This window comes from Psychrobacter sp. PP-21, assembly GCF_033790785.1.
Lineage (GTDB): Bacteria > Pseudomonadota > Gammaproteobacteria > Pseudomonadales > Moraxellaceae > Psychrobacter.
Genome location: NZ_JAMYEB010000011.1, coordinates 1 through 57,671, shown reverse-complemented (window position 1 = coordinate 57,671; position 57,671 = coordinate 1). Strand labels below are relative to the sequence as shown.

The following is a 57,671-nucleotide window of genomic DNA, read 5'->3' as shown; positions in this document are numbered from 1 at the left end:
CGGCAAATATCGGTATCAGTGAGAATGCCTAGCACGAGCGGCATTTCGTCTTCTGTTCCTGATATATTTTCTATATGTTCAAGCGGTCGTACCAGCACGTGCTTTAGCCCAGCTTGGGTCATGATACGCGCAGCGTCATATAAGCTGCTATTGGCATCGACGATATGTACGGGTAATAGATGAACCTCTCTCACCGGTTGTAGCATAATTTGCTGTACTTCTTGTTGATTGGTATAGCTGGCAGGATCTTGTGCTTTATGGTTGCTACGGCGCTGCTGCAAGGCTTTTAGTCGTTCTGGTAATTTGTCTGATAGCATTTGTCGTACCAGATGATTTTGTGCGCTGATCTTATCGACGGTGGTGCCATTAACTTGTAGCAGTAAGGTCTCTTCGTTGGCTCGAAATTGATACAATTGTATAGGCGTGTCTGTAGTTTTTTGTAGGCTACTTTCGATGAGCGACTCGGGCAAACGCCGGCTATCAAACCAATCGTTGTTGTTCGGATCATCAGAATGATTACTCCCTAGATAGGAGGCAACAAACTCACCACCCAGTGATTGCTCAATCTGCCCTTTAATGACCACATACAGATATTGCATCTCTTCTACCAACAAGGCTTCATTTTTGGTAAGGTAGCGGATTTGGGTATTTTTTCTGATACTTTGACGCTCAGCTAGGCTCAGTACATCAAAGGGTGGCTGGGTAAAATCAAGATGGGGCATGGCATCATCCTTGATGGCATATTCTGCAATAGAGCTTTTACTATAGCACTATTACTGCAAAACCCTTAATGCAAAAAGCCTCTAACAACCCTATTCATATTAAGGTTGTTAGAGACTGTTGTACTATCTAAAAGTCCAGCTTTCTAAGTAGCTGTCTATGCTCCTAGTAATTTGCGAATACGGTGTATCGCTTCGCGGCTCTCCTCGACACTAGCAACGAGCGCAACACGCACAAACCCTTGTCCAGGATTGTTACCATCGACCTCGCGCGATAGATAGCGTCCTGCCAACGCATGAATATTAGCCTGTTCATATAGGGCTTTGACAAACACTTCATCGTCACCACCGAACTGCTCAGGTACTTTTATCCAAAAATAAAAGCCAGCATCTGGCATCCGTAGCTCTAGTAGCTGACCCAGCTCAGACATCCATAGCGCAAACTTTTCTTGATACAGGGCGCGGTTGTGTGCCACATGCTTCTCGTCTTGCCATGCTGCAATAGAGGCGAGCTGATGCGGTATCGGCATTGCACAGCCTTGATAGGTACGATACTGCAAATACGCCTGCAAGATCTTGGCATCACCTGCCACGAAGCCAGAGCGTAGACCAGGTAAATTTGAGCGCTTAGATAAAGAATGAAAGACAACGCAGTTTTTGAAGTCACGTCGACCGAGCGCTGCGCAAGCCTGCAATAGTCCGATAGGAGCGGTGTCAAAATACAGCTCGCTATAGCATTCATCACTAGCAATGATAAAACCGTATTGATCCGATAGGCGAATAAGGTACTCCCAATCCTCCATAGTCATAACCGAGCCGGTTGGGTTATTCGGACTACAAACAAATAGAAGCTGCGTATGTGCCCATACCTCTTGTGGTACAGCGCGATAGTCACCTTTAAAATCATTGTCCAATGTACAGGGGACAAAGTAAGGTGTCGCTTGTGCCAGTATGGCTGCGCCCTCGTATATTTGATAGAACGGGTTGGGCATGACAACGGTCGGTGACATTGCAGGTTCACCTGTATCTTGATCGACAACGGCCTGTACAAAGCTAAATATCGCTTCACGAGTCCCCATTACAGGCAGTACTTGAGTATTGGCATCGACATGATTAAGAAAAAACCGCTTCTCTAACCAATGTGCAATCGTCTGACGCAACTCAAACATACCGTTCGTGGTCGGATAACGACTTATTTTGTCCAGGTTTTCTCTTAGTACGTCCAGCACAAACGCAGGCGGCTTATGTTTTGGCTCGCCAATACCCAGTTTGATTTCACTGTAACCGTTAGCGGGCTTGCTATCAGCCAACAACGTTGCCATCTTTGCAAATGGATAAGGGTGCAGATTCTCTAAGTTGTGATTCATATGTTTGGTAACTATAATAGACAATTAATAATAAAGTTATAAAGAAAGTTTACATAAGAGCAGTGTAGCACTTCTCTTATTTTTTGTCTTTTTTGTTCTTATACCGCGCGTGCGAATTCATGATGTCTGATGCTTAGGGCTGCTTCTATGACAGCCTATATTACAATACCCAATCCATCAAATCGCTTTACGGTTAATATCTTATAACAATATAGAAGATGGCTACCAGCATAAGAGGTAGATCATTTTGAGGATGATTTGATATGTCTAGTGTGCTAAATAACGATGATCTCATCGCTAAAGATATCAAGAATAAAAATCTTAATACCGACTTAAAGTCTGCCGATTTATACCAGTTACTAAAAGAGCGTGAACAGTGCTGGTGGCAAGTCAAAGAACAACTGATTGAACGTCAAGAAAAAAAAGTGTTTTGGTTTGGCGAAAACAGCCTGATCATGTGGCTAGTGTGGCAACTGGTCGGTTATGTGGTCGTAGCCATGGCACTGATGCTGCTCAATAATATGCTAAATATATCGCTAACCTCATGGCAATATATTTCGTTGTTTGTACTACAGAGCATACTCTATATCAGTGCTTTTGCTGCCAAAGGTCGCTTAGAAAATAAACTACAACGCAAAATAGATAAAGATGAGCTCATGAGCGAAGAGATGCTCAACGAGATGGTTATTTTGGCAGAAGACAGCCTTTATCCTGACGTGCATGCCAAAGCACCTATCTCTTTAGCGCAGTTAGATGACTACCTCAAAGGACAGTTTCATTTAGCAAGTTTGCAGTGTTTGCTACAAAAAGAAATCAGCGCAGGACGTCTAATAATGACTCAAACAGCGCTTGAATTAGGCGTACTGCCACCTGATCTTGCTGACGCTGAACTGCATGAACATGCAGATAATATAATATATAAGAGCACGCTATAAAGCGTGCCCTTAATTTTATCTGCTATGACGTCAGCCATATCAGTCATGCCAGTTAGTGGTTGACCGACTAATAGCCATTATCCATGGTAGTTATATGTCCAGTAGCGGTAACGCTAGTAGCTATAGACCACGTTATCTTCTCTTTTGGTTGTTAGACTGGCTAATAATGCTGACTTTAACGCTTCAAGCCTATCGGCAGATAGTGGTTTATCGTTTTGGTCACTGATATAAAACATATCTTCTGCACGCTCACCTAGGGTAGTAATACGCGCCGCATGAACTTCGATTTGCTCCTGCAAAAACATCTGTCCAACTCGAGTCAATAGTCCTGGCTGGTCTAGTGTCTCAAGACTCATGATGTGTTGGTTCGATGCTTCGTTGAATTCAAAGCTAATAACTGTCTCAACCTCAAAATGTCGCAGCTGACGCGGCATACGTTTGTTTGCCAGCTTCAGAACGGTAGGATCTTTAAATGCATCAATCAAGCGCTGTTTGAGCTCCTGCTGACTGTCTTGGTCTACCAACAGTGTGCCACTAGGATCTAGTAATACATAAGAGTCCAATGCAAAATCGCGGGTTGCGGTGATAATACGGGCATCTAATACATCGAGATTCATCTGATCAAAAACAGCCATGGTAACGGCAAACAGATTAATCTGATCTTGGGTATAGACGAAGACCTGTACGGCGTCAAGCGCCAGCTCACGATGCTCACGCAACACCACCAATGGCGGACTATCCGCATTAGAAGCAAGACCAATCGGTGGATGGTTCAAGATAGCTTCAGTGTGCCACAAAATATCCTCTGCAATCTCTCGCAAGAAGTACTCATCGCCCAGATCATCCCATAAACGCAACACTTCATCGCGGTTCATATGCTGATTGTTGACGTTGTCTAGCATCGTTAGCGCTTGTGTGCGTGTGGCGCTAATCATGTCTTGGCGGTTGGTCGGCGCATCGATATCAGCGCGCAAAATGCGCCGAGTCTGTGAGTACAGTTGTTTCATGAGTGTCGCCCGCCAGCTGTTCCACAGCTGTGGATTGGTCGCGTTCATATCTGCCACTGTCAGTACATACAGATGGTTTAGGTGAGTGACGTTGCCAATAAGATCTGAAAAGATGGTCACAACTTCAGGGTCTGAGATGTCTTTTTTCTGGGCGGTGATCGACATTAACAAATGATAGCGAGTCAGCCAACCCACCAAGTTAGCATCTGCCAGACTCATCCCATGCGACAAACAAAACTCAATCGATTCAGTTTGACCAAGCTCACTATGATCGCCGCCGCGACCTTTGGCAATATCATGGAACATCGCCGCGAGTACCAATATCTCTTTGCGTTCGATACGCTGAAAGATCGCACTGACCAGCGGAAAATCCTCAGAGAACATTGGATCGGTAAAGCGATGCAAAATTCGAATCAAAAATAAAGTATGTGCATCTACCGTATAACGATGGAACAAGTCATATTGCATGAGACCTGTGACTTGAGCAAAAGCAGGAATATAGTTGCCTAATACCCCATAACGATTCATGGTACGCAGACGATGGAACAGATAGTTTTGTTCTTTTAAGTTAGATAAGAACAGCGCCTTATGAGCGGGGTTGTCTCGATAAACTTGATCAATACCTCGGGCGGCAATTTTTAGAGCACGTAACGTATGGGTGCGAACCTTGTCGATACCATGCTGACCCATCAATAAAAACATCTCTAGAATAGACTCAGGATGCTGGGCGAAAACGCGATGATGCGCTATAGCGATTTGATTACCAATACGGTTAAATCTAGCATTGATTGGCTGCTTTTTTGGACGTTCATCATCAGGCAGCTGAGGTTCTATGATGGTCTCATAATAATGACTGGTGAGCATCTCAGACAGCGTGGATATCTGCATAGCACAGCGATAATAGTCGCGCATAAAGCGTTCGACGGCAGCATTGGGTTGATCGTCTGGTTGGGTCTCGTAACCCATCAGCTGCGCAATCTCACGCTGATAATCAAACAACAACTTATTTTCGTTGCGACCTGTCAATACATGTAAGTAGTGACGTATCTGCCATAAATAGCCTTCTGCAAAATTAAGCTCATCAAACTCTTTTTCAGTCAAAAAGTTCTGCTGTACCAAATCATAGAGCTTACTTACTCGAAAGTAGCGCTTGGTGACCCAGCCAATAATATGAATATCACGTAGACCGCCGGGCGCTGTTTTGATATTTGGCTCAAGGTTATACTCGGTAGAGTTGTGCTGTAGATAGCGCGCTTTAGTTTCTTCCATTTTTGCGTCAAAAAAAGCGCGAGGAGACCATTGTTTATTCACAATTTGGATCGGCATATCTTGCAACGATTCGTTGCCGATAAGCAGTCGGGCTTCTAGCTGGGCACTAGCGATAGTATGATCAAGCGCGGCTTCTAGAGCATCACTGACACTACGTACAGAAAGCGCAGGCTCTAACCTAATATCCCACAGCAACGCAACTAGCTTATCGATCTTGCTACTGGCATCAGCGTCTATTTCGTCAGGAGATAGTAGCAAAATATCAATATCTGAATATAGAGATAACTCACCGCGTCCATAGCCACCAGTCGCAAAAAACGCCAAATCAGTTTTGTCTAGCTCAAACCACTTGAACAAAGCGACGAGTAAACTATCGATAGCGCAAGCACGTGCACCAACCAACTGACGGATATTGGTGCCACGTTCGAGTTCGCGACTGATATCCTCGTTGACTTGTGCTAACCATTCAGGAATCCCAAGCAGTGGTTTGTCGGTAGCGTTAGCTAGTAGTGGGAGAGGCGTGAGATCAATAGAAGCGCCATCGCAATTAAACATGAGCGTTATCCAATTAAGAGTTTATAAGTCAATCTATCAAGCTAATCTATGAAGTTGGCATGTCTGGTCAATCAACACACTGCTTGCTGGCAAAAGCCATCAATAAAAAGGGTTAGGTCATTAGAGTATAAAGATAAAAACCCTGTCAGCACAATACTCAATATCGCTTAGCTAAAGATGTCCTAACTATAGACCAAAAAATGAGCCAAAAAAAAGACCGCCTAGGCGATCTTTTATTGTCTTACTGTGTCAAAAAGCTTAAATCTTCTTCAGGGCGAGTCGTAAAGACTTCACAGCCATTGTCTGTCACGACCATAGTGTGCTCCCACTGAGCAGATAGCTTACGATCTTTGGTAATGGCGGTCCATTCATCTGGCAAGATTTTAGTCTGCCATGTCCCTTGATTGATCATAGGCTCAATGGTAAAGGTCATACCGGTTTTTAGCTCAAAACCAGTGCCTTTTTTGCCATAATGCATGACCTGCGGCTCATGATGGAACTCATTACTGATACCGTGACCACAGAACTCACGCACGATACTAAAGCGCTCAGGTTCTACCACTGCTTGAATTGCAGCGCCAACATCGCCTAAACGCGCGCCATTTTTGACCACACTCATACCAGCATATAGGGCGTCTTGTGCCACTTTGCAAATACGCTGCGCCATGATAGAGCCGTTACCAACGATCCACATTTTTGAAGTGTCGCCATAATAGCCATCTTTAATAACAGTCACATCAATGTTAATGATGTCACCGTCTTTTAGTAACTTGCTTTCAGTTGGAATACCGTGGCAGACCACGTGATTGACTGAAGTACAAATGGATTTTGGAAATCCATTATAGTTAAGCGGTGCAGGGATAGCCTGCTGTACATTAACAATATAGTCATGAGCGATTTGGTTCAATGCCTCGGTACTGACGCCAACTTTGACGTGCTCATCAAGCATCACCAGAACATCACTAGCGAGTTTGCCAGCCACGCGCATTTTTTCTATGGCATCAGCCGACTGGATAAGGTTTTTTTTAGTCATCATCATCTATCTTATAATTATGGGTTTCATGTGAACTAATTATACCATAAATGGAAGAACGTCAGTTCTAGGTTAAATGATAGTCAACCTATCATTATGATTGATAATAATTGCTTTACAGCCTATAAAAACTGAACATGACCCCGTAGTCACATTAATATATTCATATTCTGATAATTTAGTTGAATCTTACAGAAGATATCAGTAATGTAACTTTGCCTGCTAAAGGGATTAGCAGCAATCTTTATCGCTTTTGTGCGGTACAGATAACTAAAATCAACGATAACAAGGATGTTGTTATGACACTCTCTTCATACGTTCGTGCCGCCATCACACCAAAAGCTTTTTTGCCAATACTGGGTTCAATCGGTACTGGTGTCTTATTAATGACACTACAAACCACATCAGCCCAAGCAGCAGGTCAGTACTATAATTGTGCCAATGCCAATGGTTGTAAGCTGGTTGACAGTAGGTACTTCACATCTAGCTATACCAAAACCAAATACCCAGTCGTTATGGCTCATGGACTTGGCGGGTTCACCCAGTTATTTGGGGTTATCGATTACTTCAACGGCATCCCTACAGAGTTGATGAAGGGTGGCTCAGAGGTATATACCACCAAGACGTCAGCCGTCAATAACAGTGAGATTCGCGGAGAGCAGCTGCTACAACAAGTCAAAACTATCGCCGCTATTTCAGGCGATCCTAAAGTCAATTTGTTTGGGCATAGTCAAGGCGGTATAGATATTCGTTATGTCGCTGGCGTCGCACCAAAGTACGTCGCATCAGTTACAGCAGTGTCGAGCCCAGAGCAAGGATCAAAAACAGCCGATTTTGTCAAAAACGTCCTCGAACCAAATAACAATACTGGTACGCCATCGAACATCACCACAGAGTTAGTATCAGGCGTCTTTAATTTGATTGGTGGTTTTGCAGATGTTGGTTCAGGTATCAGTTTTAAAGAGATACAAGAGCAAGATGGCTGGCAAGCACTCATGGCGTTATCAACTGACGGTGCTGCACGCTTTAATGCCAAATTCCCTGCAGCCATGCCAAGAAACTATTGTGGTCAGCCTACCAGTACTGCGGTCAATGGGATCAAATACTACTCATTTAGCGGTGTTGGACAAATCACAAGCGTACTTGATCCTAGCGATTATCTATTGGCCGCGACAGGTGTACCGTTTGCAGGTGAGTCTAATGATGGGTTGGTATCTGCCTGTTCGAGTCGTCTTGGTTATGTGATTCGTGATAATTATAGAATGAACCATTTGGATTCAGCTGATCAGGTGCTAGGTCTGACAGCATGGGGTGATTCTGAACCAAAATCTATCTACCGTACTCAGGTCAATCGTCTCAAAAACGCTAACCTTTAAGAGCGTAAGGTTTTAAAACGCAGGATTTTAAAAACGCAAGATTTTAAAAACATAAGCCCTAAAGCTGACTAGTAAAAAGAACCCTCATTTATGTCGAATAATCGCCGCCCAGCCTATTTACCCATCGCTATAATCGCCGCGGTCATCATAGCGCTAACTGCGGTGGTGATTATGTGGTTCAAGCCTGATAATAACCAGACAAGCTCAGCTCAAACGATGGCATCTGTTGATGATAGTGAATATAACGAGTCAATCTCAACTGAGTTGGCTACTGGACAAGTTATGGAAGCAACACTCCCCCAAAACCAGTCTGCATTTGTCACTGGATTAGAGCGTCTGCCACGATCACTAAAGGGCACACAAATCGATGGCGAAATCATCATTGATGAAAACAAGAAATTGGTCGTTACAGAAGGGCTGCGGCGTTTATTCGATTATTTTTTATCCGCACTTGGTGAGGAGGACGAAACAGTTATCATCGCACGTGTTGAGAGTTATATCCGTCACCACACGCCAGAACCTGCTGCCAGCCAAGCAGTTGCTATATTTAACAAGTATGTCGCGTATCTAAAGGCACTGCCAGAGATAGAAAAGCGTTACGGTAATCTACAGCTACAAGCGACCAAAAGTGGCGAGCTGGACTTGAATGCAGTCGCTCAACAACAGCAAGACGTGGCCAGCTTACGTCAGCAATATTTTGACAAAGCGACCATTACGGCGTTCTTCGGTGCTGCAGATGATTATGATGACTATAGTGTAGAAATGGTCAGAATCAATCAAAACCAGCAAATGAGCGACGCTCAAAAGCAAGCCGCTAGGCAAGACTATGTCAGTCGCTTGCCCGATAATGCCACCAAAACCAATATCCAGCAGCAAGCCAATCTTGGTGAGCTGATGGCTCGTACCGAACAAATGAAAGCGCGCGGTGCAACACCCGAAGCCTTATACGATATGCGTCGAGAGCTCGTCGGCGCACCAGCGGCAGAGAGACTGGCACAAGTTGATCTAGAAGACGCCAACTTTGACCAGCGTTTCAACCAGTATGAGACGCAAAAACAGCGCTTATTAAGTCAAAGTGCAGATCAAAGCCAAGCAAAAATTCAGATAGAACAACTTGAGCAGCAGTTGTTTGACGATGCTGAACGCAAGCGTTTATCAGGGTATGCTGCCTTGCAAGAAATGAAGGCGCAGTAAGCTTATTTCATTAACATTAATTAACTTACAGCAATGTAAGAGATGGGTATGCTAAAAGTGTGAATAAGCTACGGTCTCTGGGAGAAGTACGGCCCAATATCTGTAGTTTAATACAATGATAGTTATACTTCACTTGAACCAACCATAACGGTATATTAAAACTATTTAGGAGCTCATATGAAAAACATGACCAAAGCATTGATGACAGGTATTGTAATGGTAACGGTACTCGTCGGTTGCCAATCTATGTCGAGCATGACAGCACCTGCTACTGACCAGCCAGAGATTACCGGTACAGATGTGATCTAAAATGATAACTGATATGCTGACTAAACCCTCTTTAGATGTTTCATTTGAGGCAGTAGGGAATGACAGCAATCACTAGTATCTAACAACAATATATGAAACACCTCACTATATAGTGGGGTGTTTTTGTATAAACACTCATCGAGCAAATCTGCTTTATCACTTGTTAGAATAGCATCCAGACGACTATAGGATTTAATCCATGAGTTTTAAATATAACACCCAGTTTATAATGACAGCCGATAATGAGTCAGGATAAACGTAGTTATTCTTTAATACAGGAAATAACACAATCAATCATAATAAAACTAAAATTTTGGCTAAGCTTATTGGGGCTTATAACAAGAGTTTTCGGTTCAATATGTAAGGAGAAGAAATGAATAACCTGATGAAAGTAATGATAGTCGCTACTTTTGCCACTGGGGCGCTTGCTGCTGGTTGCCAGACAACTGCTAATCTGCCTGCGCCAAGCAGTCAGGCAGTTACCAACGATGCCTTACAAGCTTACGCTTGGCAGCTGGTTGACGCCAAAGAGAGCAATGGTGAGCAAGTATCGCAACTGTTCTTTGATCCAGCAAAACCTCTGACCTTAAGTTTTATGAACGATGAGGGCAGAGACTACGTAGCATTCATGAATACCTGCAACAATATGAGTGCAGGCTATAGCGTTATAAACGGTGATGTGCAGCTCAAAAACGGTATCAGCACTTTGATGGCGTGTCCTGAGCCGCAAGCCAGCTTTGATACCGCGGCATTAGCCACAGTACAAGGTAAGTATAGCCTCAGTAAAAATGCCAACAATGTGCCTATTTTGACTATTAAAAATGATGATCAAGTAGCTCACTTCAAAGCGGTCTCAAAATAGGCCTGCCATTTGTTGAGATGAGCACGTATTAAGCGTAAACAGACCAATAGACAAACAGACGAGTTAAACTTCGTAGAGCCCCACTAACTAGTGGGGCTTTTTTTATCCAAAGTTTGAGCCAGTTTAGGCTACACTAGAGTAATGCTCCTGCAATAAACTTAATTTTTAAAAAAGCAGCTACGGATTTAAATATCAGAGCAGTGATGCTTAATTTTAGCTATTTACCGTGCTTTTTCCCTCAGACGTTATTGGATACTACATTATGCTCAAAATCCACATGTCAGAACTCAAGTTGCCAAAAGTGACAGTGAGAGGTGTCACTACGCTCGCTATCGTTGCGGCGCTGACAGGCTGTCAGACATTGCCTGATATTCAAACCAAAAAACCGATCAGTACCGTCGACAGCAATCCGCTGACTGCGCGTATGCCTACCATTGATCGTCAAGGGTATATTGCTTACGTAGAGGAGCAAGGGCTTGGAGCGGCTAAAGTATCGACACTCTATAGTATCCGTCCTGATGGTAGTGATCGTCAGCTCATTGATCAGTTGCGCGGCTATATCTATGCACCAGCATGGTCAGCCGATGGGCAATTACTTGCTTATAGCAAACAAGCTGCACGTGAACATCCCAAGATCTATATATATGATCGTCGTAGCAAGACGCGCAATCTAGTCGTCAATGCTGAAGGCAGTAACATGTCAGCGTCATTCTCACCGGATGGTCAGCATTTACTCTACAGCTCGACCGTCGGCGGCAATGCTGATATCTATGAGATGCAACTGAGCGATGGCAAGACGCGTCAGCTAACAACCTTGCCGAGTACTGAGGTTCAGCCAAGTTATGCAGCAGATGGCAAGAGCTTTGTATATACCAGTGATAAAGTCCGGGCTGGACGCCCACGTATCTATCGCTACAACTTTGCAACCAGTAGTGCCACGCCTGTACCGACCAGCGGTTATGTCGCCAGTCCACAGCTCAGCTCAGACGGTCAACGGATGGCTTACCTTAATGGCCGTAAAGCCGCTGTTATGACGCTGACAACTGGACAAGTATCCAATCTGGCAGAAACTGGACTTGATGAACCTGCTCGTCTGTCTCCTTCTGGAAACTATGCGGTTTATCCTACACGCTACTCAAAAATCAGTGGGCAAATCGGCGGTAAGAATGGGGGAGATCTGGTGATTCATTCGCTCTCAGGGAATACAAGCTACGCCATTAATAGTCAAGATGGTGGCGTCGTGCGCTCACCGATATGGGGACGTTAGTAACAATTCCTATATATTATGTAATGAAATGTATATATAATTATGAATAAGAAAATATAAGTTGATTCTGAAGGGTTTAAACAAATAGCGTCAGGTCGGTTAAGCGTTATCCGCATCGTACTAAGCGCTGCACTGAACGATTAGCGTATCAGACTAGGTGGGTAAAGGGAGAGCAGGTGTCATGCAAGAAGCGTTTTTAGTATTTGTTACTAAGATCAGTTTGTATCCCACGATTATTTTTACTGGGCTTGTGATGTTTGTCACCTTGTATTGGGTTGTGTCTTTGCTTGGCATGGCAGATATGGACACTGTCGATCTGGTTGATGTAAGTGGTGAGTCAGGCAGCGATACTGATATCGCCAACTTGTCATCGACTGGTTTTTTCACAGGTCTCATGCTCAAATTTGGTCTTTATGGTGTTCCGTTGATCATCATACTCAGTCTCGTTAGCTTGATAGGGTGGCTACTCAGCTACTTATATACCAGCTTTTTACATCAGTATCTTGATTCGGGTGCGCTGTATTATTTATTCGGTACAGGGGCACTTGTCTTTGTCTTGGTTGTATCGATGTGGTTGACAGGCATTATTATTTCCCCTATCCGCAAAAATATAGCCAAAATTCCCAAACGTAATTCGTCTAGTAACGTGGGTAGAGTCGCTGTAGTGCGTACGCTCAGTGTGACGGACAAACATGGCGAGGCGACACTCAATGATGGCGGTGCTGGACTGATACTCAAGATTCGATCAGACATGAACGACCATCAACTAAAACAAGGCGATAAAGTCGTGCTGGTAGAGTATTTAGATAGCACCAACACCTACCGAGTGACTCCTGTTGAAGACAAATAAAGCTCATCAATGATATTGCTCAGTGGATGATGGCTCAATAACATAAAAAATAAGTATTTAGTAAATATAGCAAGAGTTTTAAATTCGCTTGGAATGTTTTAATTAAAGGAATGAATATGGACATACTCATTATCGTCGGCGTGGTTGTGGTGCTGGCGTTTGTTTTTATGATGGTCGCACTTTTGATGCTCAAAGCCTTTTACTTCAAGGTTGAGCAGGGCAAAGCACTCATTATCAACGGTGTGAGTAAAATAGCCGTACGCTTTGATGGCGGCTTTGTGTGGCCAGTAATCAACAAAAAAGAGCTGATGAGAATCTCGCTCATCACGCTAGAGGTTGATAGACGTGGTAAAGAAGGTTTGATTTGTGCGGATAATATGCGTGCTGATATCACAGTCGCATTCTATCTACGTGTCAATGAAACCGAAGAGGATGTACTCAAAGTCGCCAAGTCCGTCGGTGTTGAGAGAGCCTCCGATAAAGTCGCGGTCAATGAGCTGTTTAACGCTAAGTTTTCAGAAGCACTAAAAACCGTCGGTAAGCAGATTGATTTTGTCAAACTGTTCGAAAACCGCAGCGAGTTCCGCGACAGTATTGTCCAAGAAATCGGTAACGATCTCAATGGTTATGTCCTAGAGGATGTGGCGATTGATTATCTGGAACAAACACCAAAAGTATCACTAGACTCAAGCAACATCCTAGATGCTGAAGGTATCAAGAAGATCACTCAGCTAACAGCGTTCCAAAACGTCATTACCAATGAGCTTGAGCGTGACGAAGAGCTGGCCGTTAAGAAAAAGAATGTCGAAACCCGAGAAGCGATGCTAGAGTTGGAGCGTCAACAAGCCGATGCCGAAGCCAAGCAAAAGCGTGAAATCTCATCAGTGATTGCCCGTGAAACGGCCGAAACTCGCAAGATTGAAGAAGAAGAGCGCAAAAAATCAGAAACTGCCATCATTATGGTGGAGCAAGATTTGGCGATTCAGCGTGAAAATCAGCAACGTGAAATCGAAGTGGCGGGTCAAAATCGCCTGCGTGCCGTAGTCATTGAAGAAGAAAAAGTCACGCGTGCTCGCGATTTAGAAATTGTCTCGCGTGAGCGCGAAGTAGACTTGCAGCGTATCGAAGCCGAGCGCGCGATTGAGCTTGAGAAAAAAGAAATCGCCAACGTCATTCGTGAGCGCATCGCGGTGGACAAAACTGTGGCGCAAGAAGAAGAGCGTATCAAAGAAGTTCGCGAAGTCAGCGAAGCGGATCGCTCTAAGCAAACGCGCGTACTGGCTGCCGAAGCAGATGCTGAAGAGCTCAAAGTGCGTCAGGTGAAAAAAGCCGAAGCAGAAGAGCTGTCTGCCAAGCATAAAGCTGTCGAAATTACCACGCTTGCCAATGCAAATCTGGAAGCCTCTGCAAAAGATGCGGACGCCAAAATCAAGATGGCAGAAGGTATCAAAGCAGAAGAGTCAGCGCATGGCTTTGCTGAAGCGGCGATTCAAGAAGCCAAATCAGTGTCGCTTGAAAAAGAAGGCATTGCAAGAGCCAATGTTATCAAAGCGACGGGACAGGCTCAGGCTCAAACAGACCGCGAAAAAGGCATGGCTGAAGCCGAAGTTATCGCGGCTCGCGGTGCCTCTAAAGCAAAAGCGGAGCGTGACATCGGTATGGTCGATGCAGAGATTGTTGCTGCTCGCGGTGAATCTAATGCTAAAGCCGAGCGTGATGTCGGCATGGCCAATGCTGAGGTTATCGCTGCTCGCGGCGAGTCAAATGCCAAGGCAGAACGTGACGTTGGACTGGCAAAAGCCGAAGTCACTCGCGCGCACTTCCAAGCCGAAGCAGATGGTCTGGTAGAGAAATTCAATGCCATGGGTAGCATGAGTAAGGAAGCGCGTGAGCACGAAGAGTTCCGCATGGGTCTTGAGACCGCGCTACAAGAAGCGATGGCATCAATTGATGCAGGTAAAGAGATTGCCAAAGAAAACGCCGAAGTATTGGCAGTGGCGCTCCAAAAAGCCAAAATCGATATCGTTGGCGGTGAAGCGCACTTCTTTGACAACTTTGCCAAATCATTGTCGATCGGTAAAGCCATTGATGGTTTAGCGGGTAAGTCAGACACGTTAAGCGGTATTATCAATGGGGTCATGGCCAACCAAGCGATGAAAGCCAATCAGTCAAATGATGACAAAACTGCTTAAACGATGTGCGATTGGTATGAATATTAGTCGTTATAAACGCTCTGTTATCTAGATAGCAGAGCGCTTTAACCAACTCATTTTCAACGCTTACGCTGAAAATGAGTTGGCTAATCTAAACAAACCCATATTGACCGTTCTTTTAGATTAGCCACGTGCTTCTTTACTTTTAATACTGTTTTATCTCAAATAGCTTCTTATTTCCTGATTGCCAGACAATTCTCTTATTATGTAAAAACAGAAACGGACGAGCAACGATGGCGGACACGCAATACCCAACCAATTCAGATAGTAAAAGCGATCCTAATGCGAATCAAGCAACCCAAACCGATCAGGCAGTAGCCTCTGGTAATGCGTATGAGCTCATCAAAAAACGCTTAACAGAGCAGGGCAGTCGTCTAGAGCAACAAACCGCCAAATTAAATGCTGCGCGTCTGACAGAGTTCGGCAGCACCCAAATGCAGGTCATTGCCCGCACGCGTATCCGTACCGAACACAACTGTGTAGCGCAGGATATGGTGCAAGTCGGCGATTATTTGCTATTTGGCTATAACGTGTTTATGGGGCTAAAGCGCGCCAGTAATATTAAAGATGTGCTGTCGCTATATCGCTTGATAGATCCTGCCAACAAAGGCAATAGCGATGAGAGTCCGCAGAGCCGTAGTGGTGATAGTGCGGAGCAGGAGTATCAGCTCGAAGAGGTCGATTTAACAGGGACGTTTTTAGATCAAGATGCCTTTGTCCAAGACTTCAATGAACTCTATCGTTATTACAAGCAAACACGCCTGATTCAACTGACTGTTAAAGACAGCAAGTTGCTATTGGCGTTTCAGATCGGTGAGCGTATCACCGATATTCGAGTGTTTCGTTTTGCGTTAGACTTTAGCCAAGGCACACCAGAGGCTGCCCAAGTCGCCTACGTGGACAATCGCGGCGAGCGTGATATTGAGTTGCCGCCTGCCTATGACTTTGATTGGATCGAGACCACGCGCGATCAGATGGTCAATGGTAAGTATCCACACATGAATATCTTGGACACGATATTTGTGGAAACGGTCGGCGGTGATTTGACCATCAAGATTGAAGACAATACGCAGTCAGGGCAGGGCATCTATAGCGAGCCCGTCAATGATCGCACCCAGTCGCTGACCGATGCTGAGATTGCCTATGCCAAAGTCGGTAGCTTAATTCTCCTCAAAATATTGCCTTATCGTGAGGACAGTTATCGTTATTTTGTTTATAACACCTTAACCGAAGCGGTGCTGCGTTTGGATGCGATTGGTCAGTCCTGCGTACAGTTGCCCGAAGATCACGGCATTATATTTCCGGGTGGCTATTATCTACAGACGGGCGAGTATAAGCTGTTCGATGCCAACAGTGTCGGTGCCAAAAATTTAAAGTTTAAGCGCAAAATTATCTCGACGAATGGCGAAGATGTTCTATTCTTATTTTACGATAGAGAGCTGGGTATCACGGGGCTGTTTCCTTATAACCTGATCAAAAAACAACTGGCGAATCCGATCTATTGCAATGGTATGGCGTTGGCAGACAATGGCCGTTTGGTGCTGTTTAGTGACCAAAGTGAGCCGTCGCGCATTCATCCGATGCAGATATGGCACACCCCTTATGCCTCGCCTGAATATGTGAGCGAGTTGCCTGAAAGCACCAGCTTCTACGGTAAAATCGGTAACAAAGAGCTGGTGCGCGGCATCTCTGACCTTTATAGCATTACGCGTCTTATTGACAATCAAAGCGTGTCACAAAAGCTCTATGAAGAGTTGTCGGACAATACCAGTCGGCTCTTTGATAGCTACTACTGGCTGTCTGAGCCTGAGCTGAGCGACGTCGCTAGTAGTATTAAAGAAGTAACAGCGACCGCTGAGCTGGTCATTGATGAGTTTGCCAAAGTCCAAAGTATCCAAAAACAAACTCAAACCGCGCTTGCCGATGCCGAATCTCAGCAAAATGAGATTTTGCGGCAGATACGGGTCACGACGTTTGAGTCTGCAAGCGACTATGTCGATCAGCTATCGGCATTAAGACGACAAAAGGGTCGCTTGGTTAGCCTAGAGGATTTGCGTTATTTAGACAGCGATAAATTAGAAGCACTGCAAGCGCAGCTAGAAGAAGCGGAAAGCAATCTTGCCGAAAAAACCGTACTGTTTTTAAGCGGTGACAAAGCGCTATCAAGCTACGAAGGGATATTGGTCGATGTCAGTGAGCGCTTAAACACGGCGGAGACCAATGCCGAGCTAAAGCCAGTTCTCGATAAAATTGACGAGACCGCGCAAGGGTTAGACTTGTTGACCGAGCTGCTCGGCACGTTGGATGTTGCCGACGCCACGGTACGCACGCAAATCATCGATGACATCTCGACCATTTATGCCAGTCTGAATCAAAGTAAAGCCAAGCTCAATCATAAACGTAAAAACTTAGGATCGGCTGAAGCGGTCGCGCAATTTGGCGCGCAGTTTAAGCTGTTCGGTCAATCGATTGCCAATGCTTTATCGATTGCTAATACCCCTGAGAAATCAGATGAGCAAATGGCAAAGCTGCTCGTGCAGTTAGAGGAATTAGAAAGCCAGTTCGCCGATCCAGAGACCAATAGCGGCGATCAGTTTTTAGCCGATATCATCAGTAAACGTGAAGAGATTTACGAGACCTTTGAAAACCATAAGCAGCAACTGCTCGATGCCCGCAATCGCAAAGCACAAAACCTAGGCGATGGGGCGCTGCGGATGCTTGAGAGTATCAAAAAACGTACGCAAAGCACAGGCGTCACGGGCTTTACCGAAGAAGAAGCGCTCAATACGTACTTTGCCTCCGATGGTCTGGTACAAAAAGTCCGTAACATCGCAAAAGAGCTACAAGCGATGGGCTTTAGCGTCAAAGCCGATGACATTGATGCGCGCCTAAAAGCCATTCAAATCGAAAGCTATAAGAGTCTAAAAGACAAATCGGACTTGTTTGAAGATGGCGGTCAAATCATTAAGCTGGGTAAGCATCGCTTTTCGGTTAACACCCAACCATTGGATTTAACCTTACTCAGTCGTCAGCAGTCAGATGGCACGCGTGTGCTTAATTTGCATCTGACGGGGACCGACTATTACGAAGCGCTTAATAACACTGAGCTGAATGCCTTGCGTCCGTATTGGGAGATGAATATTGCCTCCGAGTCCGACAAGGTATACCGCGCCGAGTACTTGGCGTATAGCATCATCGAGAGCGCTAAAAATAGCCAAGACGGCCTAACCGAGACCTGTCTCTACCAAGCATATGACGAAACCGTCATTACTTTGGACGTCAACGGTGATATCGATAATGACAGTCCGCTGGCAAAGCTGGTCAAAGCCTACGCGACTCCGCGTTATCAGCTCGGTTATGACAAGGGCATTCATGACCATGATGCCACGCTGCTGTTGATGCAAATACTGCCGACGTTACGTGAGGCCGGGCTACTTATTTATACCCCACAAGTCCGCGCACTGGCGCAATTATTTTATTGGCAATTAAGTATCGTACAAGCGCTGGGTTTAGATAGCCTACGTCAATTTGGATATGACGATTGGCTGAACGAGTCAGTACTGACACGCGCAAATAACTGGACGGATAGAGCGGCTACCGCTGAGCAGTTGCGCCGTGCACTCGGTAGTGATACTGCCAAATCCTTACTGGTCGAGGATATGAGTCAAGTGATGCACCGTTTTGTCGCGGCCTATCGTGACGAACGTATTGGCAATAGTAATAGTGCTAAGCAGCCGTCAGATGCCGCATTGGAGTCAGAGTCATATTCAACTATCAGCGACATTCATAACACTAATGTTTTTAAGCCAAGCTATGTGCAGCTGGCGAGTGAGTATTTGGTCAGCGTCATGGGGCAGTCAGCGGAGCCAAATGCCGCCGCATATAACACAATGAACTGGCAGACCAGTAGGCAGGCCGAGCAGTTGTGCGAGCAGCTTAGCCAAACGCTGAGTAGCTCACCCGTCAGCCCGCAAAATAATGCCAGTTTTGCGCAGTTACAGTCCTCAATCGGTAAGCTCGGCTTCCAACCTAAGTCAGCCTATGAGCTATTAGCCACATGGTTTCATGCCTTACTTGATAAAACCTATGGTGGTACTGAGTCGGCTAACGCAACAGCTGATGGCACGGATGAGGCAGGCGAGACACTCAGTGAAGTGCAGCTTGCTGAACATCAAGAAAAAGAGGCACTACGCAAACAGCAACTAGAGAGTGGTCGTCATTATGTGCCAGAAGCCATTGCTGTACTACTCACTCAACTAAATGATGCGCAGCGTGAAGCCTTGGTGCAACGATTGATTGATTCAGGCGCGAGTTTTGATAAAGGCGGCGCAAATAAAGGCACAGCTAATGCCGCTTCCACCTTATCGTTCTCCTTACCTTCAACGTCATCATCAACGTCGCTGACCAGTATCAATAATCCGCTCAATCAAGTGCAAAGCTTTGCGCGTCACACGGGTAAGGTGTCACTTGAAATACAAGTGAATAATCTACTGGGTGAGCATACACGTATTCATCAGCAAACCCTAACCTTTGCCGTTGATGACTTTTTAAACCGTTTGCATCACCATGATACCCAAGTGATTCCTGACTATCGACGCTATCTGGCGATGCGCTCAGAGATATTGCACACGTCAAAAGAAACCTTGCGACTGGACGAGTTTATGCCGCGTCCCTTGTCCTCATTCGTGCGTAACCGTCTGATTAACGAGAGCTACCTGCCACTCATCGGCGATAACCTTGCCAAGCAGATGGGCACGGTGGGCGAGGATAAGCGGACTGACTTGATGGGTATACTCATGATGATATCGCCACCAGGGTATGGTAAGACGACCTTGATGGAGTATGTGGCCAATCGTCTCGGCCTTATTTTTATGAAGATTAACTGTCCGTCACTCGGCCATGATGTGACCTCATTAGACCCCGAAAAAGCCCCCAATGCCACGGCAAGAGAAGAGCTGAATAAAATCAACTTAGCCTTTGAGATGGGCAATAATGTCATGCTGTATCTCGATGATATTCAGCATACGCACGCGGAGTTTTTGCAAAAGTTTATCTCACTCGGCGATGGCACGCGCCGTATCGATGGCGTCTGGCAAGGCAAGACCAAAACTTATGACATGCGCGGCAAAAAGTTCTGTGTGGTCATGGCGGGTAACCCGTATACCGAAAGTGGCGAGGCCTTTAAAGTACCTGATATGCTTGCCAACCGTGCCGATATCTACAATTTAGGCGACATCATGAGCGGCATGGAAGACATCTTTGCCCTCAGTTATATCGAAAACTCCCTGACCTCTAATAGTGTCCTCGCACCACTAGCAAACCGCGATTTAAGCGATGTGCATCGCCTGATTAAAATGGCTAAAACGGACAATGCCAACCTTGCCCAAGCGCAAAGTAGCGATCTAACTTATCCGTATAGCACCTCAGAGATCAACGAGATCATTGCGATCTTGCGTCATATGTTTCGAGTGCAAGCAGTCATTCTGGACGTCAATCAAGCCTACATTGCCTCCGCTTCGCAAGATGATAAATATCGCGTTGAGCCGATATTTAAGCTGCAAGGCAGCTATCGTAATATGAATAAGATGACCGAAAAGCTGTCGGCGGTCATGAATGAAAATGAGCTAAACCAGCTAATCGATGATCACTATTTGGGCGAGTCGCAGCTACTCACCCAAGGCGCAGAGAGCAATCTACTGAAGCTTGGTGAGATGCGCGGCGTGCTGACAGAGGATGAAAAGGCACGCTGGGCGCAAATCAAAGCCGACTTTTTGCGCAACAAAGCCATGGGCGGCGAGGATGGCGATATCGGCGCACGTATCGTCGCGCAGCTTGTCGATCTTGCTAGCGGCTTTAACGCTATCAGTAGCCAGTTCGATACTTACCTCAGTCAAAACGACCCTGAGCAACTGGCGCGTTTAAACGAGTCAGCAGAGCAAGCCAAACGAGACGCGCAGCTTGAATCACAAAAACGGCTCGCCGATAGCGTTATCACAGGTTTTGTAGATAACGCCAAAGTCGTCAGCGAGAGCATCGATAGTGGCTTTGAGAAGAGCATCAATCAGCTCACGCAAATCTATAAGCACGACCACAATGCTGAAAAGACAGAAAGCGAGTACCTCAAGCAAAATCACGACATGCAAAAAGCGCTAATGGCGCAACTGGTCAGCGCGGTTGAACAGCTGGCGCAGCAAATGGCTCAAAGTCTATCGACTAGTACTGACGATCAAGCTTTGAGCAGTGATCTCACTAAGCAAACTGCGCTGATGGCCAATGCGCTCAAGCAAGCATTAGAGCCATTGACCACGCGCATGGACGAGAAAATCGCTCTCGATACCAGCACGGATCAAACGGGCAAACTTATCGTCAATAGCCTAAACCGTCTTAATAAAATCTTTGATAATTATGAGTAGTTAACTCATTAAAAAAGTGAGGTAGGGTGGTGTTAGGCTTGTCGAATTCTCGTAGAGAATGCAGACAAGACGTAACCCACCGTTTTTATATATTCTGCAACGAAAAATTCTATTTAAAAGTTTGTGGCGCGTAGGGTGCGCCCCGCGCACCATGAACAAAAACTAGCTTATAAATTTATTCATAATTATCGTTAAAACTAAATAAGATTACGGGAAAATTATGGCGCATAAAAAGAAGAACGTCCGCAAAAAAGAATGTCCGGTCTGCGAGCGCGAATTTAGCTGGACTAAAAAGCTAGATAAAAACTGGGAGAGTATGGTGTACTGCTCAGATCAATGTCGAAGAGTGAAGACGTATGAAAATGTCAGTCATCAGAAGTAAGAGAGCTGTAATGACGGTAATTTAGAATATACGGTCGTAGTAGGCTGGCGCTTTTAGCCCGGCTTTATACGAGATAAGGATAACCATGGCACATAAAAAACAAAACCTACCGCAAAAAATATGCCCCGTCTGCCAGCGACCTTTCACATGGCGTAAGAAATGGGAGAAGGATTGGGACAGTGTAATTTATTGTTCTGAGCGCTGTCGGCGGGGGAAGAGTAAAGCGGATTGAGTTACTACAAAGTATTAAGGTAAATTATGAGCAAGCATTATGAACATTCAAGCTTCCGAGAAAAGCTTATTGAACATTTATTTGTTGGTGAAATGCTTAAACTTTCGTGGCAAAAAGATGACTGTCAATTGGAGGTCATGAAACCTGAAGTCGATAACGCAGGTTGCGATGTTGTCCTTGAAGACAATAATATTATTCGACATATTCAATTAAAGGCTTCAAAATTTGGTGCTAAGACACCAAGTCAAAAAGTAAATGTTCGCTTAGCTAATAAACCCTCGGGATGTATTGTTTGGATAGAATTCGATGAACATACTTTAGAATTGTGTTCGTTTTATTTTTTTGGGTCTGAAGCTGGAAAGCCATTAACTGGATTAGAAAACGCTAGAGTCGCAAAGCATACTAAAGGTAATGCGGAGGGAGTGAAGGCTGAGCGACCTAACATACGGAAAATCAATAAAGGACAATTTACTAAATACGATAGTATAGAAGCTTTGTATGATATTTTGTTTGTTCCAGAAACTTTTAATTGAATAGCTTATTTCTTTTCATGATACTCAAAAAGAGAAAATTCATTGCTTTGAATAATGTCATCTAATGAGTAATATTTTTCTATATTAACTATAGGAGTATTTTCCAAAACCTCTTTCAGAGGCTTTGGGTTTATCCAACTGTTATCCCATAAACTTTTTTGAGAATTGAGGATTGTACATAATTCTTCATCAAGCTTAATATCATTTCTTGAGTCTCTAATCATTCTTTTAAACCATATTTGCATGAAGCCAGTATTAGGCAATTGTTCAAACTTTTTGAAAATAGCGTCAACAATATAGTTTTTTCTATCCTTATCTGAGACTAAATTCAATAGTTTGCTAATTATTGCAAAACTTATAGGATAAGTATTAGGGTTTTTATAACAGATATCCGTAACTATACTTACTAGTGATAGTATAGAGTTCGGGTGAACATATTTTTTATTTATTTTATAGTAATATTTTCTTAATTCTTTTTTTAATGACCCAGAATCAGGATATTTTTTTGAATGCTCTCTTATCGCTAATATCAATTGTTGTGCGTTTTTATTTAAAATAGTAGTATTTAGCCAATCGATCTTGTCAGCCTTTATAGCTGTTGTGATAACGTCGTTTGACTCTTTAGTCTTTGCGCTATTAAGCCTCATACCGACTTCAAGTAATTCCTTTGAAAGAATTTTCAATAAAGTTGAACCTTCGTCTGGATTATTTACGAATATACGATAGTCATCTCTGTACCTAATAATTCTATAGTCAGAAATACCTTCTATTTCTATCTTTTTCGAAAGCTGTTCATCTATATAGCCTAATAGTATTTCTGCAATAAAATCCATCAAGGTTGAGCCTTGAGGAATACCATTAGTTTGACCTTGTTGCATCATTTGTATAATTGTATCAACCTGATTCCCTAATAGTTCTTTATCGTGCATATTTTTTTTTGCTACATTTTTACCTTCCACAGCCCAGGCTAATGAGTGTGTGTAAATTGAACTATAACAATCAGCAATATCAGTATCATATAAATAGTCATACTCTAAGGCTAGCTCAATTGAACGTTGCTCAACGTTCTGCCACCAGTTACTAACCTGTTCAGCTTTATCCGATTCTTCTGTTAAGGACAAAACTGGAATACTTAGGCATTGTATTTGCCTATTCTTTTTAAAAGTACTGAATCTATTTACGATATTACTCCAATTATCTCTTTGGGTTAGAGTATAAACTAGATGAATATATAATAAGGGATGAATTACTTGAAATTCTCTCCAAGATAAATTCCCATCTTTGTTAGCGTATATATGATAGTTAACGTCACTTAGTTCTTTGACTTTTTTAGTATTTGTATAAGATTTAAGAGGCTTTTCTTGCAAATAATAGTCATAATAAATCTTGCTTGTCTCATCCAAAATATTTTGAAAGGTATAGTAGGGAGGTAAATCAATATTGCAATAAGATTCACTTTTAAGAAAAAATTGCCGAGCATCATAACCATTGAGAATGAGTACAGATTGGTGTTTAGACTTATCCTTCACAAGTTGGAGCTCCTAAAATTTAACCACTTCAAACTCATAGCCAGCCTCAAAAAACTCAACCATAGATATAAATTGGCTTTACATAATTTTTATATCATACTTTACTTCAAGCTATTGCCATATTTAAGAAGTTAACTCTTAATGACGATAGTTGATTTAAATACTTGAAAATACAGTAATGTTTATTTTATATCAATGAGAGCGTGATTGGCTACCTAAGCAACCAATCCCGCAGCAAATATTCATTTAAAAAGTTCTAGCTAAAACCATCCCTACAAATTCGGATTTAACCACTTCTCAGCAGTCTTCATATCCCAGTCTTTACGCTCGGCATAGCTCTCTAACTGGTCACGACTGATCTTACCGACGTTGAAGTACTCACTATCAGGATGCGAGTAATAGAATCCGCTGACAGATGACGCAGGCCACATCGCATAGCTTTCGGTCAAGGTCGTACCGATTGCCTCGACCGTACCGAGCCAATCAAACAATTTGCCTTTTTCGGTATGTTCAGGGCAAGCAGGGTAGCCAGGGGCAGGGCGTATACCGACGTATTTTTCTTTAATCATTTCCTCATTGGTGAGTGACTCAGTCGGCTGATAGCCCCAATATTCTTTACGGATTAGCTCATGCAGATGCTCGGCAAAGGCTTCTGCTAGGCGGTCAGACAGCGCTTGTACCATAATGGCGTTATAGTCGTCGCCTGCTGCTTTGTACTTTTCAGCCAATGCTTCTGTACCCACGATAGAGACGGTAAAGCCGCCCAAGTGATCGGTATGCGTCTCTGATGGCGAGATAAAGTCCGCCAAGCTTAGGTTTGGCTTACCGCTTGCTTTGTCGCTTTGCTGACGTAAGTGCTCGAACTGATACGTTGGTTTGCCGCCATCAGCAGGCGCATCGTCATAGACGGTGACGGTGTCGGCCCCAGTACGGCGAGCGGGCATGAGTTTGAACACGCCTTTAGCGACGATGGATTTTTCCTCAATCATTTTTTGTAGCAGCTCTTCAGCGTTTTCAAACAGATCATGAGCCGCTTCGCCTACTACATCATCTTGTAGGATTTTCGGGTATTTACCCGTCAGGCCCCAAGAGATAAAGAATGGTGTCCAGTCGATATAGGGCAATAGGTTAGTGATTGGATAGTCATCCAATATCACTTGTCCTAACGTATTTGGCACCGGTGGCACGTAGTTTTCCCAATCATATTGAAAGCCAATCTTGACCGATTCGGCATAGGTGACTTTGGCGGCTTTGGGTTGACGCTTGGCAAGGCGTTCACGTACTTTGATATATTCTGCGCGGGTTTCATCGATGAGAGCAGTACGGTGCTCTTTTGATAGCAGTTTGGTCACCACGCCGACTGAGCGCGAGGCGTCCGAGACATAGATGACCGCATCGTTTTGATACTGCGGTTCGACCTTGACGGCCGTATGCGCTTTCGATGTTGTTGCGCCGCCGATCATCAATGGTAGGGTCATGCCGCGCTCTTGCATTTGCTTGGCAACATAGACCATCTCATCGAGACTTGGGGTAATCAGCCCTGACAGACCGATGATATCGACTTTTTCTCTGATAGCGGTATCGAGGATGGTTTCGCACGGTACCATCACGCCCAGATCGACGATATCATAGCCGTTACAGCCAAGTACCACGCCGACGATGTTTTTGCCGATATCATGCACATCGCCTTTGACGGTTGCCATCAGGATTTTACCTTTGACTTCGCCTTCGACTTTTTCCGCTTCGATGTACGGGTTTAGCCATGCGACGGATTGCTTCATCACGCGAGCAGATTTCACGACTTGCGGCAGGAACATTTTGCCCGCACCGAATAGGTCACCGACGATATTCATACCGTCCATCAGTGGCCCTTCGATAACTTCGAGCGGTTTGGGATATTTCTCCCATGCTTCTTTGGTGTCTTCTTCGATAAAGGTGGTCACCCCTTTGACGAGGGCATATGCGATACGCTCTTCTACCGTACCCTCACGCCAGCTCATATCGACGGTGCTGTCTTTTTTCTTGCCGCCATCTTGGTAATTTTCAGCGACAGTCATTAGGCGCTCGGTCGCATCTTGCCCCGTTTCACCTTGATTGCGGTTGAGCATGACGTCTTCGATCGCATCACGCGCCTCAATCGGAATATCATCATACAGCTCAAGCATGGCTGGATTAACGATACCCATGGTCAGGCCATTTTTGATCGCGTGAAATAGGAACACAGAGTTAATCGCTTCACGGATGGGGTTACCACGGAAACTAAACGACACGTTGGACACCCCGCCCGAAACCATCGCATTTGGTAGGTTTTCTGTAATCCAACGTGTGGCATTGATAAAGTCAGCGCCATAGTTATTATGCTCAGTGATACCCGTTGCAACGGCAAAGATATTCGGGTCAAAGATGATGTCCTCAGAAGGGAAACCCACCTCGTTGACCAGTACATCATAGCTGCGTTTAGATATTTCAATCTTACGCTCGTAGGTGTCAGCTTGTCCGTCTTCATCGAACGCCATGACGATAACAGCGGCACCATAACGCATACACAATTTGGCGCGCTCAACGAACTCAGCATGACCTTCTTTTAGCGAGATGGAGTTGACGACAGATTTGCCTTGCGTACGTTTGAGGCCTTCTTCGATGATGTCCCATTTGGATGAGTCAATCATTAGCGGTACACGGCTGATATCTGGTTCGCCTGAGACGAGGTTGACGAAGTGAATCATTGCCTGCTTGGAGTCGAGCATGCCTTCGTCCATATTGATATCGACGATTTGCGCGCCGCCCTCAACCTGATCACGCGCGACATCGAGCGCCTCAAGATAGGCCTCGGTTTTAATCAAACGTAGGAATTTTTTGGAGCCTGTGACGTTGGTACGCTCACCGACATTGACGAATAAGCTATCAGCATTGATGGTAAAAGGCTCTAGCCCCGATAAGCGGCAGGCAGGCGCAATCTCTGGAATGACACGCGGCGCATAGTTTGCCACGACTTTAGCGATTTGACGGATATGCTCAGGCGTCGTACCACAGCAGCCACCCACGATGTTTAAGATACCCGCTTTAGCAAACCCTTCGAGTAGGGCAGCCGTTTCTTCAGCGGTTTCGTCATACTCACCAAACTCATTGGGCAGACCAGCGTTTGGATGCGCAGAGACAAAGGTATCAGCGATGTTTGACAATGTCTGAATATGTGGGCGCAGCGCATCAGCACCAAGCGCACAGTTAAAGCCAACGGATAGTGGCTTGGCATGGCGAATCGAGTTGTAGAATGCTTCCGCCGTTTGACCAGATAGCGTACGACCTGAGGCATCGGTGATCGTACCTGAGATCATGATTGGTAGCTCAAAGCCAATATCTTCAAACACACCTGTGATCGCAAATATCGCCGCTTTGGCATTTAGCGTATCAAAGATTGTCTCAATCAAAATAAGATCGACGCCACCTTCTATCAGGCATAAAGTTGCTTCACGGTAATTAAGCACCAATTCATCAAAAGTAATATTACGAAACGCAGGGTCGTTGACATCAGGCGATAGCGAGCACGTACGTGAGGTCGGACCGACCACACCAGCGACAAAACGCGGTTTCTCAGGCGTCTTGGCGGTAAACTCATCAGCCGCTGCGCGCGCAATCTTGGCTGCTGTTTTGTTCAGCTCAGGCACCAAGTACTGCATGTCATAGTCAGCCATCGACAGGCGCGTACCGTTAAAGGTATTGGTCTCGATGATATCCGCACCAGCCAACAAATGATCATGGTGAATGTCTTTAATCATGTGCGGCTGAGTCAACACCAGCAGATCATTATTGCCGCGTACGTCTTGGTTGATATCAGCGAAGCGCTCACCACGATAGTCAGACTCTTCTAGCTTGTAGGTCTGAATCTGCGTACCCATCGCGCCATCTAGCAGCAGAATTCGTGACGTCATTTGCTCGATAATACGGGCGCGTGCCGTCAGCTGCTGCTCTTTATAAGGAAAAACAGCAGGCGGTGTCAGAATAAAGTCATCAACAGATGACGAGCTAGAAGTAATGTCAGAGTGAGAAGAAGTCTGTGAGGTCATCGTTTGAGTCATAGTAGCGCTGCTTATATCGTCAATATTATAAAAGGAAGGAATAACAAATAAATATAGTAAAAAATCTAATAAAGAGGGGTAGGCAAATTCGCATTATTCTAGCATGAAACATATCCCCCACGTGGATACTGCCTATTCTACTTTTGCCATAGACAAGCAGTTTGGCTGCGACACTGCTTACAGCATGATATCGATTCTATGTCGTATAGAAAATAAGAACAAATGAATATCATTTCGCTTAGAGATTACATAAAGCTTTGGTTTTACAAATGAAAGTCAACGGTTGTTCTTACAAGTGCGACAGAGTTTACACCTGTACTACAAAAAGTTGCGTAAAGCCAGGTTGATAGGCGTCTTATAAATGTTAATTTGATTTCAGAAAGATAAGGCCTTCGTAAGTTTTGCTTATAAGTAAAAATCACTGCTTAAGTAGCTCAGACAGATATTCTCGTATCAATATGAGGTAGTAGTTCAAGTTACTATATAAAACAAGCAGCTTGTATAAGAAGCGAATGTGACCTGTAAAACTATAGCTAATAAATACTCAATCATTAAGGATAATGTTATGAAATTAACCAAACTTGCTACTATCGGTACGCTAGCCATTTCTGTTGCTGGCCTAAGTGCCTGTAACAACATGATGCCAGCGCAAAGCGCAGACATGAAAGCACCAATGCACAGCCAAAATATGGCAAAAATGAACGTCGTACAGGTTGCTCAGGGTAACTCTGATTTTTCAGTATTGGTAGAAGCGGTACAAGCAGCAGGTCTAACAGGCATGCTATCTGATCCTAACGCACACTATACTGTATTTGCACCAACTAACGCTGCATTCATGCAAGCATTGCAAGAAACAGGCATGACCAAAGCGCAGTTGTTTGCCAATAAGCCATTGTTAACTAAAGTTTTGGGCTACCACGTAGTCAGCAGCGACATGGCGATGTATGCCAAAGACGTCAAGCCAGGTAATGTCATGACTGCAAGCAAAGATACATTGATGGTTACCAACCAAGGTAAACTGATGGATGAAAACGGTCGTACTGCCAATATCGTAAAAACAGACATCGCAGCCACTAATGGTGTTGTACATGTTATCGATAGAGTACTACTACCTAAATAAGACCAGTAAAAACACTCAAATTTTATAGTAAGGCTTGAGTAGTAGACAGCTATTATTTGATGAATTTATCATCGAATAATAGCTGTTTTAAGATTTAGGAAAGAACTGACAACGATTATTTAACCAGTATGACATATGTATCTTGTAAGTATTGATGTTCAAAAACGTGTTCGTATTTCAAATATCACAATAACCAATATACAAGTTGATAATGCTGTATACGTGATTGATACAGTGCCACTACTTAAGTAAGTATCAATTAAAAATTAAACCGTTAGAATTGTAGTTATTGATATAGCGGACATAACATTATGACTGATTGGTTGGTCATATTTACAATATATCAGTCACTGTTATATTTATTGAAAACAATCCATTGTTAAATAAATGACGCACCCAATTATATAAAAGGAAATACCCATGTTAAAGAAGAACCTATTATCTATCGCAGTCGTAACAGCAGCCATGTCACTAGCAGCCTGTAACGATACTGAAACCGTTGCTGAGCCAGTTGAGCCTGAAGTTACCACTGAAGAGGTGGCTATGGAGCCTGTTGTAGAGACTGATCCGATGGTTGAAGCAGAGCCAATGGCAGACGATATGGATATGGAAGCGACGCAAACCATCGCAGAGCTAGCAGCAGGTAACGAAAACCTAACTATCCTAACAGCCGCGCTACAAGCAGCTGGTCTTGACAGCATGCTAATGGAAGACACTAAGTACACTGTATTTGCACCAACTGATGATGCGTTTGCTCCTGTACTAGAAAAACTAGGTGTGACCAAAGAAGAGTTGTTGGCCAATACAGACCTATTAAAAACAGTACTTCCTTACCATGTCGTAGCAATGGAAGTTCAAGCTGCTGATATCCCTTATGGTACTGATATTGAAACCGCGAATGGCAACACAATCTCTATCAGCGAAGATAACGTGATTACCGATGCTACTGGTGGTACAGCTAACATCACTGGTACAGACATCATGGCGACAAACGGCGTAGTACATACTATCGATGCAGTGTTGATGCCTGAGTAAACTATTCTATAACGTAGGTTAGTCTTATGATTCACATTTGATAACGTTGAACCATAGAACTGATTTTACAGAGAAAGCCTAGCCATAGTGCTAGGCTTTTTTGTACTTATAAGATAAGGAACCTGTAGGATAAGGAAATAGTCGTCACGTCTCAAACAACTAAAGCGCAATCTGATAATAAACAAGCTACGAAAGTGCTTTGAGTGTTCAGATAATAAGAGCATATATCAGAAAAATACTTGGCGTTGCAGTTATCTTGGAAAAGATAAGCAATTTTGCTGATATAAATACAGAAGAGTAGGCTACTCGTTGGGCTACTGCAAGCAATTACTGTTAAGAAGCATTTTTACAGACAAGGCTACTATCAGAGTAAAGTTTGCATACGGTTAAGGTTTAAACTTATCTAAACCTACTGCAATAGTCGTCACAACGGTATGTACGAAAATAAGACAACAAAAAAGCCCGAGACCATTGCCTCGGGCTTTTTATTAGAGTGAGCAGTACCTACTCTAAAACATACTATGCGTATTATCTACGTATATGTTATTTGCGTAGTGGATCTGCATTCATTCTTTTTTGCTCTTCTAGATGACGCTCTTCCCAATAAGGTGCGTTTTTGATACCGAATTTAGCAGGATCAAAACTATAGCGTTTTACGCCAGCTTTACGCTGTGCTTCGTAGTCTTTAAGCATGGTAAGGGTTGGACGTGCCACAATGAAGATAACCAAAATACCAACAATGTTGAGCCAAGCCATAAGACCAACACCGATATCACCAATTGCCCAGATGTAACCAGCTGAGTTTAGACCACCATAAGCAACCATCGCCATGATCAAGATCTTAACCAAGAATAGACCCGTTTTGTGCGCACCGCGACCGATGAAGCGAGTCAAGTAAGTGACGTTTACTTCAGCGATGTAGTAATAAGCTAGGATAGTTGTAAAGGCAAAGAAGAATACAGCGACAGCGATAAAGGTATCACCGAATGAGCCGTATACTGATTCCATTGCCATCTGCGTAAAGGCAGGCGCGTTGATTTCAGTAGTCGCTGCAACGTTTTGAACGATGAACTGACCATCAGGTAGCGTACCTTGGATGTTGTATGTACCCATCGTTAGGATCATAAAGGCAGTAGCAGAACATACTAACAATGTATCAACATATACTGAGAATGCCTGAACCAGACCCTGCTGTGATGGATGCTCAACTTCAGCAGCAGCAGCAGCGTGAGGACCTGTACCTTGACCCGCTTCGTTAGAGTAGATACCACGTTTTACGCCCCAACCAATCGCTGCACCAAAGCCTGCTTGTGCAGTGAACGCATCACCAACAATCATACCAAATACTTGTGGGATCATGCTGAAGTTAGCGAACATGATGATCAACGCTAGAACGATATAGCCAAGTGCCATGAAAGGTACGGCGTACTCGGTAAAGGTTGCAATACGCTTAATACCACCAAAGATGATGATACCTAGTACGACTAAGATAATAGCTAGTGCCACTAGACGCATAGAGCCGACTTCTAGGCCACCAACGTTCATGATCGTACCTTCGCCCATTACCTGTGCAAACGCACTGATAACACCGTTCGCCTGTACACCAGGTAGGAACATACCACAAGCTAAGATAGAAGAGATTGCGAAGAGGATGCCGTACCACTTTTGACCAAGGGCACGCTCAAAGTAATAAGCAGGGCCACCGCGATATTCGCCAGTTACCACATCTTTTTCTTTATAAATCTGTGCAAGGGTAGACTCGACGTAGGCAGTAGATGCGCCTAAGAAGGCCACAACCCACATCCAGAATACAGCACCTGGGCCACCGAAGCCGATAGCAGCAGCTACCCCAGCGATGTTACCCATACCCACACGTCCTGCGAGGGAAACGGCTAGTGCCTGAAATGATGAAATACCTTGTGCACTAGATTTACCAGTGAATAGGAGTTTGATCATTTCACCGAATAGACGCACCTGAACGAAGCGCGTCATGATGGAATAGAATAGACCAGCACCCAAACACAGATAGATCAGTGCTGGGCTCCAGATAATTCCATTTACTAAGTTAACTAAACCTTCCATATATATATTCCTAGTACTGTCTTGAGGTGGCTCTGTATGCTAGGAGTAAATTAACTGGTTAACTTACTTATCTAAGTTAAGCAGTTAAATTATCTGCATTGACTCATATCTTTATTAGTTAAGTCTCATACGTGCTTAGCCACCAAAAATGGACTGTAGTTGTCTGTATTTATCCGCTTGGCTTATCGACAATAAAACCATGTGCAGAGTACTTATCGTCGATAGCATTAATATCAGCTGCGTTTGTAAATGTTATACAGCATCAATTCGTGCGGTGTCCTATCATCACGCTATGAATGAGATGAGTCATCAGTTAACCCGCGGATAAAACAGGCGGTTATATAATTAAATACTCGTCATGATGATGGTATTCAATTTGCTATGAGCCATTACGATTGACTACACTGCTGATATGGCGAATTGATAGCATTAGAAGAGGTTTGGTGGCTGGTTGACGTTTTTATGTCTCAGCTACCTACTCGCTAATACGTATCAAACTATAAGTCCACTACCAAATGTATTCAAACCGTACGGCTACGTAACTGCAATTTGCCATATTTTTATGCTAATTACTAGAAATTTCTTTGTAGAGAGCAGATATATTCAAATTTTATTTGACAGATACATTAGCAAGTTTTGGCTTAGATATAAATAATTGTTTGTATATATACAACTTTTTGTCTATTTGAACCAGTTCACTAACCTATCAATCTACGTACAGTCGCAAAATCAGATAACTGGTGACGTACGTGGTTGTGTTTTGGTAACGGTCAATTGTAAAAGCTTTGCGATAGCGCCATTATTATCATGACATCCTGTAAGCTATCGACATTGTTAGCGGATTACCAATATATAGAAGCTATCGATATATGGAAGTTATCGATGTGGCTGCCAATAAGATCGTCGATAAGAATAACGAGTTTTGCTCATATCGTACTTTGACTGTTTATAAGCAATCGCCTTATACAAAATACAAAACATATATGACTACTCGATGATTATTAGGATATATACGCAAAAATTATTAAAAATGGGTTATTAGATATTTGTTATTTATCATTATTAGGAGAATCAACAATGACGCGCAAATCAATTATGAAGCCGATGTTGCTAGCAGCACTATTGACAACCTCTACGGTCGGTCTAAGCGGTTGTGGTTATAACAACTTACAGGCGCAAGATGAACAAGTAACAGCGTCGTGGTCAGAAGTGGTCAACCAATATCAGCGTCGCAGTGATTTGGTGCCAAACTTAGTCAAGGTTGTACAGCAGTATGCTGAGCAAGAGCAAGAGGTCTTCACCCAAGTAGCTGAAGCTCGCTCACGTGCTGGCGGTATTACTGTGACACCTGAAGTACTGAACGATCCAGAAGCAATGGAGCGTTACGCTGCGGCGCAAGAGCAAATGACTGGGGCGCTGTCACGTTTAATGGCAGTATCTGAGCGATATCCTGAACTAAAATCAGATGCGTTGTTCCAAGATCTGCAGGCGCAGTTAGAGGGTACAGAAAACCGCATTGCTGTATCTCGTAATCGCTACATCCAAGAAGTGCAAGGTTACAATACAACGGTGCGCCAGTTCCCAACCAATATCACGGCAAAAGTATTTGGCATGGATACCAAGCCAAACTTTAGTGTTGCTAATGAGGAAGCTATCTCGACTGCACCCAGTGTCGATTTTGGAGATTCTGCAGCAGAGTAGTACTGGTCAAAAATATACAAAATAGAGCGGTGTATGCCGCTCTATTTATTTAGCTGATGACGTAATGACGCCTAGCTAATGTCTATCAATCTGTAAAAATGTCATTTGAGGTGGTATAGATTAGATGAATAATTCAAAAGCAATCTTATCAGCGCTATTGTTCACACTGAGCATCGGTGGAACATCGGTGTTACATGCTGCGCCAGGTGATGATGTTGGCAGTGCTGCTGCGACAGATAATAGCTCAAATCTACAAAACCGTAGTGTCGAAGAGTTGGTGGCCGTTGCTAAAGCAGGCGAGTCTAACGAAGCAATCAATGATGCTGTATTAAATAATGATGCCATTAACGGTGCGGTCTTAGGTAATGATGCGATCAATTCAAGCGCGGCGAATGATGAGGCAACAGCTGAGGCACAAGCTCAACCACCAGTAACTTCAAGCGCCCAGAGCGTCGATGCCGATAAACTCATACTCAATGAGCCAGTTGTCGATCAGGCCAATATCCTAAACCCACAAGAAAAACAGCGCTTAGAGGCGCAGCTGAGAAATATCTATCAGCAAGGGCTGGCTCAAGCAGCAGTTGTTATCGTACCGACAACCAATGGCTTACCTATATTTGATTATGCTTTGCAGATTGCAGAGAAATGGGAGCTGGGTGATGACGCTATCGATGATGGCTTGCTCATCGTCGTCGCAGTCAACGATCGTGATATGTATATCCTAACTGGTTATGGACTGGAGGGTGTGCTCCCAGACGCGGCAGTCAACCGTATTATTAGAGAAGATATCACACCACTATTTAAACAGAACAACTATGGTGGTGGGATACTGGCAGGTGTGGATGCGCTCAAAACACGTCTGAGCGCTGATCCTGAAGTGCTGGCACGTGCTGATGCACAAGCTGCAGAGCGTAGCGCTCAGCAAAGTTCAGAGGAGATGCCATCTCCTATTTTCTTATTTATCATGGCGATGATATTTGGTAGCTTTATCACCAATATCCTGGGCCGAGTATTTGGCTCGATTGTCACGGCAGGTGGATTTTTTGCTGGTTCGTTGGCATTAGGCGGCGGCTTTTTTATGACGCTGATCATGGCGATATTTATATGGATGTTCTTGATTTCGCGTGGCGGCGGTGGTGGTAAAGGCGGCGGCGGTAAAGGTGGACGCAGAGGTGGTATGATTTTCTTGCCTGGTATGGGCGGTGGAAGTGGCGGTGGTTTTGGTGGCGGCGGCTTCGGCGGTGGCGGCGGTGGTTTCGGCGGCGGCGGTGCAGGTGGATCGTGGTAAGTATTCCACACACTCAAACAAAATAAACTCTACATAACCATCGAAAATGACGTACTTGAGGAAATAATATAATGGTAGAAGACAACGCTTCAAACCCCAGTTTTGCCCGCTGGTGGCGTCAAGTTTTGTTCGTCCCTTTATTACATAGTAAGTGGCTGACAACAGAATCCAAGGCACGCCTAACAGATGCTGTGACACGAGCCGAGCGTGGGCATCGTGGTGAGGTGTTCTTAATCGTAGAAAACCATCTGCCTATCCAAGAGGCCTATCGCATGAACTGCCGTGAGCGTGCGATTGATTTGTTTAGCGAATATCGCGTCTGGGATACCGAAGAAAACACAGGTGTCTTGATCTATGTCAATATATGCGAGCGTAAACTAGAGATTGTTGCAGACCGAGGTATCAGCGCCCATGTGAGTCCAACGGTATGGAATGCAATGTGTGAAAAGGCGGTATCTGGTATTGCTACCCAAAAGGCAGAAGAGAGCTTAGCTGAGTTGCTAGATGAAGTGGGGCAGGTGCTACGTCAATATTATCATTTAGAGCATGATCCAGAGGGTAATGAGCTGTCTGATACAGTAGTATTTTTAAAGTAGTTTGCGCCTTGGACGGTTTTACTAAGAGGGCTACTTTTATAAGTAGCTTATCTATACGATCAAAGGGTTTTGTTTTAGGCGATATGATTTTAGTGTTAAAACAACTCTTCTGGGACAGATGACGCCTTATATATACAGTTTGATTATCCTACTGTGCAATCATTCACTAGGGCTCGTCTTGATAAAACCATTATTGGAATACTATGATTGAATTAATAAAGAAACTACCAAAAGCTGAGCTACACCTACATATTGAAGGGTCATTGGAGCCTGAGCTAATGTTCAGACTGGCCAAAAAGAACAATGTAGAGATACCTTATAAAGATATCGAAGATGTACGCAGCGCTTATAATTTCACCAATTTGCAAACCTTTTTGGATATCTACTATGCGGGTGCAAACGTCCTGCTCACCAAAGATGATTTCTATGATTTGACGTGGGAATATATTCTTAGATGTGTCGAAGACAATGTCATCCACACAGAGATATTCTTTGATCCGCAGACGCATACTGAACGCGGCGTACCTTTTGAAGCGGTCATTACAGGTATCAAAGACGCATTGGCAGACGCTAAAGAAAAGTATGGCATCACTTCTTGCATCATCATGTGTTTCTTGCGTCATTTATCGCAAGAAGAAGCGTTTGAAACATTAGAGCAAGCACTGAATTATAAAGACGACATCATCGGTGTTGGCCTGGATTCATCAGAATTGGGTAACCCGCCATCGAAATTCAAAGAAGTCTTCCAAAAAGCCAAAGAAGAAGGCTTCAAGTTGGTCGCTCATGCAGGCGAAGAAGCAGATTTTTCATATATCTACGAAGCACTTGATCTGCTAAATATCAACAGAATCGATCATGGTGTACAGTCTATAAAGAGCCCAGAGTTGATGCAAAGGCTCAAAGATGAGCAAATGCCATTGACCGTTTGCCCGAATTCAAATATCGAGCTAAAAGTCTTTGAGACTTATAAAGAGCACAATATCAAAGAGCTTTTAGATTACGGTCTAAATATCAGCGTTAACTCAGATGATCCAGCGTATTTCAAAGGCTACGTGAATCAAAACTTTATCAATCTATATGAAAATCTACCGATTACGGAAGACGATGTTATTACTTTGGTAAAAAACTCGTTTAAATCGGCATTTATCAGTGACGAGTTAAAAGAAGCTTACTTGGCGAGAGTTGATCTTGCATTGAAATAAGCTACAACGAGCTTGTTTTTAACAGTGAAGGCTTAACGGTTTCTATAAATCGTTAAGCCTTTTTTATTGTCTATCATTTAGTAACACCTATAAATAGTAGTGTTTATAAAGTCGTAATCTCTTCTATAAGCAGCGGGAGTATTACTCCAGCCTTTTCTGATAGAGTGATATCGACGATAGTATTTGGTGTTGGGTCAGGGTTTATCTCGATAACTTGCGCGCCATTCTGTTTGGCTAATTGTGCCAATCCAGCAGCAGGATAAACCAAGCTTGAGGTACCGATACTGATAAATACTTCGCAATTAGCCGCAGCTTCTTCGGCAGTCTGCCATGCCTGTACAGGTAGAGCTTCGCCAAACCAAACAATATCTGGTCTGATGTAACCGTCGCAATGCGGACAGCTAAGCAGTGATTCATCAAAGCTCATGGTACCTTGATTGTCGTATGCCGCTCTCGATTGATCTTGATAGGGTATCTCACACTGACCACAGCGGTTGCGCCACAGATGACCATGCAGATGAGTCACTGCGCTACCAGCTTGCTCGTGCAAATCATCGACATTTTGGGTGATGAGTGTCACCTGCTGATCGGAGGTTTGCGCATGATACTGCCACTGAGCCAACGCATGATGGGCTGGATTTGGCGCTTTGTCTGCGACCATTTGCCGACGCCACTGATACCATGACCACACCAACTTTGGATCACGAGTAAACGCTTCAGGGGTTGCTAAGTCTTCGACACCATAGTTTTCCCACAGTCCTGTTTGCTTATCTCGAAACGTTGGGATACCGCTTTCTGCTGAGATGCCAGCCCCAGTCAAGATACAGATACGTGATTGTGCTGCCAACAGTTTTGCTGCACGTTTTACTTCTGCTATTAACGCTGGTGATAATTCTGCTAACATGAGCCAACCCTTGCTAATAATGGATATTTTTTCTTATGATAGACGGAATTTGGTGGCTTGTCATACTGTTTGCGGTCATTGCAATCTTATGGTTTATTGCAAAGTCCCGCGGAGTAAAGACAAGCAAAAAGAGTGGTAACCAGTCAAAAACAACAACATCTAATGATGCCTTGCACAAGACATCCGCATTATTAAAGCAGTATTTCCCTGATTACAACGTTGCCCGCAAGGTGAATCATTTGCTGATTAGCAAACAAGGCAGAAAAGTCGCAATGATTACGATCGATAAGAAGATAGCCGCAAGTCAGCGCCGTCTAGGAGATGTGCCAGTGATCAATTATCACCGTGTACCCAGCCGTGCTCAACTGACTGCCAGTTTGCAAGAGACAGAGTAGGCTTGCATAAGGTATATGGACACAGAAACGCCAGCACTTAGAAGTATTACCTTGCTAGGTACTTATCTGTAGCGGATAGTGGATGTCATGCTAAGGAAAGGTGAAATATAATGATTGGTGCGCTCGGCGGGAATCGAACCCACGACCCTCGGCTTCGGAGACCGATACTCTATCCAACTGAGCTACGAGCGCATATGATAACGGTATGCCAGAGTGTCACGCTTAGATCAGCATGATAACCAGCATAAAGTGCCTGTAAATAAAGACCGCTTAGTCTAACAAATAAAATGCATAAAGCCAATGAATGACAGCTGTGATTGAGGTTTTTTGAGAAAAAACAGTCAAGTCATTAAACAAGCATGGCAATTTACCTGCCTTTTCCCTTATAATGTTGGGGAGAATTCATATTTATAATCACCGATTACAAGTGCGCTGGCACGCGGGATGGCTGTCTGCTATTGAGGACTTAGAGGTCATCAAAGGAGGACAGACAGAATGTCCGAGCCGTCTCAGCCCTTGTATACGTAATAAGAGAACGTGACGAATGAGAAAAGTAGTTATGTTATCGGCAGCTGCCATTCTAGGAATCGCTAGTATCGCGGTGAGCCAAGCTGAAGATATTGTAGACACCCCTGTATCTGTGTCTGATGTAGCAGAAGGACAAGATGCTGTAGAAGAGGCGCCGCAAACGTTAGGTGGTGAGCCTATAGCTGCTGCAGATACCACAGATGGCGCTGCGACTACGGACGAAGCTGCACTAGCAGACGGCGCAGAGACGGCAGCAGCAGATGGCGAAGAAACCGCCGCTGTAGCACCTGCCGCTGACGAAGAGCCGATCCCGCAAGATACGCCACAAGTCCAAAAACTGATCGCGCTGTACCCGAATCTAATTGCTCGTATTCAGCCTGTTGCCAATGTCTGTTTTGAAGATGATGAAGTTTGTGATGTAACAGCACGTGCTGCTGGTCCATCAGCGGGTGATGGTCCTCGTGATGGTAAAGCTGTCTATAACGCGGTATGTCAGACTTGTCACACAGCAGGTTTGCTGGGTTCACCTATCTTTGGTGATGCTGGTGCGTGGGGACCACGTATAGCAAAGGGTAAAGAAACCTTATACACTCATGCTATCAACGGTTTTAATGCGATGCCTGCCAAAGGTGGCGCGGACATTCCTGACGAAGAAGTCCAAAACGCTGTAGATTATATGGTTGCAGAAGCCAGCTAATTCTTATTAACTATCTCTCAAAGCTTTTAGGATGGTTATCTATAAAGCGCCTATTTCAGCAATGAGGTAGGCGCTTTTTCATGATGAGTATTATTAATACGGTACTTCGAATATAAAGCAGTTGAAATTCATCATTGGTAGCCTCATTTTATGAGATTGTACCGTCTCTTCTAGGTAGTAGAGTGTGTTGAACATTCTCATACTCTTGCGTTTCTATATGGCTTTTGCCTATATGACAGTCGAATGTTCAACACAGCCTATTATTCTAAAATGGCACTTTATATACACCGATAACAAATAAAGAGGTCTTCATGTCTGATGTACCAGCACTTTCTATCCAAGGCTTATCCAAGACCTACGATAACGGCTTTTCGGCTCTAAAAGGAGTCGATCTAATGGTACCACAAGGTGGGTTTTTTGCGCTGCTCGGCCCAAATGGCGCAGGTAAATCTACGATGATTGGTATTATTAGCTCACTGTTCAAGCCAACCACAGGCAGCGTGCATATCTTTGGGACCGATCTCCTAGAAAACCCTTCGATTGCTAAGCAATACCTTGGCGTAGTACCGCAAGAGTTCAACTTTAACATGTTCGAAAAAGTCGAAGATATCTTGATTACTCAAGCGGGTTACTTCGGTATCCCTGCCAAAGAAGCCAAACCACGGGCGAAAAGGCTACTTACCGCACTTGGGCTGTGGGATAAGCGCGACAGTAAATCACGTGAGCTGTCCGGCGGTATGAAGCGCCGTCTGATGATTGCACGAGCATTGATTCATAAACCAAAGCTATTGATTCTTGATGAACCAACGGCGGGTGTTGATATCGAGCTGCGCCGTTCCATGTGGGAGTTTATGCAGCAGATTAACATCGAAGAAAACACCACGATTATTTTGACGACTCATTATTTAGAGGAAGCGGAGCAGCTATGTAAACGCATTGCTATCTTGGATCATGGTGAGATTCGTATTAATACGGAAATGAAAGACTTGTTGGCACAGCTGTCAGTAGAGACGTTTGTTTTTGATTTGGACACGCCGCTTACTGAGCAATTGGCTTTGACTGGGGTGACGGACATATTACAACCGGACGAGCAAACACTAGAAGTCACATTGACAGAAGGCGAGTCATTGAATGGTGTCTTTGATCAGTTGTCTGATAAAGGCATTAAGGTAGGAAGTATGCGTAATAAAGCCAACCGATTAGAAGAGTTATTTATGCGCTTGGTAGACAAAAATATTGAAAGTGCAGACAGTATGAAGGAGGCGGGATTATGAGTCAGGAATTAACCGATCATAATAAAACCATGTCATTGAGCAAAAAGTGGATTGCGTTTCGTACGATATGGTTCAAAGAAGTACGCCGCATTTTGCGTATTTGGCCACAAACGTTACTACCGCCAGTGATCACGATGAGTCTGTACTTTGTCATCTTTGGTAAGATGATTGGCTCGCGTGTGGGTGAGATGGGTGGCGTACCATACATGCAGTTTATCGTACCTGGTTTGATCATGATGTCGATCATTACCAACAGTTACTCGAACGTGGTGTCGAGCTTTTTTAGTGCCAAGTTCACATCTAGTATTGAAGAGTTATTGGTATCGCCTGTATCCAAACATGCCATTTTGATGGGTTATATCAGCGGTGGTATCTTTCGCGGACTGGCTATTGGGGTCATTGTTTCGATAGTGGCGTTATTCTTTACCGATCTTGGTATCGAGCACTTATTTGTAACGGTGTTTACGGTGCTTGGCACGTCGATTTTGTTCTCACTAGGCGGTTTTATTAATGCAGTATTTGCGCGCTCATTTGACGATATCTCTATCATACCGAGTTTTGTATTGACCCCATTGACCTATCTTGGTGGTGTATTTTATTCGATGGAGAATCTATCACCTTTTTGGCAAAATGTCTCGCTACTGAATCCTATCGTGTACATGGTCAACTCATTCCGCTACGGGATTCTTGGCTATTCTGATGTCAATGTCTGGTATTCGATGGCAGCGATTTTTGTATTCTGTGCGATATTCTATACGATTGCTTATCGCTTACTAAGCAACGGTTCGCGCGTGCGCTTGTAGTATGTATGATGCAAAAGGGTAGTACAGATACTATCCACTGAATGTATTAGTTATAGCAAGTTTTTAACAGTTCAATATTAGGAAGACAGATGAGTATCCACGGTATCTTGGGTGAGCAAACCACAGACTATCCTACTGAGTATAGTCCAGAGACGCTATATCCTATTGCACGTAGTATGGGACGTGATGCGATTGGCTGGCAGGATGATAAATTAACGGTTGGTGTGGATTGGTGGCAGGCGTTTGAGATGTCTTGGTTAAATACACAAGGAATTTCACAAGTGGCGATTGCACGCTTTGGTATCCCTGCCAGCTCGCCCTTTATCGTAGAGTCAAAGTCGCTTAAGTTGTATTTGAATAGTATTAACTTTACTGAGTTTACCAGTTGGCATGATGTACAGACGTTGATTGCCAAAGATTTGTCAGCCTGTCTGCAAGCTGACGTACAGGTAGAGCTATTTGGCTTGAATGACGACTTAAATGACAAAGCCACAGGATTGCTGATTGCTCAGCCTGAAGGGATTTGTATTGATGATGCTCTCGCGAATAGTAGTGAAAAAGTAACGTTAACTGAGCATCCTGATGCGTCATTACTGAGTACTAACGAAGTAGAGGCGAGCGGTGAAAGCATGGCAAGTGATGGTACGCAGCCGTATACTTTTTATTCCAATCTACTGCGTAGTAATTGTCCAGTGACCAATCAGCCAGACTGGGGCACTTTGGCGGTGTCCATAACGACTGACAAGACTTTTAATAATGCTAATATGCTGCGTTATATATTGAGCTTTCGTCAACACAATGGTTTTCATGAGCAGTGTGTTGAGCAGATATTTGCTGACCTGAGTCAGCACTATCAGCCAAGCGAGTTGATGGTTCGCGCATGGTATACGCGCCGCGGCGGTATCGATATCAATCCTTGCCGTGTAAGCGATATTGATCTATTACCTAAGCCTAGTCGTTTGATTCGTCAGTAGCGCTGGCATTACTAGTGCTAGAGTACGAACCACGCTAAGCCAACAAAAAAGCGCCTATCTCATAAGATAGGCGCTTTTTTTATCGTTCTTATTGATACTGCTATTTGCCGGTTACTTTTGCCATGACTTCTTCGCGACTTAGCATCTGTTTTTCAGCTTCGCGGCGGTTGACGTACTCGTACTTGTCTTCAGCAAGGTTACGATCTGAGACGACAATACGGTGCGGAATACCAATCAACTCAAGATCAGCAAACTTGACGCCTGGACGCTCGTTACGATCGTCGAGCAGCACATTGATACCTTGAGATTTCAGCTCTTCGTACAATGCCGTTGCCGTTTGCATAACGGTTTCTTCTTTTGACTTCATCGGTATGATAGCAACTTCGAAAGGTGCGATTGAGTCATCAACCGTTGGCGTTTTTGGCCACATAATGCCATTGTCATCGTTGTTCTGCTCGATTGCAGCAGCAATGATACGGCTGACACCAATACCGTAGCAACCCATCATAAGAGTTACAGGTTTGCCATCTTCACCAGAAACCGTACAATTCATCGCTTGTGAGTACTTATCACCCAATTGGAAGATATGACCCACTTCGATACCGCGTTTGATTTTTAGGCTACCTTTACCATCAGGAGAAGGGTCACCTTCTTGCACATTGCGTACATCAACGACACGCGTGATGCTGGCGTCACGTTCCCAGTTCATGCCGATAGTGTGCTTATTGATTTCATTGGCACCGCAAACAAAATCTGACAATGCTGCTGCTGAGCGATCAACGAATACTGGCATATCTAAATTGACGCCGATATAGCCTTTATGCAGACCCGCTGCCTTTAGTTCTTCATCAGAAGCGAGCGTTAGTGGAACGTTGGCTTCTTCGATCTTTTCAGCTTTGATCGTATTGAGCTGATGATCGCCGCGCAATACGACAGCGATTAGCTGTGGCTCATCGTTTTCGGTATGACCGTGTACGATTAATGTTTTGACTGTGCTTTCTAATGGGATGTCTAAGTGTTCAGCGACCATCTTACAAGTGGTCATCTTTTCTGTTAGTACGTCTTCGCGCTCCATGCTAGGTGTCTGACGCTCAGCGGTGCTGACAGATTCAGCCAGCTCAACGTTGGCTGCATAATCAGAAGAGTCTGAGAAAGCAATATCATCTTCGCCGCTGTCTGCCAATACGTGAAACTCATGGGAAGCAAACCCGCCAATAGAGCCTGTATCTGCTTGTACCGCACGGAAATCTAAACCCAGACGGGTGAAGATACGGGTATAAGCGTCATACATGTCATCATAAGTTTTCGCCAATGAGGTTTGATCCACATGAAATGAATAAGCATCTTTCATGGTGAACTCGCGTGCACGCATCACACCGAAGCGCGGACGAATCTCATCACGGAATTTGTTTTGAATCTGAAAGAAACTTATAGGCAGTTGCTTGTAGCTACGCAGCTCACCTTGTGCGAGGTTGGTGATGACTTCTTCATGCGTTGGACCCAGCACAAAGTCGCGATCATGACGGTCTTTGAAACGCAGTAGCTCAGGACCATAATCATCAAAACGTCCAGTCGTCTGCCAAAGCTCAGCTGGCTGAGTCATTGGCATCAGTACTTCTTGCGCCCCAATATTTTGCATCTCTTCACGAACAATACGTTCGACCTTTTGCAAGATGCGCAAACCCATAGGCAACCAAATATATAACCCAGAAGCGATCTTACGGATAAGACCAGCACGCACCATCAATTGGCTTGAGGCGATGTCAGCATCACTTGGGGTTTCTTTTAGTGTAGCAAATAAAAATTGACTGGCTTTCATAAATAAAGCGTAACCTTATCAACGATAAAAAAATAAGAAATAGTAGGATGTTGAGCGTATGGCTAATCGTTTCGTTGCCGCCGCAAGCTTACCTTTATTACTTAGCAATAATCTAGGGTATTTCCTAGTTACTGATATGCTCATGTAAAAGCACATTAGTAAAAACCACTCTTGTAATAGAGCGGCAAATTTAGACTGATATATCACGATGTCGAAATGCAAAGTAGTCATGATAAATACTCAGGTCAAAACCCGAGAAGCACACTTATGCTGACATTTTATACATACAGTCTGACTATGTTAGGTAAAGTTAGCCTAAGACGCAATGACTTTTTGTCTTTTCAGACCGAACGCTACGCAAAGGCTCTGATAACAGCCAAATAATTAAGTTATCCCTATGATTTTATGGCAAACCGTAAGACACTTTGTAGACAGCTCCGCCAGATATTATGTAGAGGATTGGTAGTCGTTACTTGAATTTACTGCACAATAGTCGCATTTATACCGTGAGCACTTGCTTTGGCTCTACAGCACCATTGGTCTTATAAGAACGATGCAATACTATAAAGGGAACCTCTATGAACAGTCCTGATACCAATCATACCAATGGCACCGATCAATCAGTCAAGAAACCTATTGCTACGATGTCTTGGGTGATACTACTCATTGGCTTGGCTGCAATCGTTTTCGCTATTTATAGTGCACAAAACGTGACAGAAGAAGAGCCAATAGAGACCATCACACGAGAGGGCGTGGTGACACAAATTCAGCAGCTCAACCGCTTACATACCGTTGCGTTTAGTGTGGATACCGTGATTACCAGTGAGCGACCAGGCAGCTGGATGAAGCTGTGGCAAGATGAACAAAAAGCATTGTTTATCGCTCATGGGCGCGTAGAGGCAGGGGTTGATCTGAGCGCGCTAACACCTGAGATGGTACAAGTGGTACAGCCTGCTCCAGCTGATACGAATGAAGAGCAAGCCGCTGATCCTAACTCATCAGCTGCCACTATGCCACAAATCAATATCACTTTACCGCCTACAGAGATATTTTCGGTATATTTGGATGATATAGAGATTTATGACTGGCAGACCGGTGCTTTTGGCATGATGCAAGTCGATCCTAAGATATTAGATGAAGCGCAGCGTATGGCAAAAGCAGAGGTGCTAGAGCGTGCTTGTAGAGGCGACGTGATGAATATGGCGCTGCAAAATGCCCAAACGCAATTGCAGCAACTATTTACATTGACAGGTGCTATTGTGACGGTGACCACGCAGGGTGCAGTCGCCTGTCAGTTGCCCGCAACTACGAATGGCTAGTCTGTTGGTTGTTTTCTTAAACTTAAGCTTCTTTCTTGAATTCAGCGATGGCCAGTTTTCGGACTGATTTGTGTTCGACCATTGGCGCAGGGTAATCAACATCGGCAAACTCCCCATTTTTTGACAGTGCTTTACGCATCTTGTCTTCACTATGCAAGGTGCTCGCGGGGATATTTTTTAGTTCCGGTAGCCATGTTTTGATGAACAATGCTTTTTTGTCATGCGTACTGCCTTGGCTAAAAGGATTCATAATACGGAAGTAGGGCGCTGAGTCGGTACCTGTTGACGCGCTCCACTGCCAGCCGCCATTATTGGACGCAAAGTCACCATCGATGAGCTGCTGCATAAAGTAGCGCTCACCTAAGCGCCAATCAATCAATAAGTCCTTGGTCAAAAACATCGCTGTGACCATACGCAATCGGTTGTGCATAAATCCAGTCGCATTTAAGCAGCGCATTGCCGCATCAACAAGTGGCACACCGGTCATGCCGGTATACCATGATTTAAAATCATCTTCATCGTATGACCAACTGACTTTGGTATCGGTGTCTTCTTTGTACGCTTTATGATGAATCAGGTTTGGCTTGGCGACCAGCACATGACGATAAAAGTCGCGCCACGCAAGCTCACTTATCCAGCGGTTGATGTCTTCATTGTCGCCATCATTGCCGTGTAGTTTTTCTTGGGCTTTGCTTGCTTGTAGATAGCAGAATCTAGGACTGACGGTGCCTATAGTGAGGTAAGCCGATAGCTGACTGGTAGCATGCAGGTGTGGCACATCACGGCTGACATCATAGTCATTGATATCATCAGCGACAAATGCCTCTACACGCTGGCAAGCAGCAGATTCGCTTGCAGGATAGGCGTCTCTGGTGGCTGCTAACTGGGCTTCCATATCGATATGGTCTAATGAAACTTCTTTCTCTAGCGTCTTTTGATAATCACTGAGCATTTTTTCACTGAGTGTTTCGATATCATCGATTGTGGTCGCTATATGTTTCGACAATTTTAGATTGAGCTTATTATCACAGTCGACCGCGGATGCGTCATGCATTTGGATGGTGCTCACGTCCAAGGTATATCGCCATTTCTTATAAAACGGCGTAAAGACTTTATACATACTGTCACCGTCATTGGTCGTAATGCTCAGCGGTGGCAAAATACATTGATCATGCCAGCGGACGAACTCGATATCGTCTTTTGCAAGCTGGTCGCTTATTTGCTCATCACGATTGATCTCATTACCCTCATACTCATGATTGGCCATAACGCAGCTGATATCGTTGTCATTGCATAAGCTTGTTAGAGCCTCTATACAGTCAGAGAAACTAGGACAGAGCTGTACGATCAAGGTAATATTGAGTTTTGATTGCAAGTCCTTTGCTAGATTAGGCAAGGTGCGGATAATATGATCGACTTGGACAAGAGAAGTGTCATGCTCTTGCCACTGCTCAGGTGTCAAAAAAAACACAGCAGATACTGATGCATTGTCCTCATTAGCGCGTTCGCACAGCGCTGCCAATGCGGTATTATCATGAAGGCGTAGGTCCCGACGAAACCACATTAAGTAATGCAACGGACTATCGCTACTGCTACTGTCGCTATTCTTATTATTGCTACCACTGTTGTTAGTAGTCTTAGACATCAAAGTATCCCTATATTAATCAATCGCAATCATAAACAAAACTGGTGATAAAAGTATGCTAGGATAAGTTTTTGGATGCAATGGCTTTGCCGTTTGAGTAACAAATCATCATCATATCTAACGATTTACCTTTAGCTCAAACCTATCTGACACCGTTATAATCAGTGTCATGCTTAGGAACATAAAGTCTCAAAAGATAAGCAGTTCTAAAGAAATCATCAGTCTTAAGAAAGAAAAAGTACCAAAAATCAAAGGTCACGACATGCACGTTAAGTTTTGCGGGTTTACTCAGCTTAGTGATATACAGACCGCGGCACAGTTAGGTGCTGATGCGGTCGGTTTGGTGTTTTATCCACCAAGTCCGCGCGCAGTCACACTGACGCAAGCGCAGACACTCGCTGCTGCCGTGCCTGCTTTTGTGAGCGTTGTGGCGTTAGTGGTCAACATGCCTACAGATGAGTTGATCGAACTGGCAAATACTGTACCTTTTGATATTATTCAGTTCCATGGTGATGAGACGCCTGAACAATGCGCGCAGCTGGCAAGTGTGGTCAATAAGCGCTGGATCAAGGCACTGCGTATCAATGCAGAACAAGACACGCCCGATAGCGTTCGTGCGCAGATCGCCCAATTTGCAACCGCAGGTGCCAGTAGTATTTTGTTGGATGCTTATCATCAAGCGGCATACGGCGGTACAGGGCAGCGCTTTGACTGGAGTCTTATTCCACAAGACAGCACGCTGCCAGTTGTATTGGCTGGTGGTCTCGATGCGCAGAACGTGGCAGAAACCTCTAATCTACCTATCTATGGCGTCGATGTCAGTGGCGGTATCGAGAGTGACAAGGGCAAAAAAGACGCTGCCAAAATGCGTGCCTTTATGAAAGCAGTCAAGCGTGACCGATGGCAAAACGAAACGGTCACTGACGTCGCTTAAGTTTTTTATGATAGGTGATTTTCTATATATAATAGGCTTATCTGATCGTTATTCCGATCTTTCTGTTTGAATCTTATTTTTCCCTTTATATTTATTCTAAAAAATACCACTTATTACAGTAGGAATTATCATGAGTCATGTCGCTAATAAAGATTTATCTGATACAGCACAGTCTGTAAACACCTTTACCAATCCTGAAAATGTACAGGACTTTAACCAGTATCCAGACGTACGTGGACACTTTGGCGTACATGGTGGCCGTTTTGTCTCTGAGACGCTAATGGCTGCCTTAGAGGAGCTAGAGACCCTCTATACCAAAGTAAAAGCAGATCCAGCGTTTTGGGAAGAGTATCACAATGATTTGGTCAATTATGTCGGCCGTCCAACACCGCTATATCATGCCAAGCGTTTGAGCGATGAGATTGGCGGTGCGCAAATTTACTTTAAGCGTGAGGATCTCAACCATACAGGTGCGCATAAAGTAAACAACACGATCGGTCAGGCATTGCTTGCCAAAATGTGCGGCAAAAAACGTATCATCGCCGAAACTGGTGCAGGACAGCATGGTGTCGCAACGGCAACGATTGCAGCACGCTTAGGACTAGAATGTATCGTCTATATGGGTGCTGACGATGTTGAGCGTCAAAAGATGAACGTCTATCGTATGCGTTTGCTTGGTGCGACAGTTGTGCCTGTGACATCTGGCTCACGTACGCTCAAAGATGCAATGAACGAAGCCATGCGTGACTGGGTAACCAACGTCGATAGCACCTACTATATTATCGGTACGGTGGCAGGGCCGCATCCTTATCCGCTATTGGTTCGTGATTTCCAAGCGATTATTGGTAAAGAAGCCCGTATCCAGCATTTAGAAAAAACCGGCAAGCTTCCTGATGCATTGGTCGCTTGTGTCGGTGGTGGCTCAAACGCTATTGGTCTGTTCTTTGATTTCCTAAACGACACCGATGTCAAAATGTATGGCGTCGAAGCCACGGGCGATGGTATCGAATCAGGTCGCCATTCTGCGCCATTGGCGGCAGGTCGTATCGGTGTACTGCATGGCAACCGTACCTACCTTATGGCAGACGATGATGGTCAGATTCAAGAGACACATTCTATCTCAGCGGGTCTTGACTATCCTGGTGTTGGCCCAGAGCATAGCTTCTTGAAAGACATGAAACGCGTTGAGTATGTCGGCTGTACTGATAAAGAAGCGCTAGAAGGTTTCCATGAAGCCACGCGCAAAGAAGGCATCATTCCTGCGCTTGAGACTGCTCATGCCGTCGCTTATGCATTAAAACTGGCTAAAACCATGACACCTGATCAGACGATCGTCGTTAATATGTCAGGTCGCGGTGACAAAGATTTGCATTCAGTAATGAAGGCAGAAGGGATTGAGATGTAGTAGCGACTAATGGTATTAGTTACTAGCCGCTCCCTCATAAGAAAAATAGCTTAGCATCCTTTGTCTGATAGATACTGTTAGATAAAGGGTCAAATAAGCCAGTTGATAATAATTAAGAGATCACTATGACCCGAATTGAAAGTACCTTTGAAACCTTAAAATCACAAAATAAAAAAGCCCTGATTCCTTATGTGATGGCAGGCGATCCTAATCCTGCAATTACTGTCGGTCTACTGCATGACTTGGTCAAGCACGGTGCAGACATGATCGAAGTTGGCTTACCGTTCTCTGACCCAATGGCAGATGGTCCAACCGTTGCGCTGGCTGGCGAGCGTGCATTAGCTGCCGGTACCAGTACCCGTGATGCGCTCAAGATGGTAGCAGAGTTCCGTCAAACCGATACGCAAACGCCGATTATCCTAATGGGTTATCTCAACCCTGTGGAGATCATCGGCTATGACAACTTTGTGGCGCTATGCGAGCAGTCAGGCGTTGATGGTTTATTAATGGTAGATTTGCCACCAGCCGAGGCGGGCAGCTTCACTCAGCATCTAACTGACCATGCGATGAATGAGATTTTCTTACTATCGCCAACGACATTACCTGAGCGTCGTGAGCAAGTATTGACCCATTGCGGCGGTTATATCTATTATGTGTCGCTAAAAGGCGTGACGGGTTCAGCTACCCTAGATACAGATGACGTTGCCACGCAAGTTCAAGCGATCAAAGCAGAGACAGACCTACCAGTATGCGTCGGTTTCGGTATCCGTGATGGTGCCTCTGCAAAAGCAATCGGTACTCATGCCGATGGTGTCATCGTGGGTAGTGCGCTGGTACAGAACTTTGCAGATATTGATGCCAATGATACTGCGGCAGTTGCCAATGCCCAGCAGAAAATCATGGAAAAAATGGATGAGCTACGTAGTGCGCTGGACAGTTTAAGTGCTTAGTAGCTATTGCTTTAGTATTACTGTTATTTAAAGAGATAGTTATTTGAAACGGCAAAGTCAAATCGCAGCTATTGTCTTTATAAAGACTTTACTCAAATGCTCTACGTAAAGGCAATACTAAATGACTTTACTAAATAATGACTTTGCTAAATTTAGTTTACGAGTGTAAACTAACATGATTATTATATGGCGTCTGATAGCAGTGTATTGTGAGTGATTATCCTCATAATTGCATCGTCTATCAACAAGCATACCGCCAGAGTACCGACATATTAGCTTAACATCTGATATGTCGCATAACTGCTCATGTTATGACTGGGTTTGACGCTTTGTTTAGACGACCATTACACTCTCAATGACAAGCCAATGAGCAAACTTGTCAACAAGCCTTTTATGATGGCAAATAATATGACTGATACAATAACAAAATCTGAAAACAATACTGCTAACGCTGAGCCAAATAACACAGGCAAGCAGTCATGGTTCAACCGTCCTATCCCAGGTATTAAGCAGCAACTGACTGCACCACTGACGGCGGTAGAGACTGAGCCATCAACTAAGTGCAGTAACTGTCACTCGATGATTACTAATACAGCGCTAATTTTTAATTGCTATGTGTGCCCGCATTGTGATCATCATCTACCAATGAGCGCTCGTGAGCGCTTGAATTGGTTACTTGACCAAGTAGATGGCGAGACTGGCCAAGAGTTCACGGCAAAAGACCCGTTGAGCTTTGTGGACAGTAAGCCGTATCCTGCACGTATGAGTGAAGCACAAGAAAAGACGGGTGAGTCTGAAGCGCTAGTTGCTATGTATGGCAAACTGCGTAATCTTGATATCGTCGCTTGTGCCTTTGATTTTCGCTTTATGGGTGGCTCGATGGGATCAGTCGTTGGTGATCGTTTTGTCCAAGCTGCCGAAAAGGCGCTAGAGCAAAAGATACCTTTGGTTTGTTTTGCAGCCTCGGGCGGTGCGCGTATGCAAGAGGGTCTGTTGTCATTGATGCAAATGGCACGCACGGCAGCGGCGATTGAACGCTTAAAAATCGCTGGTATTCCATATATTGTGGTATTGACGAATCCTGTCTACGGCGGTGTCACGGCGTCGCTTGCGATGCTGGGTGATATCCATTTAGCAGAACCAAAAGCCATGATCGGCTTTGCTGGTAAGCGTGTGATTGAGCAGACCGTTCGTGAGACATTAGAAGAGCCATTTCAGCGCGCTGAGTTCTTGCTAGAGCACGGTGTGGTAGATGAAGTGGTGCATCGTCATCAACTGATTGATACGATCTATCGTTTGCTCGCAAAACTATGCCGCGTACCGAACGTAGATGCTCAGTAGCATGAATGGCTTGGTAGTCTGAGCCATTTATTGAGTGCATAACCGCATAGCTGCGTGCTACTATCTACAGCATATGCAAGACCCCTAATAGCATTTATCGTCATTGCACGGTAAATGCTATTTTTGGTTTTAGCCAACACATATAGTTTATCTCTTATCAAATTTTATATAGGTTTTATTCATGTCTGATTTTTCAGCGTCTAATCTTAGTAGCCCTAATGACAAAGTTGGCTTGGCTAGCTTGACCGAATGGCTAAACTATATGCAGCAAATACATGTGTCTGCGATAGATATGGGACTGTCACGCGTACTGCCTGTCGCCAAAGCGCTAGGCGTAGTACAGTCAGCCAAAGATGATGCTTATGTATTCACTGTAGCAGGCACCAATGGTAAAGGCTCTACGACCGCTGTCATCGCTGAAATGTGTAAAGCCGCAGGTTATAAGACAGCGCTATACCAGTCACCGCATCTGAGCGTCTTTAACGAGCGCGTGCGTATCAATGGCGAAATGGTCAGCGACGAGACACTGATTCACGCATTTAGCAAGGTAGAGTCAGCTCGATTAGCGTGTGACTTGACCTTGTCGTTTTTTGAGATGACAACGCTTGCAGCATTGCTGATATTCGCTGAGGCTGACTGTGATGTTTGGGTGTTAGAGGTGGGGCTCGGCGGCAGGCTTGATGTCGTCAACATCATAGATCCGGATATGGCGGTGATTACCAATATTGGTATTGATCATGTCGACTGGCTAGGTGACAATGTCGAGGATATCGGACGCGAAAAAGCAGGTATCTTACGACAAGGCATTCCTCTTATTTATGGGGCTACTGCAATACCGTCTAGCGTGCAACATGCTATTGACGAGAAACAGGCAACTTACTATCAGATTGGACAAGATTTCAGCTACCGCGATATTGACTCAACGACTTGGCAATACAGCAATGCGGCTGTCACCCTACAATTACCTTGTCCTGCACTATCCCTGACAAATACGGCCAATGCCCTATCGGCAGTGATCGCAAGCCCGCTAGAGGTTGATATCAGCGCTATTGAGCACGCGCTACATATGGTCAAACTGGCTGGGCGCTTCGACTATCGTGAGAGTCATGGTCGACATTGGTTGTTTGATGTGGCGCACAATGAGCAAGGCGTTGAGTTTTTAATCGCGCAGTTGCTACCATTTTGGCAGCAACATGTGGCAAAACACAGCAGCCAAACTGATAAAGGTATGCCAAAGATAAACATGCTGTTCTCTATGTTGGGTGATAAAGACATCGATATGGTGGTGCAGCGTCTGACTCAAGCAGGTCTACCAATTAGTGATTGGTATCTGGCTGAGATTGACTATCCACGTGCTGCGAGCACTGAGCAGCTAGAGAGTGTGTTGGCTAAGTATATTGATAGCGACAACATTCATGAGTGCGATGGTTTGCACGCCGCGACTCATGCAGTGGTAGAGGCCAGCCAACCGCAAGACCTCATTGTAGTATGTGGCTCGTTTCATACCATTGGCGAGGCATTAAGTGCACTTACCATATGATAATTTAAGTTAAAATAACGCCGGTTTAATGTTAATCTTAGTCGTAGCCTGATAGCAGACAGCACAAAAAATATGCTTTATAATCAAAATGATTTGTAAGACTGGTAGGCGATAGTCGGCATAGATCTTGAACACTAGTGGCATTAACTGGCGGCAAGCGATACTGTCTTGTATCAATAGTACTATTGATACAAGACAGTCAGGGCACCGCTCAATCAACCTTATCACCAACTAAGAGACGTAAACGGATGAACTTTTCGAGACAAGCCTTATTGGGCATTGGGATGATTCTAGGCGGTAGCGTGATGCTATACGCCATGGTGCAGCAGATCGGTGAGAGCAATCAGCCAGAGCCTGCAACCGCGATGATAGAAAAGCCAAGTGTTGAAGAGGAGGCGCCGCAGCCGCTAACAACGGATATTGAGACAGAAAAACGCATCCTTGCGCAAAAGCAAAAAGAACGTGCTGCGCGTGTCGCAGAGCAAGAAAGGCGTGCAAAAGAGTTTTTGACTGAGCAAGAAGTTGCTGAAGCAGAAGCACTGGCCAAAGCCCGTGCCGAGAGTCAGCAGTATGTGCAGAACATTGCTGCGACGAGTGAGCAGACCGATGATTCAGCAGATGCAACCAACACGCAAAGTAATGCGACAAGCAAAGAAGTACAAGACGCTGATAAATTGATCAAAGCTGCGGACGATGCAGTAAAAGAAGCACAGGCGAAAAAGCAGCAAGAGGCTCAAGAGCAAGCCGCAGCCAAAAAACTGGCAGAGAGTAAAAAAGAAGCGGAGGCCAAGAGACAGGCTGAAGCTAAAAAGCAAGCTGAGGTGCAAGCAGCCGCTGAAAAAAAGCGGGAAGCAGCCGAAGCGGCTAAAAACGAACCACCAAAATCATCCTCTGATTATCAAGTAAAAAAAGGTGATGGACTGATTAAACTGGCAAGGCAGTACAATATGCCTGTCGAAGTATTGGCTCAGGCAAATAATATCTCACCATCGACCTCACTACAGTTGGGTCAAGAAATCACTATACCATCTCGTAGCCAAGTACAACGTCTAGAGCGTGAAGCGGTAGCAGCTGAGCAAGCGCGTGAGAAGAAGCGCGAACAAGAGGAAGCGCTTGCGAAGAAATCTGCCGATGCCAAACGTGACGCCCAGCAAAAACTTAGCGAAGCGCGTAAAGAAGTAAAAGAGACCGATGCAAAAGGTAGCTTTGGAGTACAAGTGGCATTAGCAGATAACCAAGCCAAAGCAGATCAATTAGCAAAAAAATTCCAATCTGCAGGCTATCAAGTAAAGACCAGTCCTACCAGTCGTGGCGTACGTGTTGTCGTCGGTCCTGAGCGCGGCAAAGTTGCTGCATTGGCACTAAAAGACAAGATCAATAGCGATCCGAATGTCAACACGACGAGTGCTTGGGTACTATACTGGCGTTAAGCCATAGACTAAAAGGCGTAGCGATGCAGTTGTGTTTGGATAAATGAAACACGCGCTATGATACTGAGCTAATATGTGCTGGTCTAATATCTACTGATTTATCAAAACACGACATCTACTGTCGTGTTTTTTGTTTTATTGTTTGCCGATTGAGATAAGCTTGGGTACGATGAGCACCATTTTATTATTTGTTTTTGTATAACTTGTCAGCCTATATAGGTTGCCGCGTTGTGATTGGTCAGTCATTGATGCCTTTTGATGCAAATAACTGACAGATCATATTCATATTGTATAAGGTAAAACCATGTCATTTGGCGTTATATTTTTAATATTAGCCGTTGGGTTTTTAGGGCTGATTACGTTACCGAAACTGTCAGCCAGACGACGTCCAGTCGTTGAGCCTGACCCAAAGCCTGTGCGCGGCGACGAGCTGGCTATCTGGCCATTTGCACCGATGCCGATCATGACAGATACCGAGGTCATATTTTTTAATAAATTAAAAAATGCACTGCCTGAGTATCATATATTTGTGCAGGTTCAGCTGTCACGAATCATTGAAGCCAATAGTGATGAGACATCTGAGCGCAGCTTTTGGTTCAATCGTATCTGTCGTCAGAGTGTTGATTATGTGATTGTAGATATTGATGCTCAGACCACGCTGCTTGCTATTGAGCTGGATGACTGGACTCACAATAGTAAAGCGCGCCAAAAAGCCGATGACAAAAAAGACAAAGCCCTTGCGAGTGCAGGTATCGCTATTGTCCGTTTTCACGCTGAGCGTATGCCGAGTGCCGATATGCTGAGATATGAGCTGATGCAAGTCATCGAGAGTTATTGAGCCGTTCATTAGATAGATTTGACGCTTGAAACAATGTTGTTATTTAAGCCATACCGTCCAAACCATGTTCCTTATTACAGTACTGTTTGAGCTATTAGCCTTTAACCTACCTAAGCTAACTAAGTTGGTTTATCGATTTAATCTAGGTTTATTCTGATTCTGAGTTTAGCTGTCTTGGGTAAATAACGATAGGTCTATCACCCTCAAAGTACAAGCCTGTCTTAGGTAGCTCGCTATCTGACCAGCCTAGCTGCTGCTGACGGTTATTGTAAAAGCTGCGCTGAGTAAACCACTCAATATAATGCGCAGCTCGCAATGCAGTGGTGTCAATCGTAGCAAGACCTGCCTTGTCCCTCTTGTCACACCATTCATGTATCGGAAAGCTGGGTGTAAGCCACAAAGGCCACTCATAATCGCCAAGGTTAGTGGTATTAATCGGCAAAAAGAATCGGCCCTTAATGACCCCATAGCGCTTATCGATTTTGACCTGCCCTTGATCTTCAGTATCTACCCACACCGCTCGAAACTGCTTAGTCTGCATGTGCGTCATCTTACGCTGTAGATTATCATTGGAGTTGATCCCCACCCAGTTCTCAGGTTCAAACGGCGCAGACCCCATAAAGAATTTAATCGCCAGTTCCCAATGTTCGACCAGCTGTTCTGCATGATTGTACAAAATCAAATCAAGCTCACCGACCGTCTGCTTACCATTATACAGCTGCACATTATTCGCTAGTGTCTCATATGGATGCAGGTTACGCGCATAGCCATCCTCTAACCAAAATGACAGTAACCCTTCAAAATGAAAGCCCAAGCGATTGGGACTAGGACGCTTGAGTAAATAGCGAGTCAGTTCTTGGTAGGCGGTAGTGGTGTCTAACTCTGTGAGTATATTCTCATACGCCTCAAACTGCGTCTGCCAAAATTGTGCGCTATGCACAGCAACCGTATGTGTACTCTGATGCGGTGTAAAGTCTAGCCACTGGGTCAAAACATTGGGACACGCCAGCACATAAGCCAAATCACGTACATAAGGTCGGTGGTATGCTTCCCAAGGGGCGTTATCTATAAGATGGTTAGATGTGGGCTGATTGACAGGCTGTGACATAAGATAAACCAGTGTAAGGGGTAGCATTTACCCTAACGGCTCGCTCTATAAAAGTCTGTAGGATACGAGTATCGGTTAGGGTAGTGCTCAGTTTGTTGGCGCTAAAATATGATATTAATGTAATGGATGTGAATGTTGATATCAGGCGGTGACAGCAGGTAGGGTAAAAGGATGCTGAGTAATGTTTTGAGTATTGGCAGCAGCCATTTTGGAGGTTTGTTAAATTGGGTTTTAGGCGGTTTCTGTGAGTTCTGTTTTGGGTGGTCCATTATCTAGCTCCATATTTACCGTAACTTGATTACTGCGGCTTATGGTTGCTAGTTTATGAAGTAAGGTTGTCCGATAGTTCTAGTTAGAAAAACAAGCGTTCTAACTAGATAGTAATTAGAATTACATACTATTTTCATGTGCAAGTTTTAGCCAGTTTGCGATAACGTCTTTACTAACTGTATTGCCTTGTTTTTCAATGGCTGCCATTATTTTACCATTACTATCGGGAGTTTCCTAAAAACTGTGTAACTGCTTATAATCCATTAACAGGAGAATAAGCAATGACGACTCAATCTGACATTAAAAAACTAGCCGAGCAAATGGCTGGTAGCATGAACAGCTTCGATGACAT

42 protein-coding genes, 1 tRNA gene and 1 pseudogene (1 of these 44 running past the window's edge) are annotated in these 57,671 nt (G+C 44.4%); 32 read left to right on the top strand and 12 right to left on the bottom strand.

The window, feature by feature from the left end; translation table 11 throughout:
* Positions 1 to 722: the start of a DUF294 nucleotidyltransferase-like domain-containing protein gene (locus NJD71_RS09695; RefSeq protein WP_319051766.1), read on the bottom strand. The gene continues 1,231 nt to the left of window position 1, outside the view; the window shows 722 of its 1,953 coding nt (coding positions 1-722); the start codon lies at positions 720 to 722; its stop codon lies beyond the left edge, outside the window.
* Positions 723 to 877: 155 nt separating this feature from the next.
* On the bottom strand, positions 878 to 2,086 hold the full coding sequence (dapC, locus tag NJD71_RS09690; RefSeq protein ID WP_319051765.1) for a succinyldiaminopimelate transaminase: 1,209 nt from the start codon (positions 2,084 to 2,086) through the stop codon (positions 878 to 880).
* A gap of 263 nt (positions 2,087 to 2,349) precedes the next feature.
* On the opposite strand from dapC, the gene NJD71_RS09685 reads away from it, so the two are divergent.
* Positions 2,350 to 3,021 (top strand): hypothetical protein, encoded by a 672-nt coding sequence (locus tag NJD71_RS09685; protein WP_319051764.1) that lies wholly within the window; start codon positions 2,350 to 2,352, stop codon positions 3,019 to 3,021.
* A 113-nt stretch (positions 3,022 to 3,134) separates the two neighbouring features.
* Here NJD71_RS09685 and glnD read toward each other — a convergent pair whose 3' ends face one another.
* Positions 3,135 to 5,852 carry a [protein-PII] uridylyltransferase gene (glnD, locus tag NJD71_RS09680; protein ID WP_319051763.1) on the bottom strand — a complete coding sequence of 906 codons (2,718 nt, stop codon included), beginning with the start codon at positions 5,850 to 5,852 and terminating at the stop codon, positions 3,135 to 3,137.
* Positions 5,853 to 6,093: 241 nt separating this feature from the next.
* Positions 6,094 to 6,885: a type I methionyl aminopeptidase gene (map, locus tag NJD71_RS09675; RefSeq protein ID WP_442967669.1), complete on the bottom strand. Its 792-nt coding sequence runs from the start codon at positions 6,883 to 6,885 to the stop codon at positions 6,094 to 6,096.
* A gap of 299 nt (positions 6,886 to 7,184) precedes the next feature.
* Here map and NJD71_RS09670 point away from each other — a divergent pair, with 299 nt between their 5' ends.
* The 11 genes from NJD71_RS09670 to NJD71_RS09620 all read left to right on the top strand — a co-directional run bounded on the left by NJD71_RS09670 (position 7,185) and on the right by NJD71_RS09620 (position 22,516).
* The gene (locus NJD71_RS09670) at positions 7,185 to 8,261 is read left to right on the top strand and encodes an esterase/lipase family protein (protein WP_319051761.1); all 1,077 of its coding nucleotides are present in this window, start codon (positions 7,185 to 7,187) and stop codon (positions 8,259 to 8,261) included.
* 90 nt (positions 8,262 to 8,351) lie between these two features.
* Positions 8,352 to 9,455, top strand: a complete 1,104-nt coding sequence (locus NJD71_RS09665; RefSeq protein ID WP_319051760.1) for a lipase secretion chaperone — start codon at positions 8,352 to 8,354, stop codon at positions 9,453 to 9,455.
* Positions 9,456 to 9,632: 177 nt separating this feature from the next.
* Positions 9,633 to 9,764: a hypothetical protein gene (locus tag NJD71_RS09660; protein WP_319051759.1), complete on the top strand. Its 132-nt coding sequence runs from the start codon at positions 9,633 to 9,635 to the stop codon at positions 9,762 to 9,764.
* A gap of 373 nt (positions 9,765 to 10,137) precedes the next feature.
* On the top strand, positions 10,138 to 10,626 hold the full coding sequence (locus NJD71_RS09655; protein ID WP_319051758.1) for an META domain-containing protein: 489 nt from the start codon (positions 10,138 to 10,140) through the stop codon (positions 10,624 to 10,626).
* Between the two features lie 277 nt (positions 10,627 to 10,903).
* Positions 10,904 to 11,893: a Xaa-Pro aminopeptidase gene (locus NJD71_RS09650; protein WP_319051757.1), complete on the top strand. Its 990-nt coding sequence runs from the start codon at positions 10,904 to 10,906 to the stop codon at positions 11,891 to 11,893.
* Between the two features lie 181 nt (positions 11,894 to 12,074).
* A complete protein-coding gene (locus NJD71_RS09645) occupies positions 12,075 to 12,743 on the top strand; it encodes an OB-fold-containig protein (protein ID WP_319051756.1) in 669 nt (222 codons plus the stop codon).
* Positions 12,744 to 12,859: 116 nt separating this feature from the next.
* The gene (locus NJD71_RS09640; protein ID WP_319051755.1) at positions 12,860 to 14,935 is read left to right on the top strand and encodes a hypothetical protein; all 2,076 of its coding nucleotides are present in this window, start codon (positions 12,860 to 12,862) and stop codon (positions 14,933 to 14,935) included.
* 254 nt (positions 14,936 to 15,189) lie between these two features.
* Entirely contained in the window at positions 15,190 to 21,369 is a 6,180-nt protein-coding gene (locus NJD71_RS09635) for a DNA repair ATPase (protein WP_319051754.1), read from the top strand.
* A gap of 220 nt (positions 21,370 to 21,589) precedes the next feature.
* Positions 21,590 to 21,751 (top strand): DUF2256 domain-containing protein, encoded by a 162-nt coding sequence (locus NJD71_RS09630; RefSeq protein WP_319051753.1) that lies wholly within the window; start codon positions 21,590 to 21,592, stop codon positions 21,749 to 21,751.
* A gap of 85 nt (positions 21,752 to 21,836) precedes the next feature.
* Positions 21,837 to 21,983 carry a DUF2256 domain-containing protein gene (locus NJD71_RS09625; RefSeq protein WP_319051752.1) on the top strand — a complete coding sequence of 49 codons (147 nt, stop codon included), beginning with the start codon at positions 21,837 to 21,839 and terminating at the stop codon, positions 21,981 to 21,983.
* A 26-nt stretch (positions 21,984 to 22,009) separates the two neighbouring features.
* Positions 22,010 to 22,516 (top strand): hypothetical protein, encoded by a 507-nt coding sequence (locus NJD71_RS09620; RefSeq protein WP_319051751.1) that lies wholly within the window; start codon positions 22,010 to 22,012, stop codon positions 22,514 to 22,516.
* Between the two features lie 5 nt (positions 22,517 to 22,521).
* Here NJD71_RS09620 and NJD71_RS09615 read toward each other — a convergent pair whose 3' ends face one another.
* Both NJD71_RS09615 and metH read right to left on the bottom strand, forming a co-directional pair.
* Positions 22,522 to 24,045 carry an RNA-directed DNA polymerase gene (locus tag NJD71_RS09615; protein WP_319051750.1) on the bottom strand — a complete coding sequence of 508 codons (1,524 nt, stop codon included), beginning with the start codon at positions 24,043 to 24,045 and terminating at the stop codon, positions 22,522 to 22,524.
* A 272-nt stretch (positions 24,046 to 24,317) separates the two neighbouring features.
* Positions 24,318 to 28,121 (bottom strand): methionine synthase, encoded by a 3,804-nt coding sequence (gene metH, locus NJD71_RS09610; RefSeq protein WP_319051749.1) that lies wholly within the window; start codon positions 28,119 to 28,121, stop codon positions 24,318 to 24,320.
* A gap of 565 nt (positions 28,122 to 28,686) precedes the next feature.
* Here metH and NJD71_RS09605 point away from each other — a divergent pair.
* A complete protein-coding gene (locus NJD71_RS09605) occupies positions 28,687 to 29,241 on the top strand; it encodes a fasciclin domain-containing protein (RefSeq protein ID WP_319051748.1) in 555 nt (184 codons plus the stop codon).
* A 420-nt stretch (positions 29,242 to 29,661) separates the two neighbouring features.
* Positions 29,662 to 30,276: a fasciclin domain-containing protein gene (locus NJD71_RS09600; protein ID WP_319051747.1), complete on the top strand. Its 615-nt coding sequence runs from the start codon at positions 29,662 to 29,664 to the stop codon at positions 30,274 to 30,276.
* Positions 30,277 to 30,819: 543 nt separating this feature from the next.
* On the opposite strand, the gene NJD71_RS09595 is transcribed toward NJD71_RS09600, so the two are convergent.
* The gene (locus tag NJD71_RS09595; RefSeq protein ID WP_319051746.1) at positions 30,820 to 32,358 is read right to left on the bottom strand and encodes an alanine/glycine:cation symporter family protein; all 1,539 of its coding nucleotides are present in this window, start codon (positions 32,356 to 32,358) and stop codon (positions 30,820 to 30,822) included.
* Between the two features lie 1,077 nt (positions 32,359 to 33,435).
* Between NJD71_RS09595 and NJD71_RS09590 the strand changes: the two genes are divergently transcribed.
* From NJD71_RS09590 to NJD71_RS09575, 4 genes are all read left to right on the top strand, one after another.
* Entirely contained in the window at positions 33,436 to 34,059 is a 624-nt protein-coding gene (locus tag NJD71_RS09590) for a LemA family protein (protein WP_319051745.1), read from the top strand.
* Between the two features lie 124 nt (positions 34,060 to 34,183).
* Entirely contained in the window at positions 34,184 to 35,347 is a 1,164-nt protein-coding gene (locus tag NJD71_RS09585; protein ID WP_319051744.1) for a TPM domain-containing protein, read from the top strand.
* Positions 35,348 to 35,418: 71 nt separating this feature from the next.
* Positions 35,419 to 35,943, top strand: coding sequence for a TPM domain-containing protein (locus NJD71_RS09580; protein ID WP_319051743.1), 525 nt, complete (start codon positions 35,419 to 35,421; stop codon positions 35,941 to 35,943).
* A 203-nt stretch (positions 35,944 to 36,146) separates the two neighbouring features.
* Positions 36,147 to 37,145 (top strand): adenosine deaminase, encoded by a 999-nt coding sequence (locus tag NJD71_RS09575; RefSeq protein WP_319051742.1) that lies wholly within the window; start codon positions 36,147 to 36,149, stop codon positions 37,143 to 37,145.
* Between the two features lie 103 nt (positions 37,146 to 37,248).
* On the opposite strand, the gene NJD71_RS09570 is transcribed toward NJD71_RS09575, so the two are convergent.
* Positions 37,249 to 38,049 (bottom strand): NAD-dependent deacylase, encoded by an 801-nt coding sequence (locus tag NJD71_RS09570; RefSeq protein ID WP_319051741.1) that lies wholly within the window; start codon positions 38,047 to 38,049, stop codon positions 37,249 to 37,251.
* A 35-nt stretch (positions 38,050 to 38,084) separates the two neighbouring features.
* Between NJD71_RS09570 and NJD71_RS09565 the strand changes: the two genes are divergently transcribed.
* Complete coding sequence (locus NJD71_RS09565) at positions 38,085 to 38,444, top strand: hypothetical protein (protein ID WP_319051740.1); 360 nt, start codon at positions 38,085 to 38,087, stop codon at positions 38,442 to 38,444.
* A 115-nt stretch (positions 38,445 to 38,559) separates the two neighbouring features.
* Here the strand turns inward: NJD71_RS09565 and NJD71_RS09560 are convergent.
* Positions 38,560 to 38,636, bottom strand: a tRNA-Arg gene (locus NJD71_RS09560).
* 367 nt (positions 38,637 to 39,003) lie between these two features.
* Here NJD71_RS09560 and NJD71_RS09555 point away from each other — a divergent pair.
* The 4 genes from NJD71_RS09555 (at position 39,004) to queF (ending at position 42,720) form a co-directional block, all read left to right on the top strand.
* On the top strand, positions 39,004 to 39,669 hold the full coding sequence (locus tag NJD71_RS09555) for a c-type cytochrome (RefSeq protein ID WP_442967668.1): 666 nt from the start codon (positions 39,004 to 39,006) through the stop codon (positions 39,667 to 39,669).
* A gap of 311 nt (positions 39,670 to 39,980) precedes the next feature.
* Positions 39,981 to 40,943: an ABC transporter ATP-binding protein gene (locus tag NJD71_RS09550; RefSeq protein ID WP_319051738.1), complete on the top strand. Its 963-nt coding sequence runs from the start codon at positions 39,981 to 39,983 to the stop codon at positions 40,941 to 40,943.
* 29 nt (positions 40,944 to 40,972) lie between these two features.
* Positions 40,973 to 41,746 carry an ABC transporter permease gene (locus NJD71_RS09545; protein WP_319051792.1) on the top strand — a complete coding sequence of 258 codons (774 nt, stop codon included), beginning with the start codon at positions 40,973 to 40,975 and terminating at the stop codon, positions 41,744 to 41,746.
* An 89-nt stretch (positions 41,747 to 41,835) separates the two neighbouring features.
* The gene (gene queF / locus NJD71_RS09540) at positions 41,836 to 42,720 is read left to right on the top strand and encodes an NADPH-dependent 7-cyano-7-deazaguanine reductase QueF (protein WP_319051737.1); all 885 of its coding nucleotides are present in this window, start codon (positions 41,836 to 41,838) and stop codon (positions 42,718 to 42,720) included.
* Between the two features lie 100 nt (positions 42,721 to 42,820).
* Here queF and NJD71_RS09535 read toward each other — a convergent pair whose 3' ends face one another.
* The gene (locus NJD71_RS09535) at positions 42,821 to 44,539 is read right to left on the bottom strand and encodes a proline--tRNA ligase (RefSeq protein WP_319051736.1); all 1,719 of its coding nucleotides are present in this window, start codon (positions 44,537 to 44,539) and stop codon (positions 42,821 to 42,823) included.
* A gap of 578 nt (positions 44,540 to 45,117) precedes the next feature.
* Between NJD71_RS09535 and NJD71_RS09530 the strand changes: the two genes are divergently transcribed.
* Positions 45,118 to 45,858, top strand: coding sequence for a DUF4230 domain-containing protein (locus NJD71_RS09530; RefSeq protein WP_319051735.1), 741 nt, complete (start codon positions 45,118 to 45,120; stop codon positions 45,856 to 45,858).
* A 22-nt stretch (positions 45,859 to 45,880) separates the two neighbouring features.
* Here NJD71_RS09530 and NJD71_RS09525 read toward each other — a convergent pair whose 3' ends face one another.
* The gene (locus tag NJD71_RS09525) at positions 45,881 to 47,503 is read right to left on the bottom strand and encodes a cryptochrome/photolyase family protein (protein ID WP_319051734.1); all 1,623 of its coding nucleotides are present in this window, start codon (positions 47,501 to 47,503) and stop codon (positions 45,881 to 45,883) included.
* A gap of 169 nt (positions 47,504 to 47,672) precedes the next feature.
* Between NJD71_RS09525 and NJD71_RS09520 the strand changes: the two genes are divergently transcribed.
* The 7 genes from NJD71_RS09520 to NJD71_RS09490 all read left to right on the top strand — a co-directional run bounded on the left by NJD71_RS09520 (position 47,673) and on the right by NJD71_RS09490 (position 55,941).
* Positions 47,673 to 48,437 (top strand): phosphoribosylanthranilate isomerase, encoded by a 765-nt coding sequence (locus tag NJD71_RS09520; RefSeq protein WP_319051733.1) that lies wholly within the window; start codon positions 47,673 to 47,675, stop codon positions 48,435 to 48,437.
* 130 nt (positions 48,438 to 48,567) lie between these two features.
* Positions 48,568 to 49,842, top strand: a complete 1,275-nt coding sequence (trpB, locus tag NJD71_RS09515; protein ID WP_319051732.1) for a tryptophan synthase subunit beta — start codon at positions 48,568 to 48,570, stop codon at positions 49,840 to 49,842.
* A gap of 125 nt (positions 49,843 to 49,967) precedes the next feature.
* Positions 49,968 to 50,792 (top strand): tryptophan synthase subunit alpha, encoded by an 825-nt coding sequence (gene trpA / locus NJD71_RS09510; RefSeq protein ID WP_319051731.1) that lies wholly within the window; start codon positions 49,968 to 49,970, stop codon positions 50,790 to 50,792.
* Positions 50,793 to 51,188: 396 nt separating this feature from the next.
* Positions 51,189 to 52,133: an acetyl-CoA carboxylase, carboxyltransferase subunit beta gene (gene accD, locus NJD71_RS09505; RefSeq protein WP_319051791.1), complete on the top strand. Its 945-nt coding sequence runs from the start codon at positions 51,189 to 51,191 to the stop codon at positions 52,131 to 52,133.
* Positions 52,134 to 52,314: 181 nt separating this feature from the next.
* Entirely contained in the window at positions 52,315 to 53,673 is a 1,359-nt protein-coding gene (locus tag NJD71_RS09500; protein WP_319051730.1) for a bifunctional folylpolyglutamate synthase/dihydrofolate synthase, read from the top strand.
* Positions 53,674 to 53,921: 248 nt separating this feature from the next.
* Positions 53,922 to 55,103, top strand: a complete 1,182-nt coding sequence (locus NJD71_RS09495) for a LysM peptidoglycan-binding domain-containing protein (protein ID WP_319051729.1) — start codon at positions 53,922 to 53,924, stop codon at positions 55,101 to 55,103.
* Positions 55,104 to 55,407: 304 nt separating this feature from the next.
* Positions 55,408 to 55,941: a DUF2726 domain-containing protein gene (locus tag NJD71_RS09490; RefSeq protein WP_319051728.1), complete on the top strand. Its 534-nt coding sequence runs from the start codon at positions 55,408 to 55,410 to the stop codon at positions 55,939 to 55,941.
* A 148-nt stretch (positions 55,942 to 56,089) separates the two neighbouring features.
* On the opposite strand, the gene NJD71_RS09485 is transcribed toward NJD71_RS09490, so the two are convergent.
* Positions 56,090 to 57,049, bottom strand: coding sequence for a DUF1853 family protein (locus NJD71_RS09485; protein WP_319051727.1), 960 nt, complete (start codon positions 57,047 to 57,049; stop codon positions 56,090 to 56,092).
* 551 nt (positions 57,050 to 57,600) lie between these two features.
* On the opposite strand from NJD71_RS09485, the pseudogene NJD71_RS13995 reads away from it, so the two are divergent.
* Positions 57,601 to 57,671, top strand: a pseudogene (locus NJD71_RS13995) (transposase); the annotation flags it as partial.

Coding starts and splice junctions, on each gene's coding strand:
- NJD71_RS09500 (WP_319051730.1), top strand. CDS start 52,315: ATGTCTGATTTTTCAGCGTCTAATCTTAGTAGCCCTAATGACAAAGTT.
- NJD71_RS09590 (WP_319051745.1), top strand. CDS start 33,436: ATGACGCGCAAATCAATTATGAAGCCGATGTTGCTAGCAGCACTATTG.
- metH (WP_319051749.1), bottom strand. CDS start 28,121: ATGACTCAAACGATGACCTCACAGACTTCTTCTCACTCTGACATTACT.
- NJD71_RS09620 (WP_319051751.1), top strand. CDS start 22,010: ATGAGCAAGCATTATGAACATTCAAGCTTCCGAGAAAAGCTTATTGAA.
- NJD71_RS09640 (WP_319051755.1), top strand. CDS start 12,860: ATGGACATACTCATTATCGTCGGCGTGGTTGTGGTGCTGGCGTTTGTT.
- NJD71_RS09645 (WP_319051756.1), top strand. CDS start 12,075: ATGCAAGAAGCGTTTTTAGTATTTGTTACTAAGATCAGTTTGTATCCC.
- NJD71_RS09545 (WP_319051792.1), top strand. CDS start 40,973: ATGTCATTGAGCAAAAAGTGGATTGCGTTTCGTACGATATGGTTCAAA.
- queF (WP_319051737.1), top strand. CDS start 41,836: ATGAGTATCCACGGTATCTTGGGTGAGCAAACCACAGACTATCCTACT.
- NJD71_RS09660 (WP_319051759.1), top strand. CDS start 9,633: ATGAAAAACATGACCAAAGCATTGATGACAGGTATTGTAATGGTAACG.
- trpB (WP_319051732.1), top strand. CDS start 48,568: ATGAGTCATGTCGCTAATAAAGATTTATCTGATACAGCACAGTCTGTA.
- NJD71_RS09580 (WP_319051743.1), top strand. CDS start 35,419: ATGGTAGAAGACAACGCTTCAAACCCCAGTTTTGCCCGCTGGTGGCGT.
- NJD71_RS09565 (WP_319051740.1), top strand. CDS start 38,085: ATGATAGACGGAATTTGGTGGCTTGTCATACTGTTTGCGGTCATTGCA.
- NJD71_RS09485 (WP_319051727.1), bottom strand. CDS start 57,049: ATGTCACAGCCTGTCAATCAGCCCACATCTAACCATCTTATAGATAAC.
- NJD71_RS09595 (WP_319051746.1), bottom strand. CDS start 32,358: ATGGAAGGTTTAGTTAACTTAGTAAATGGAATTATCTGGAGCCCAGCA.
- dapC (WP_319051765.1), bottom strand. CDS start 2,086: ATGAATCACAACTTAGAGAATCTGCACCCTTATCCATTTGCAAAGATG.
- NJD71_RS09550 (WP_319051738.1), top strand. CDS start 39,981: ATGTCTGATGTACCAGCACTTTCTATCCAAGGCTTATCCAAGACCTAC.
- NJD71_RS09525 (WP_319051734.1), bottom strand. CDS start 47,503: ATGTCTAAGACTACTAACAACAGTGGTAGCAATAATAAGAATAGCGAC.
- NJD71_RS09650 (WP_319051757.1), top strand. CDS start 10,904: ATGTCAGAACTCAAGTTGCCAAAAGTGACAGTGAGAGGTGTCACTACG.
- NJD71_RS09670 (WP_319051761.1), top strand. CDS start 7,185: ATGACACTCTCTTCATACGTTCGTGCCGCCATCACACCAAAAGCTTTT.
- NJD71_RS09605 (WP_319051748.1), top strand. CDS start 28,687: ATGAAATTAACCAAACTTGCTACTATCGGTACGCTAGCCATTTCTGTT.
- NJD71_RS09585 (WP_319051744.1), top strand. CDS start 34,184: ATGAATAATTCAAAAGCAATCTTATCAGCGCTATTGTTCACACTGAGC.
- NJD71_RS09530 (WP_319051735.1), top strand. CDS start 45,118: ATGAACAGTCCTGATACCAATCATACCAATGGCACCGATCAATCAGTC.
- NJD71_RS09600 (WP_319051747.1), top strand. CDS start 29,662: ATGTTAAAGAAGAACCTATTATCTATCGCAGTCGTAACAGCAGCCATG.
- NJD71_RS09520 (WP_319051733.1), top strand. CDS start 47,673: ATGCTTAGGAACATAAAGTCTCAAAAGATAAGCAGTTCTAAAGAAATC.
- glnD (WP_319051763.1), bottom strand. CDS start 5,852: ATGTTTAATTGCGATGGCGCTTCTATTGATCTCACGCCTCTCCCACTA.
- NJD71_RS09630 (WP_319051753.1), top strand. CDS start 21,590: ATGGCGCATAAAAAGAAGAACGTCCGCAAAAAAGAATGTCCGGTCTGC.
- NJD71_RS09665 (WP_319051760.1), top strand. CDS start 8,352: ATGTCGAATAATCGCCGCCCAGCCTATTTACCCATCGCTATAATCGCC.
- trpA (WP_319051731.1), top strand. CDS start 49,968: ATGACCCGAATTGAAAGTACCTTTGAAACCTTAAAATCACAAAATAAA.
- NJD71_RS09490 (WP_319051728.1), top strand. CDS start 55,408: ATGTCATTTGGCGTTATATTTTTAATATTAGCCGTTGGGTTTTTAGGG.
- accD (WP_319051791.1), top strand. CDS start 51,189: ATGGCAAATAATATGACTGATACAATAACAAAATCTGAAAACAATACT.
- NJD71_RS09685 (WP_319051764.1), top strand. CDS start 2,350: ATGTCTAGTGTGCTAAATAACGATGATCTCATCGCTAAAGATATCAAG.
- NJD71_RS09575 (WP_319051742.1), top strand. CDS start 36,147: ATGATTGAATTAATAAAGAAACTACCAAAAGCTGAGCTACACCTACAT.
- NJD71_RS09625 (WP_319051752.1), top strand. CDS start 21,837: ATGGCACATAAAAAACAAAACCTACCGCAAAAAATATGCCCCGTCTGC.
- NJD71_RS09555 (WP_442967668.1), top strand. CDS start 39,004: ATGTTATCGGCAGCTGCCATTCTAGGAATCGCTAGTATCGCGGTGAGC.
- NJD71_RS09635 (WP_319051754.1), top strand. CDS start 15,190: ATGGCGGACACGCAATACCCAACCAATTCAGATAGTAAAAGCGATCCT.
- NJD71_RS09655 (WP_319051758.1), top strand. CDS start 10,138: ATGAATAACCTGATGAAAGTAATGATAGTCGCTACTTTTGCCACTGGG.
- NJD71_RS09570 (WP_319051741.1), bottom strand. CDS start 38,049: ATGTTAGCAGAATTATCACCAGCGTTAATAGCAGAAGTAAAACGTGCA.
- NJD71_RS09495 (WP_319051729.1), top strand. CDS start 53,922: ATGAACTTTTCGAGACAAGCCTTATTGGGCATTGGGATGATTCTAGGC.
- map (WP_442967669.1), bottom strand. CDS start 6,885: ATGACTAAAAAAAACCTTATCCAGTCGGCTGATGCCATAGAAAAAATG.
- NJD71_RS09535 (WP_319051736.1), bottom strand. CDS start 44,539: ATGAAAGCCAGTCAATTTTTATTTGCTACACTAAAAGAAACCCCAAGT.